Annotated in this window: 50 protein-coding genes (2 of these 50 cut by a window edge); 34 read left to right on the forward strand and 16 right to left on the reverse strand. The window is 68.8% G+C overall.

The genetic code is table 11. The annotated features are described in order from the left end of the window. From ACWGCN_RS18680 to ACWGCN_RS18690, 3 genes are all read right to left on the reverse strand, one after another. Nucleotides 1–731: the 5' portion of a carotenoid biosynthesis protein gene (locus ACWGCN_RS18680; protein WP_452458747.1), read on the reverse strand. 205 nt of this gene lie to the left of the window's left edge; only the first 731 of its 936 coding nucleotides appear in the window; it begins with the start codon at nt 729–731; the stop codon falls past the left edge of the window. Nucleotides 732–798: 67 nt separating this feature from the next. Next, the gene (locus tag ACWGCN_RS18685; protein ID WP_378992582.1) at nt 799–2,364 is read right to left on the reverse strand and encodes a phytoene desaturase family protein; all 1,566 of its coding nucleotides are present in this window, start codon (nt 2,362–2,364) and stop codon (nt 799–801) included. Continuing rightward, complete coding sequence (locus ACWGCN_RS18690; RefSeq protein WP_378992583.1) at nt 2,361–2,987, reverse strand: GNAT family N-acetyltransferase; 627 nt, start codon at nt 2,985–2,987, stop codon at nt 2,361–2,363. Before ACWGCN_RS18690 ends, ACWGCN_RS18685 begins: the two co-directional genes overlap by 4 nt. Before the next feature lie 117 nt (nt 2,988–3,104). Here ACWGCN_RS18690 and ACWGCN_RS18695 point away from each other — a divergent pair, with 117 nt between their 5' ends. From ACWGCN_RS18695 to ftsZ, 15 genes are all read left to right on the forward strand, one after another. Then, complete coding sequence (locus ACWGCN_RS18695; RefSeq protein ID WP_378636670.1) at nt 3,105–3,554, forward strand: SAV_6107 family HEPN domain-containing protein; 450 nt, start codon at nt 3,105–3,107, stop codon at nt 3,552–3,554. A gap of 125 nt (nt 3,555–3,679) precedes the next feature. Further along, nucleotides 3,680–4,108 carry a DUF3040 domain-containing protein gene (locus ACWGCN_RS18700; RefSeq protein ID WP_378636672.1) on the forward strand — a complete coding sequence of 143 codons (429 nt, stop codon included), beginning with the start codon at nt 3,680–3,682 and terminating at the stop codon, nt 4,106–4,108. Between the two features lie 402 nt (nt 4,109–4,510). Further along, a complete protein-coding gene (gene mraZ, locus ACWGCN_RS18705; RefSeq protein WP_056816815.1) occupies nt 4,511–4,942 on the forward strand; it encodes a division/cell wall cluster transcriptional repressor MraZ in 432 nt (143 codons plus the stop codon). Between the two features lie 193 nt (nt 4,943–5,135). Then, the gene (gene rsmH, locus ACWGCN_RS18710) at nt 5,136–6,134 is read left to right on the forward strand and encodes a 16S rRNA (cytosine(1402)-N(4))-methyltransferase RsmH (RefSeq protein WP_378921492.1); all 999 of its coding nucleotides are present in this window, start codon (nt 5,136–5,138) and stop codon (nt 6,132–6,134) included. Next, on the forward strand, nt 6,131–7,165 hold the full coding sequence (locus ACWGCN_RS18715) for a hypothetical protein (RefSeq protein WP_452458746.1): 1,035 nt from the start codon (nt 6,131–6,133) through the stop codon (nt 7,163–7,165). Before rsmH ends, ACWGCN_RS18715 begins: the two co-directional genes overlap by 4 nt. After that, a complete protein-coding gene (locus ACWGCN_RS18720) occupies nt 7,162–9,039 on the forward strand; it encodes a peptidoglycan D,D-transpeptidase FtsI family protein (protein ID WP_452529061.1) in 1,878 nt (625 codons plus the stop codon). Before ACWGCN_RS18715 ends, ACWGCN_RS18720 begins: the two co-directional genes overlap by 4 nt. Nucleotides 9,040–9,209: 170 nt before the next feature. After that, complete coding sequence (locus tag ACWGCN_RS18725; protein WP_452459934.1) at nt 9,210–10,799, forward strand: UDP-N-acetylmuramoyl-L-alanyl-D-glutamate--2,6-diaminopimelate ligase; 1,590 nt, start codon at nt 9,210–9,212, stop codon at nt 10,797–10,799. Next, nucleotides 10,796–12,292 carry a UDP-N-acetylmuramoyl-tripeptide--D-alanyl-D-alanine ligase gene (locus tag ACWGCN_RS18730; RefSeq protein ID WP_378992589.1) on the forward strand — a complete coding sequence of 499 codons (1,497 nt, stop codon included), beginning with the start codon at nt 10,796–10,798 and terminating at the stop codon, nt 12,290–12,292. Before ACWGCN_RS18725 ends, ACWGCN_RS18730 begins: the two co-directional genes overlap by 4 nt. After that, nucleotides 12,289–13,365, forward strand: coding sequence for a phospho-N-acetylmuramoyl-pentapeptide-transferase (gene mraY / locus ACWGCN_RS18735; protein ID WP_101463569.1), 1,077 nt, complete (start codon nt 12,289–12,291; stop codon nt 13,363–13,365). The genes ACWGCN_RS18730 and mraY overlap by 4 nt, the downstream gene beginning before the upstream one ends. A 50-nt stretch (nt 13,366–13,415) precedes the next feature. Next, a complete protein-coding gene (gene murD / locus ACWGCN_RS18740; protein WP_378636836.1) occupies nt 13,416–14,852 on the forward strand; it encodes a UDP-N-acetylmuramoyl-L-alanine--D-glutamate ligase in 1,437 nt (478 codons plus the stop codon). A gap of 165 nt (nt 14,853–15,017) precedes the next feature. Next, the gene (gene ftsW / locus ACWGCN_RS18745) at nt 15,018–16,391 is read left to right on the forward strand and encodes a putative lipid II flippase FtsW (RefSeq protein ID WP_378992685.1); all 1,374 of its coding nucleotides are present in this window, start codon (nt 15,018–15,020) and stop codon (nt 16,389–16,391) included. A gap of 55 nt (nt 16,392–16,446) precedes the next feature. Next, the gene (gene murG / locus ACWGCN_RS18750; RefSeq protein ID WP_452459935.1) at nt 16,447–17,562 is read left to right on the forward strand and encodes an undecaprenyldiphospho-muramoylpentapeptide beta-N-acetylglucosaminyltransferase; all 1,116 of its coding nucleotides are present in this window, start codon (nt 16,447–16,449) and stop codon (nt 17,560–17,562) included. Further along, the gene (gene murC / locus ACWGCN_RS18755; RefSeq protein ID WP_378636691.1) at nt 17,559–19,073 is read left to right on the forward strand and encodes a UDP-N-acetylmuramate--L-alanine ligase; all 1,515 of its coding nucleotides are present in this window, start codon (nt 17,559–17,561) and stop codon (nt 19,071–19,073) included. The genes murG and murC overlap by 4 nt, the downstream gene beginning before the upstream one ends. An 8-nt stretch (nt 19,074–19,081) precedes the next feature. Next, nucleotides 19,082–19,759: a cell division protein FtsQ/DivIB gene (locus tag ACWGCN_RS18760; RefSeq protein ID WP_378992686.1), complete on the forward strand. Its 678-nt coding sequence runs from the start codon at nt 19,082–19,084 to the stop codon at nt 19,757–19,759. Nucleotides 19,760–19,919: 160 nt separating this feature from the next. After that, nucleotides 19,920–21,179 carry a cell division protein FtsZ gene (ftsZ, locus tag ACWGCN_RS18765; RefSeq protein WP_378992594.1) on the forward strand — a complete coding sequence of 420 codons (1,260 nt, stop codon included), beginning with the start codon at nt 19,920–19,922 and terminating at the stop codon, nt 21,177–21,179. Between the two features lie 68 nt (nt 21,180–21,247). On the opposite strand, the gene ACWGCN_RS18770 is transcribed toward ftsZ, so the two are convergent. Beyond that, on the reverse strand, nt 21,248–21,793 hold the full coding sequence (locus ACWGCN_RS18770) for an LppU/SCO3897 family protein (RefSeq protein WP_378636696.1): 546 nt from the start codon (nt 21,791–21,793) through the stop codon (nt 21,248–21,250). Nucleotides 21,794–21,971: 178 nt separating this feature from the next. On the opposite strand from ACWGCN_RS18770, the gene ACWGCN_RS18775 reads away from it, so the two are divergent. The 8 genes from ACWGCN_RS18775 to ileS all read left to right on the forward strand — a co-directional run bounded on the left by ACWGCN_RS18775 (nt 21,972) and on the right by ileS (nt 32,244). Further along, nucleotides 21,972–24,761: an AAA family ATPase gene (locus ACWGCN_RS18775; RefSeq protein ID WP_452459936.1), complete on the forward strand. Its 2,790-nt coding sequence runs from the start codon at nt 21,972–21,974 to the stop codon at nt 24,759–24,761. A gap of 146 nt (nt 24,762–24,907) precedes the next feature. After that, complete coding sequence (gene pgeF, locus ACWGCN_RS18780) at nt 24,908–25,639, forward strand: peptidoglycan editing factor PgeF (protein WP_378992596.1); 732 nt, start codon at nt 24,908–24,910, stop codon at nt 25,637–25,639. Next, entirely contained in the window at nt 25,636–26,367 is a 732-nt protein-coding gene (locus tag ACWGCN_RS18785) for a YggS family pyridoxal phosphate-dependent enzyme (protein WP_379315101.1), read from the forward strand. The genes pgeF and ACWGCN_RS18785 overlap by 4 nt, the downstream gene beginning before the upstream one ends. A gap of 107 nt (nt 26,368–26,474) precedes the next feature. After that, nucleotides 26,475–27,230, forward strand: coding sequence for a cell division protein SepF (locus ACWGCN_RS18790; protein ID WP_378636706.1), 756 nt, complete (start codon nt 26,475–26,477; stop codon nt 27,228–27,230). Nucleotides 27,231–27,319: 89 nt separating this feature from the next. Beyond that, the gene (locus ACWGCN_RS18795; RefSeq protein ID WP_056816435.1) at nt 27,320–27,622 is read left to right on the forward strand and encodes a YggT family protein; all 303 of its coding nucleotides are present in this window, start codon (nt 27,320–27,322) and stop codon (nt 27,620–27,622) included. Nucleotides 27,623–27,682: 60 nt separating this feature from the next. Further along, nucleotides 27,683–28,540: a DivIVA-like cell division protein Wag31 gene (wag31, locus tag ACWGCN_RS18800; RefSeq protein ID WP_378992599.1), complete on the forward strand. Its 858-nt coding sequence runs from the start codon at nt 27,683–27,685 to the stop codon at nt 28,538–28,540. An 89-nt stretch (nt 28,541–28,629) separates the two neighbouring features. Then, nucleotides 28,630–28,830 (forward strand): hypothetical protein, encoded by a 201-nt coding sequence (locus tag ACWGCN_RS18805; protein WP_378844007.1) that lies wholly within the window; start codon nt 28,630–28,632, stop codon nt 28,828–28,830. A gap of 279 nt (nt 28,831–29,109) precedes the next feature. Continuing rightward, the gene (ileS, locus tag ACWGCN_RS18810; RefSeq protein ID WP_452460451.1) at nt 29,110–32,244 is read left to right on the forward strand and encodes an isoleucine--tRNA ligase; all 3,135 of its coding nucleotides are present in this window, start codon (nt 29,110–29,112) and stop codon (nt 32,242–32,244) included. A gap of 62 nt (nt 32,245–32,306) precedes the next feature. Here ileS and ACWGCN_RS18815 read toward each other — a convergent pair whose 3' ends face one another. Continuing rightward, a complete protein-coding gene (locus tag ACWGCN_RS18815) occupies nt 32,307–32,720 on the reverse strand; it encodes an organic hydroperoxide resistance protein (protein ID WP_378992602.1) in 414 nt (137 codons plus the stop codon). A 110-nt stretch (nt 32,721–32,830) separates the two neighbouring features. On the opposite strand from ACWGCN_RS18815, the gene ACWGCN_RS18820 reads away from it, so the two are divergent. Next, nucleotides 32,831–33,364, forward strand: a complete 534-nt coding sequence (locus tag ACWGCN_RS18820) for a TetR/AcrR family transcriptional regulator (protein WP_452460194.1) — start codon at nt 32,831–32,833, stop codon at nt 33,362–33,364. Between the two features lie 338 nt (nt 33,365–33,702). Continuing rightward, a complete protein-coding gene (locus tag ACWGCN_RS18825) occupies nt 33,703–34,218 on the forward strand; it encodes an NlpC/P60 family protein (RefSeq protein ID WP_452460193.1) in 516 nt (171 codons plus the stop codon). Here ACWGCN_RS18825 and ACWGCN_RS18830 read toward each other — a convergent pair. Beyond that, the gene (locus tag ACWGCN_RS18830; RefSeq protein WP_056816413.1) at nt 34,215–35,096 is read right to left on the reverse strand and encodes a UTP--glucose-1-phosphate uridylyltransferase; all 882 of its coding nucleotides are present in this window, start codon (nt 35,094–35,096) and stop codon (nt 34,215–34,217) included. The genes ACWGCN_RS18825 and ACWGCN_RS18830 overlap by 4 nt on opposite strands. A 177-nt stretch (nt 35,097–35,273) precedes the next feature. Here ACWGCN_RS18830 and ACWGCN_RS18835 point away from each other — a divergent pair, with 177 nt between their 5' ends. From ACWGCN_RS18835 to ACWGCN_RS18845, 3 genes are all read left to right on the forward strand, one after another. Then, on the forward strand, nt 35,274–36,572 hold the full coding sequence (locus ACWGCN_RS18835; RefSeq protein WP_452460195.1) for a DNA polymerase IV: 1,299 nt from the start codon (nt 35,274–35,276) through the stop codon (nt 36,570–36,572). A gap of 59 nt (nt 36,573–36,631) precedes the next feature. Next, the gene (locus ACWGCN_RS18840; protein WP_378992608.1) at nt 36,632–37,129 is read left to right on the forward strand and encodes a hypothetical protein; all 498 of its coding nucleotides are present in this window, start codon (nt 36,632–36,634) and stop codon (nt 37,127–37,129) included. 105 nt (nt 37,130–37,234) lie between these two features. Then, nucleotides 37,235–40,471, forward strand: a complete 3,237-nt coding sequence (locus tag ACWGCN_RS18845) for an arabinosyltransferase domain-containing protein (RefSeq protein ID WP_452460192.1) — start codon at nt 37,235–37,237, stop codon at nt 40,469–40,471. Nucleotides 40,472–40,561: 90 nt separating this feature from the next. Here ACWGCN_RS18845 and ACWGCN_RS18850 read toward each other — a convergent pair whose 3' ends face one another. Both ACWGCN_RS18850 and rarD read right to left on the reverse strand, forming a co-directional pair. Further along, nucleotides 40,562–41,491, reverse strand: coding sequence for an ADP-ribosylglycohydrolase family protein (locus ACWGCN_RS18850; RefSeq protein ID WP_387447603.1), 930 nt, complete (start codon nt 41,489–41,491; stop codon nt 40,562–40,564). Nucleotides 41,492–41,613: 122 nt separating this feature from the next. Next, nucleotides 41,614–42,531 carry an EamA family transporter RarD gene (gene rarD, locus ACWGCN_RS18855; RefSeq protein WP_378992614.1) on the reverse strand — a complete coding sequence of 306 codons (918 nt, stop codon included), beginning with the start codon at nt 42,529–42,531 and terminating at the stop codon, nt 41,614–41,616. Nucleotides 42,532–42,565: 34 nt separating this feature from the next. On the opposite strand from rarD, the gene ACWGCN_RS18860 reads away from it, so the two are divergent. Both ACWGCN_RS18860 and ACWGCN_RS18865 read left to right on the forward strand, forming a co-directional pair. Next, nucleotides 42,566–44,989, forward strand: coding sequence for a cation-translocating P-type ATPase (locus ACWGCN_RS18860; RefSeq protein WP_378992615.1), 2,424 nt, complete (start codon nt 42,566–42,568; stop codon nt 44,987–44,989). Nucleotides 44,990–45,113: 124 nt separating this feature from the next. Further along, nucleotides 45,114–45,287 (forward strand): hypothetical protein, encoded by a 174-nt coding sequence (locus ACWGCN_RS18865; protein ID WP_378992616.1) that lies wholly within the window; start codon nt 45,114–45,116, stop codon nt 45,285–45,287. Between the two features lie 34 nt (nt 45,288–45,321). Here the strand turns inward: ACWGCN_RS18865 and ACWGCN_RS18870 are convergent, their stop codons facing one another. The 3 genes from ACWGCN_RS18870 to lspA form a co-directional block, all read right to left on the reverse strand. Next, nucleotides 45,322–46,023, reverse strand: a complete 702-nt coding sequence (locus ACWGCN_RS18870; RefSeq protein WP_452460191.1) for a hypothetical protein — start codon at nt 46,021–46,023, stop codon at nt 45,322–45,324. Between the two features lie 118 nt (nt 46,024–46,141). Beyond that, nucleotides 46,142–47,068 carry an RluA family pseudouridine synthase gene (locus ACWGCN_RS18875; RefSeq protein ID WP_266299589.1) on the reverse strand — a complete coding sequence of 309 codons (927 nt, stop codon included), beginning with the start codon at nt 47,066–47,068 and terminating at the stop codon, nt 46,142–46,144. Continuing rightward, complete coding sequence (gene lspA / locus ACWGCN_RS18880) at nt 47,065–47,682, reverse strand: signal peptidase II (RefSeq protein ID WP_378636736.1); 618 nt, start codon at nt 47,680–47,682, stop codon at nt 47,065–47,067. The genes ACWGCN_RS18875 and lspA overlap by 4 nt, the downstream gene beginning before the upstream one ends. An 85-nt stretch (nt 47,683–47,767) precedes the next feature. Between lspA and ACWGCN_RS18885 the strand changes: the two genes are divergently transcribed. Beyond that, nucleotides 47,768–48,721: a hypothetical protein gene (locus tag ACWGCN_RS18885; RefSeq protein WP_452460388.1), complete on the forward strand. Its 954-nt coding sequence runs from the start codon at nt 47,768–47,770 to the stop codon at nt 48,719–48,721. After that, nucleotides 48,718–49,434: a hypothetical protein gene (locus ACWGCN_RS18890; protein ID WP_452460389.1), complete on the forward strand. Its 717-nt coding sequence runs from the start codon at nt 48,718–48,720 to the stop codon at nt 49,432–49,434. The genes ACWGCN_RS18885 and ACWGCN_RS18890 overlap by 4 nt, the downstream gene beginning before the upstream one ends. 13 nt (nt 49,435–49,447) lie before the next feature. Here the strand turns inward: ACWGCN_RS18890 and ACWGCN_RS18895 are convergent, their stop codons facing one another. Next, nucleotides 49,448–50,296 carry a TIGR03619 family F420-dependent LLM class oxidoreductase gene (locus ACWGCN_RS18895; RefSeq protein ID WP_452460390.1) on the reverse strand — a complete coding sequence of 283 codons (849 nt, stop codon included), beginning with the start codon at nt 50,294–50,296 and terminating at the stop codon, nt 49,448–49,450. Between the two features lie 191 nt (nt 50,297–50,487). On the opposite strand from ACWGCN_RS18895, the gene ACWGCN_RS18900 reads away from it, so the two are divergent. Continuing rightward, on the forward strand, nt 50,488–50,958 hold the full coding sequence (locus ACWGCN_RS18900; protein ID WP_378992624.1) for a VOC family protein: 471 nt from the start codon (nt 50,488–50,490) through the stop codon (nt 50,956–50,958). A 56-nt stretch (nt 50,959–51,014) separates the two neighbouring features. On the opposite strand, the gene ACWGCN_RS18905 is transcribed toward ACWGCN_RS18900, so the two are convergent. Continuing rightward, nucleotides 51,015–51,437 (reverse strand): QcrA and Rieske domain-containing protein, encoded by a 423-nt coding sequence (locus tag ACWGCN_RS18905; protein WP_378992626.1) that lies wholly within the window; start codon nt 51,435–51,437, stop codon nt 51,015–51,017. Nucleotides 51,438–51,660: 223 nt separating this feature from the next. On the opposite strand from ACWGCN_RS18905, the gene ACWGCN_RS18910 reads away from it, so the two are divergent. Then, nucleotides 51,661–52,644 carry an NAD(P)-dependent alcohol dehydrogenase gene (locus tag ACWGCN_RS18910; protein WP_452460391.1) on the forward strand — a complete coding sequence of 328 codons (984 nt, stop codon included), beginning with the start codon at nt 51,661–51,663 and terminating at the stop codon, nt 52,642–52,644. Nucleotides 52,645–52,646: 2 nt separating this feature from the next. On the opposite strand, the gene ACWGCN_RS18915 is transcribed toward ACWGCN_RS18910, so the two are convergent. From ACWGCN_RS18915 to ACWGCN_RS18925, 3 genes are all read right to left on the reverse strand, one after another. Continuing rightward, nucleotides 52,647–53,267, reverse strand: coding sequence for an LON peptidase substrate-binding domain-containing protein (locus ACWGCN_RS18915; protein WP_387447595.1), 621 nt, complete (start codon nt 53,265–53,267; stop codon nt 52,647–52,649). Nucleotides 53,268–53,429: 162 nt separating this feature from the next. Beyond that, nucleotides 53,430–55,334, reverse strand: a complete 1,905-nt coding sequence (acs, locus tag ACWGCN_RS18920) for an acetate--CoA ligase (protein WP_452529063.1) — start codon at nt 55,332–55,334, stop codon at nt 53,430–53,432. A gap of 76 nt (nt 55,335–55,410) precedes the next feature. Continuing rightward, nucleotides 55,411–56,992 carry the 3' portion of a solute symporter family protein gene (locus ACWGCN_RS18925; protein ID WP_378992633.1) on the reverse strand. It continues 56 nt past the right edge of the window, so only the last 1,582 of its 1,638 coding nucleotides appear in the window; its start codon lies off the right edge, out of view — the gene reads right to left on this strand; its stop codon occupies nt 55,411–55,413.

Raw genomic sequence — 56,992 nt, forward strand, 5'->3', positions numbered from 1 at the left:
GTGAGAATCACCGCCATGACCACGGCGACGAGCGCCCAGCCCAGGTAGTTGGTGTACGGGATCTCGGGGATGCCGGGCAGGCCCGCGTCGGTGACCGCCCAGGTCCATTGGCCGTCGGCCACCATCTGCGGATCGAGGAACAGATCCCAGCCGACCGCGCCGAGGACGAACAGCCCCACGCGCCCGGCATTCGACCCGCTGAGCAGTCGAGCGTCCGACGCGCTGTGTGCCCGCGCACGCACGGATCCGGACCGACCCGGGCGGCGCGTGATCGAGGCGCTCGAGGGGTGCCCGCGGGACACGAGCATGCCCGCGACGATCCAGATCGGGTACAGCCCGCCGGTCCACGCCAACGGCACCGCCAACGGGACATCGGCGAACGCGGGCCCGAGCCGATCGACGGCATAGGCGTAGCTGCCGAACGGGAATCCGGTCGCGGTGCCGACGATTTCGGCGGTGAGCCCCAGCCCGGACACGACGACGAAGAACCCGGCGGCCCACCGCAATCCACGAGTGGTCGCCGCGTGCAGCAGGGCGGTCGAGGCGGACAGCACCACGACTGCGACGGTGATCCGGTCGCGCGCCACCCCCGCGCTCAACGGGTACGTGATCTGCGCGAGCACCAGCGCCAGCGCGGTCACGGCCGGCATCGCGCGGCGTGGGTCGGCGCGTAACCAGGCGCGGATCGCGGCGAGAGTACGACGACCTGTGTCGAGAATCGTGCCGGTCATCGATGCCGCCGAACTGTCGGGTCGGTGCTGCCGTGCCGCTGACTCCGGCGGTGTGGCGGGCAGGCCTTCATCGCTTGCGCAGCGGCGTGAACCGGCGCTTGCGCCCGTCGCCGAGGACCAACCGGGCCGCGCTGCGCCCGCTGGCTCCGGAGACTCCGCCGCCGGGATGGGTGGATGCGCCGGTCAGATACAGGCCGGGAGCGCCGGGGACGCGCTGGCCCGACAGCTCGGGCAGCGGCCGCCACAGCATCATCTGATCGAGTGACATCTCCACATGCATGACGTTGCCGCCGCGCAGACCCATCTCCCGCTCGAGATCGACCGGCGTCTGCACGAATCGCCGGAGCACCGACGAGGTGAAACCCGGGGCGTACCGGTCGACCTCGGCGATGATCCGGTCCGCCTCGTGCTCGGCGTGTGCTGCCCAGTCGCCGCCGTCGGCGAGCTCGTAGGGATGCCACTGCGCCCACAGCGACAGCTGATGTTCGCCCGCGGGCGCGATGGACGGGTCGAGCGCGCTGAAACTCATCGCCAGCACCACCGGGCGTGGCGGCAGCGAACCGGCCGTGGCGGCGCCGTGAGCCAGTCGCAGCTGCCGGCGGTCGGAGACGAGAAACTGCAGACCACGGGCGGATTCGGCGGGGGAGGCGCCGGGGTATTCGGGTAGCCGGTCGGTGGCCAGGCGCACGACCATGCCGATGCCGGGGCCGACCCGGATGCGGCGCTGCCAGTCGTCGAGGACCTGGGGGTCGAAATCGCCCGCGCGCAACAGGTCGAGTGTCGACAGGATATGGGAACCCGCGATCACCGTGTCGGCGTGCAGTGTCCGGCCCGATTCGGTCGCCACCTGCCACCCGCTGCCGGATCGGCGCAGCGAGGTGACGGCGTCGCCGGTGTGCAGCTCGCCACCGTCGGCCCGCAGGCGCGCGATCAACGCCGCGCTGAGCGCCCCACTCCCACCCACCGCACGCCCGGGCGGCACTGTGTGCATGAGCGCGGCGAACCCGGCCATCGGCGCCGTTCCCGGCTCCGACATCGGCGGACCCGACTGCGCGCCGAACCACGCGAGCGACGCCTTGAGCCGTTCGTCGTCGAACCAGAAGTCCAGTAGCGCGTCACCGGACTGCAGGAACTCCCGCGACAACGCCGATCCGCCGGCCCGCGCGTCCAGCCCCCAGAACGAGCGAACGAGCCTGCCCGGCGTCGGCGGCCCGCCGAACGACCGCATCACCCGTGCGCTGCGCTCGCCCCACACCTCGACGAAGCGGCGATATGCGTCAGCGTCCTTGACACCGCAGGCGGCCGCGATCGAGGCGCACGTCTCGTCGAGGTCACGGTGGAACACGATCGGCGGGCGCGCACCGTCGGACGGTGTGAAGCCCCAGGGATCACAGTCGAGATAACGCAACCCGAACCGTTCGAGCTCGAGCTCCTCGATGATCCCGGTGTGCCGGATCATGATGTGCGCCGAAGATCCACGATCAACGAGATGGCCGGGGAATCGCGCCACCGTCGATACCGCGCCACCGGGCACCTCGTCGCGCTCGAGCACCTGCACCCGGTGCCCGGCCCGGGCCAGATAACAGGCCGCGACCAGCGCGTTGTGGCCGGATCCGACCACCACCGTCGTCATGGGTGCGTGGGCGGCATCGGCAGCCTGCGGCCGAGGATGGCGAACGGCCGGGTATCGCCCGCGAACACGAAATTGCGGATCACATCGGTGAATCCGGCCCGCCGGTACAACTTCCAGGCCCGGTTCGCCTCCTCCGGGACCTCCGGCGTCGACAGCAGCACCGCGGCCTCGGCGCGGTCGGCCAGCAACCGCTCGAGCAGGCGCGCGCCGATCCCGCGGCCCTGCGCCGCCGGGTGGACGTGCAGCTCGGTGAGTTCGAAATAGTCGGCGAGCAGGTCACGGGCGGCGGTGTCGGGCCATCCGCAGCGCCGCATACCGGTCTGTACCTGCTGGTGCCACCACTGACGCGGCGCACCGCTGTACCCGTAGGCGATCGCCAGGATCGGCGCGGTGCGCAGGTCGACGCCGCCCGCATCGTCGGGCAGCACCGCGGCCACCGCCCGCCAGCCGGCCCTGGTGGTGTGTTCGGTCCACATCGGGGCGCGGTGATGCTCGGTGCCACGGGGGTATTCCATGGCGGCGACATAGACCGACAGGGCGTCGTGCAGGCGTGCGCGCAGGGCGGCGACGCTGAGGTCGACGATGACGGGTGCGGGGGTGTGATTCGGCTTGACGGCTGTCATGGCTCTCGTCGATGGCGCGCGGACGCGGAAAGTTGTCGGTGGGTGTCCCTATATTCAATCTCAATTCAAACGTTCGAATGTTAGTTCGATCAGTGCGAGGGGCGAAAGGGGCAGCAGATGGCTGGTCACAACGATGGTCGAGCGCACGCGGGCCACGACGGGCGAGCCGGCGGACTACTACGCCAGGCCGATGCGCTGCTCACCGATTCCGCCTGGGAGCACGAACCGGGGGAACGGTTCCGCACCGCGTACCTGGCCGCGCTGCGCGGCGCGGGCTCGATGATCGCCCTCACCGGCGCCGATCGCGCGCCGCGGGCACGCTCGCGTAGCGCCTGGGTGTTACTGAGACGCGCCAGCCCGGAGTTCGTGATGTGGGCCGACTACTTCGAGGCGCACTCGCAATTACGGGCCGCGCTGGAGGCCGGATTGGACCGAGCGATCACCGACACACAAGCTGACGAGTTCTGCTCACGGGTGGGCGCATTCCTCTACGACGTCGACGATGCGCTGGTAGCCGCGGCTAAGAGCCTCCCGCAGCCGAGTCGTGGCCGCGACATGACCGCTTAGTTATGACCGAGTAGGTGGTACGCCACCGATCGAACTCGTATCATGGGGAGCAGATAGCCGCCAAGGTCGGCTACCCGTCGCCTACCCGGAGGCGACCAGCCACGCCTAGTGCCGGGGGAGGTACCGTGCCACTCTCCGAGCACGAGCAGCGCATGCTCGAACAGATCGAGAGCGCTCTCTATGCTGAGGATCCGAAGTTCGCCTCGTCCGTCCGCGGCGGACGTCTTCGCTCCACGTCGAGTCGACGCAGACTCCAAGCTGCGGCGTTGTTCGCCGTCGGCCTCTTTCTGCTCGTCGCCGGCATCGCCGCCCCGTTCAAGCCGGGCGGTTTCCCGATCATCAGTCTCGTCGGATTCATCGCCATGTTCGGCGCTGGTGTCCTGTTGATGATCGGCAACTCGCGTCGCGCCGCCCGACCGGACGCGACCGAGCCTCCCGCGGCGGGCAGCGGCCCGACCACGGGGCACCCGGCCCGCGGTGGTCGCCAGCGCAAGTCCGGCGGCTTCTCCGAGCGAATGGAAGACCGATTCCGGCGACGGTTCGAGCAGGAATAGCTCAGACCTAGCCGACAACGTTGGCGGCGCCACATCCAGCACGGGTGTGGCGCCGCTTTCGTGCGTCCATGGGTGCGGTGACTGTCAGAACGCGAGGCCAGGGCGGTTCCCCCACCTTCCCCACCGCTCCCCACACTTCCCCCGCCCGGCCACTCGACCGATGTCGCACCTGCGATGTTTGCTGAACGTTGTCGGAACGAGGGGTTGCCGACCCGCGCGGGTTGCCCGAACACGGGATAACCGCGAATCTCAGTGATAGCTGGGATGACCTGCGGAATTGTCTTGGCGGGGAGCAGGATCACTCAGGGTTTCGATTGAAAGTGGGGGAAAGTGGGGTAATGTGGGTCGCGCACTACAGGAGAGGCCGTACGGCGAGGTGAATCCAGTAGGGAGGTGGCCGAGATGTTCCTCGGTACCTACACCCCCCGATTGGACGACAAAGGGCGGCTGACGTTGCCTGCGAAATTTCGAGACGATCTGGCGGGAGGGTTGATGGTCACGAAAGGCCAAGACCACAGCCTGGCCGTGTATCCGAAAGACGAGTTCACCGCGCTCGCGCGGCGAGCCGCGTCGGCGTCCCGAAGTAACCCGCAGGCAAGGGCTTTCGTTCGAGCGCTGGCGGCGGGCACCGACGAGCAACGTCCGGATGCACAGGGCCGGATCACGCTGTCGCCGGACCATCGGCGCTATGCGAACCTCTCGCGGGATTGCGTGGTGATCGGTTCGGTCGACTTCCTCGAAATATGGGATAAGCAGGCGTGGGAGACCTACCTCGAGGAACACGAGGAGGACTACGCGCAAGCCGGAGACGAGTCGCTGGGCGGAATCTTCTGACCCGGAGCACGCGAGTGCTGCGAGGCCTCTGCCCGGGCGTGGACCCTGACGTACTTCCCCGACGCCAGGTGCCTTGCCCCGGTCAGAGACCTCGAAGCATTCGCATCAACTCGTTCGACAAGCACTCATTCGAAAAGCACTGTGTGGCACGGCGATCCGTCTGCGACGCGAGGCAGTATCCCGGGAGGTCGAGGTGAACCATGACGCCGAGAACCCCCGTCATGTGCCGGTTCTGCTCGAGCGCGCCGACGATCTGCTCGGCCCCGCGCTGAGTGAACCGGGCGCCGTCTACATCGACGCGACCCTCGGATTGGGCGGGCACGCCGAGCATTTCCTGCGTACCTACCCGCAGGCGCGTCTGGTCGGTCTCGACCGCGACACCACCGCGTTGCGGATGGCGGGCGAGCGCCTGGCGCCCTACGCCGACCGGATCACGCTGGTGCACACCCGCTACGACGGTATCCCCGCGGCTCTGGCCGAAGCGGGGCTCGACGAAACCGGTTCCGTCTCAGCCATCCTCATGGATTTGGGTGTGTCCTCGATGCAGCTCGACGAGGCCGAACGCGGCTTCGCGTACTCCGTCGACGCACCGCTGGACATGCGCATGGACCCGACCACCGGGATCACCGCGGCCGACGTGCTCAACACCTACAGCCACGGCGACCTGGCCAGGGTGCTGAAAACCTATGGCGACGAACGGTTCGCGGGCAAGATCGCCTCGGAGGTGCTGCGCAGGCGGGCGGTCAAGCCGTTCACCACCAGCGCCGAACTCGTCGAGGTGCTCTACGCGACCATTCCGGCCGCGGCGCGCCGCACCGGCGGACATCCGGCCAAGCGCTCGTTCCAGGCGCTGCGGGTGGAGGTCAACGGCGAGCTCGACTCGCTGCGGGCGGCCCTGCCCGCGGCACTGGATTCACTGCGTGTGGGCGGACGGATCTGCGTCATGTCGTACCAGTCGCTCGAAGACCGGCTGGTCAAACACGAACTCGCGCCACGGATCGTGTCCCGGTCGCCGATGGACCTGCCGGTCGAACTGCCCGGCATGGGACCGGAATTCCGGATGCTGACCCGTGGAGCGGAAAAAGCGACCGAGTCCGAGATCGAGGTCAATCCGCGATCCGCGCCGGTGCGGATGCGCGCGGCCGAACGAATCGCGGAGAGGTCAGGGAGGACACAGGAGGGGACACGATGAGCGTGCGGACGACAGTCGCGGTGCCGAGCAAGACGGCCCGGCGCGTAGCGGCGGCCGAACGAGTGAAGTCCGGTGCGGCAGAGCGGGCCTACGCCCGCAAGCGCACCAGGGAACAGCTGCTCGACGGCATCGAGCTGCCCGAACGGGCCTCGACGATGGCGGGGCGGATCCCGTTCGTCACCGCGATCATCGGACTGCTCGGCTGCGGCCTCGCCCTGACCCTGTTGCTCACCACCCGCGCCGCCGAGGACAGCTATCAGCTCGGTGACGCCAGGGCGGTCAACCGCAAGCTCGACGACGAGCGGGCCGCGCTGCAGCGCGAGGTCGCCGCCGCCGACTCCGCTCCCGAATTGGCCGCTCGCGCACGTGAGCTCGGCATGATCCCCGCGAAGGATCCGGCCCGGCTGGTGATCGGCGCCGACGGCGAGGTCACCGTGATCGGTAATCCGACGCCCGCGCAGGGTGCACCGGTGCCGCCGCTGAACGGTCCGCCGACCACCGCCCCGAACACCCCGGCGCCGGGACACGCCCAGGCGCAGGGCGAGCGGGTCGTGCCGGTGCAGCCGGGTGCGGCCACCGCGAGTCCGAGCGCGCCCGCCGGTGCCGCGCCCAGCAGTGTGCCGGCGAACGTGCTCGCGTCTCCGCCCGCGCCGACGGCCCCCACCGTGAACGCGCCGCAGCCCGCGGTCGCTCCGGTCGCTCCAGCCCCGGTCGAAGCAGCCGTCCCCGCTCCGGCGAACGGTCAGGCACCGTCGGCGAACGGTGAAGTCCCCGCTCCGGTGGACGGCGCTGCCCCGGCCCCGCTCGCCCCGGCGACGGTGCCCGATCGCATCGACGTCGCGGGTCAGGGTGCACCGCTGGTCTCGGCCGACACGCCCGCGCTCGCACCGGATGTCGTGGCCGACCCGCCGATTCCGGCCGGTGCGCCGTTACCGGGTGCGGTGGCTCCGGCCCCCGCACTACGAGCCCCCTCGGCCGGACCGCCGAGTGAACAGCCGCAGGTCGTCGAATCGCAGGATGGTCCTCGATGAAGCAGAGCGGGCCCGCGTCGCAGCAGCGACGCGGGCCGGTCTCGTCGAGGGCCCGCCGTGCAGGCTCGCTCTCGCCGGACCGGCCGATCCGCCTGCGCCTCGGCGTCGGCCGGGTCACCCTGCTGGCCTCGTTGGCCGTGGTCGCGTTGCAGCTGCTCTACATTCAGAGTCTCGCCGCTCCCGCGCTGTCGGCGCAGGCGGCCTCGCAGCGCACCATCAAGGCCACCGAAGCGGCCGTGCGCGGCCCCATCACCGACCGGCACGGCAACCAGCTCGCCTTCACCCTCACCGTGAAAGCTCTGACCTTCCAGCCGGTGACCGAGCGCGAGAAAATGGTCGAAGCCAAGAAGCTGAAGCCCAGTGCGCCGGACCCCGAACAGCGGCTCGAGGACATCGCGAAGTTCATCCACGACAAGCTCGGGGCGCCCACCGAGCAGGAACTGCTCGACAAACTCAAGAGCGACAAGAAGTTCCATTATCTGGCCAAGAACGTCGATCCGCGCGTGGCTGCCGAGATCACCGCCAAGTTCCCGGAGGTCGGCGCCGAACGGCAGGACCTGCGCGAGTACCCGGGTGGTTCGCTGGCGTCCAATGTCGTCGGCGCGATCGGCGGCGACCGGCACGGTCAGATGGGTCTGGAATCGGCACTGGATTCGGTGCTCTCGGGTACTGACGGTTCGCGCACCTACGACCAGGGTTCCGACGGCGCGGTGATCCCCGGCAGCTACCGGGATCTGCAGCCGGCGGTGAACGGCTACGGCGTCGAGCTGACCCTGGACGCGGACCTGCAGTACTACGTGCAGCAGCAGGTGCAGCAGGCCAAACAGGTCTCCGGCGCGTCCTCCGCCTCGGCGGTGGTGCTCGACGCCAAGACCGGCCAGGTGCTCGCGATGGCCAACGACGGTACCTTCAATCCCGCACTGGGCCCGAACCATTGGGCCTCGGGCAAGATGGGCAACCCCTCGGTCTCCGAGCCCTTCGAACCCGGCTCGGTGAACAAGATCATCACCGCGGCGGCCGCCATCGAATACGGCGTGACCACCCCCGACGAAGTACTGCAGGTGCCGGGCTCGATCCGGATGTCGGGCGTCACGGTGAACGATGCGTGGCAGCACGATGTCGCGCCCTATACGACCACCGGCATCTTCGGAAAGTCTTCCAACGTCGGCACTCTCATGCTCGCCCAGCGCGTGGGCGAGGACCGCTTCGCCGACATGGTCACCCGCTTCGGGCTCGGCCAGCGCACCGGCGTCGGCCTGCCCGGCGAGAGCGGCGGCCAGGTACCCGCCCGCGATCAGTGGTCCGGCGGTTCCTTCGCGAATCTGCCCATCGGTCAGGGACTCTCGATGACGACCCTGCAGATGACGGCCATGTACCAGGCCATCGCCAACGACGGCCTGCGGATCCCGCCGCGCATCGTCAAGGCCAAGGTCGCCCCCGACGGCACCCGCACCGAGGAGTTGCAGCCCGACGGCGTGCGTGTGGTCAGCCCGCAGACCGCGCACACCCTGCGTGAGCTGTTCCAGGCGACCGTGCAGAAGGACCCGATGGGTGTCCAGATGGGCACCGGCGCACCCGCCTCGATCGAGGGGTACCAGGTGGCGGGCAAGACCGGCACCGCGCAGAAGGTCGACCCCGCGTGCCGCTGCTACTCGACTTCGTCGTTCTACAGCACGTTCGCCGGGATGGCGCCCGCCGACAACCCCCGCTACGTGATCGGCATGATGCTCGACGCGCCCGTGCGCAGCTCCGACGGCACCGGGGGCGGCTCGGCCGCACCGCTGTTCCACAGCATCGCCTCCTGGGCGTTGCAGCGCGACCGGGTGCCGCCCTCCCCGGAGGCCAAGCGACTGGTGCTGGAGGCGGTGTCATAACGGCTGGTGCCGTAGTTCTCGGCCCCTTCGTCGCACCGTCCACTCAGTCCGGAGGCGGGCGGGCCGAGAACACCAATTAACTCAACCCGCGTTGTCCGACCGACACCGCGCGTCGGTAACCTGACTGCTCGTCTCGCCCACGCGCTCGATCACTCTCAGAGAGGAGCCTTGTGCCCGCGCAGTCCAGCCCGCACGCGCTCCGGCCAACCACTCCGCTGTCGACATCGCTGCAGGCCGTGGCGGACCTCACCGGGGCCACGTCGGTTGCCCCGGTGTCCGCCGAGGTGACGGTCACCGGCATCGAGCAACGATCCAACGCGGTGCGCGCCGGCGACCTGTTCGCCGCGCTGCCCGGCGCGAACTCGCACGGCGCCCGATTCGCCGCCGACGCGATCGCGAACGGCGCGGTCGCCGTGTTCACCGATGCCGCGGGCGCCGAGCTGATCGGTGACGTCGCGGTGCCCGTGCTGGTGCGCGAGCAGCCCCGCGCGGTACTCGGCGAACTCTCCGCCGAGATCTACGGCCACCCCAGCGATCGGCTGCGCATCGTCGGCATCACCGGCACCTCGGGTAAGACCACCACCTCGTATCTGGTGGAAGCCGGTCTGGCCGCGGCCGGACTGTCCACCGGGCTGATCGGCACCATCGAAACGCGGATCGGCGGGCAGCGGGTGCCGAGTGCGCTCACCACGCCCGAAGCGCCGCAGCTGCACGCGATGTTCGCCGCGATGGTCGAGCAGGGTGTCGACGCGGTCGTGATGGAGGTGTCGAGCCACGCGCTCGCGCTGGGCCGGGTCGACGGCGTGCGGTTCGCGGTCGGCGCGTTCACCAACCTCTCGCAGGACCATCTCGACTTTCACAAGGACTTCGAGGACTACTTCGCCGCGAAACGTCGGCTGTTCGACGCGGATTCGCCGGTTGCCGCGCGCACCGCGGTGATCTGCGTCGACGACGAATGGGGCACCCGCCTGGCCGGTGATCTGGTCGAACCGGTCACCGTGTCGACCACCGGCGCGGCGACCTGGCAGGTCAGCGGCGACATCAAGACCACCGGCGGCGAGCAGGAATTCACCGCCGCCGGACCCGACGGCGAACTGGCGGTGCGCCTGCGCCTGCCCGGGCGCTACAACGTCGCCAACGCGCTGCTGGCCGTCGCCACTTGCGCTGCCGCAGGCGTCGATCCGGGGATCGCGGCTCCGGCGCTGGCCGGTGTGGACGTGCCGGGCCGGATGCAGCGCGTCGAGTGCGGCCAGGACTTCCTCGCCGTCGTCGACTACGCGCACAAGCCCGCCGCCATCGAGTCCGTGGTCACCACTCTGCGCGGCCACCTCGTCGAAGCGGGTACGGGTCGGCTGGCTGTCGTGCTCGGCGCCGGTGGCGACCGTGACGTGGCCAAACGCCCGCTCATGGGCGCCGCGGCAGCCCGCGCCGACCTGGTGATCGTCACCGACGACAACCCACGCACCGAGGACCCGGCGGCCATCAGGTCCGCCGTGGTGGCCGGTGCGCACGAACTCCCGGCCACCGAACGCGGCGAGATCCGCGAGATCGGTGACCGCGCGGCGGCCATCGCCGCGGCCATCGCCTGGGCGCGTGCGGGCGATGTGGTGCTCGTCGCGGGCAAGGGCCACGAGGCGGGCCAGGAGATCAAGGGCGTCAAGCATCCCTTCGACGACCGCGAGGTGGTCGCGGCGGCGCTGGATGCCCTGCGGAGACGACACAGTCCGCACACGGACTCGGAGGACTTGACAGTTTCATGATCGAGATGACACTGCGGGAGATCGCGGACGTTGTCGGCGGCGAGCTGCACGACGTACCCGACCCCCAGGCACTGGTGACCGGTTCGGTCGAATTCGATTCGCGCCGAATCGGTTCCGGCGATCTGTTCCTCGCCCTACCCGGCGCCAACTCCGACGGACACGACTACGCCGCGAAGGCGGTCGCCGCCGGGGCGGTCGCGGTACTGGCTGCCCGCCCGGTCGGCGTGCCCGCCATTGTCGTGGCACCCGAGCTCGGCGCAGTTCCGGGGACGTCGGTGGCGCTCAGCCACGATGACAGCGTCGGCTCCGGCGCGGCCGTGCTGGCCGCGCTGGCCGAGCTGGCGCGGGTCAGCACCGAGAAGCTGGCCGAGCGCACCGGTCTCACCGTCGTCGGCGTCACCGGGTCCTCCGGCAAGACCTCGACCAAGGATCTGCTGGCCGCCGTGCTGGCGCCGCTGGGTCCGGTCATCGCCCCGCCGGGCTCGTTCAACAGCGAACTCGGCCACCCGTGGACGGCCCTGCGCGCCGGTCTGGACACCAAGTTTCTCGCGCTCGAACTGTCGGCTCGCGGTGTCGGCCACATCGCCGCCGCGGCCCGCATCGCACCGCCTCGGATCGGTGTCGTGCTCAATGTCGGCACCGCCCACCTCGGCGAATTCGGGAGCCGCGAGGCGATCGCGCAAGCCAAGGGCGAGCTCGTCGAGGCGCTGCCCGCCGAGGGGCTGGCGGTGCTCAACGCCGACGACCCCAATGTCTCGGCCATGGCGTCGCGCACCAAGGCACGCGTGGTGAAGGTCGGCCTGTCCGGCGACGCCGACATCCGCGCCACCGACGTGATCACCGACGACCAGGCCCGCGCCCACTTCACCCTGCACGTGGGCGGCGAATCGATCCCGGTGCGACTGGCTGTGCACGGCGAACACCAGGTCGGCAACGCCCTGGCCGCCGCTGCCGTCGCTCTCGAATGCGGCGCCGACCTGGCGACCGTCGCCCAGGCGCTGTCCGGCGCCACCGCGGCCTCGGTCCGCCGGATGGACGTGACGACCACCCCCGCGGGCGTCACTGTCATCAACGACTCCTACAACGCCAACCCCGACTCGGTGCGCGCGGCGCTCAAAGCGCTGGTCACCCTGGCGAAATCGGCCGACGAGCCGCGGCGCAGCTGGGCCGTGCTCGGCGAAATGGGCGAACTCGGCGACACCTCGGTGATCGAACACGACGCGATCGGACGCCTGGCCGTGCGCCTCGACGTCGACCGGTTGATCGTGGTCGGCACCGGACGACCCTCCCACGGCATGCACCAGGGAGCGGTGATGGAAGGCTCATGGGGCGAGGAATCGATCCTCGTTCCCGATATCGACGCGGCGATCGCGCTGCTCGACGACGAGATCGCCGCAGGCGATGTGGTACTGGTCAAGGCGTCGAAGGCGGTGGGCCTGTGGGCCGTCGCCGAGCACCTGACCGGGGCAGCGGAAGGTAATACAGCTCGATGAGGCAAATTCTGTTCGCGGCGGGGATCGCACTGGCGGTGTCGATCCTGCTGACGCCGTTGCTGGTTCGGGTGTTCGCCAGACAGGGCTTCGGCCAGGAGATCCGGGTCGACGGCCCGGCCAGTCACCAGGCCAAGCGCGGCACCCCGACCATGGGCGGTGTCGCGATCCTGATCGGTATGTGGGCGGGCTATCTCGGCTCGCACCTGATCGGCATCGGCTACGACGCGGAGGGTCCGACGGCGTCGGGTCTGCTCGTGCTCGGGCTCACCACCGCGCTCGGCGTCGTCGGTTTCCTCGACGACTTCATCAAGCTGCGCAAGCAGCGCAACCTCGGGCTCTCGGCCGCGGGCAAGTACATCGGGCAGACCGCCGCGGCGGTCATCTTCGCGGTGCTGGCCCTGCAGTTCCGCAGCACCGACGGGCTCAGCCCCGCCAGCAAGCACCTGTCGTACGTGCGCGACTGGAACACGGTGTCGATGGGCGCGATCATCTTCGTCGTCTGGGTGCTGTTCCTGGTCGTGGCCTGGTCCAACGCGGTCAACCTGACCGACGGCCTCGACGGTCTCGCGGCCGGTTCGATGAGCCTGCTGCTCGGCGCGTACGTGATCATCACCTTCTGGCAGTACCGCAACTCCTGCTCCACCAGTCCCGAAGCCGGGTGCTACAACGTGCGCGACCCGCTGGACCTGGCGTTGGTCTGCGCCGCCGCGGCCGCCGCGTGTATCGGATTCCTGTGGTGGAACGCCGCGCCCGCGCGAATCTTCATGGGCGACACCGGTTCGCTGGCCCTCGGCGGCCTGATCGCCGGTCTGTCGATCACCACCCGCACCGAGCTGCTGATGGCCGTGATCGGCGCGTTGTTCGTCGCCGAGGCGGCATCGGTCATGCTGCAGGTGGCGGTGTACCGCACCACGCGCAATCGGTTGTTCAAGATGGCGCCGTTCCACCATCACTTCGAGTTGAGTAAGTGGGCCGAAACCACGGTGATCATCCGGTTCTGGATTTTGGCGGGCATCTCCGCCGCAGTGGGCCTCGGCCTGTTCTACAGCGAATATCTGTCACAGGTCGGGTGAGTAGAGACATGGTCGAACACTCGCCCCGCGCCCTGCGTTCCCCGGGCCCGATGCTCGAATTCCTGCGTGGCCGCGACGTTCTCGTCGCCGGTTGGGGCGTCTCCGGGCGCTCGCTGATCGAACCGCTGCGCGATATCGGCGCCCACCCCGTGGTCACCGACAACGGCGCGAAGGCGCTCGCCGAGGCCGCCGAACTCGGCCTCGAGATCGCCACCAGCGTCGAACTCGAAAGCGCCGACCTGAGCCGGTTCGCGCTCGTGATCACCAGCCCGGGCTGGCGACCGGATTCGCCGGTGCTGGTCTCGGCGGTCACCGAGGGCGTGCCCGTCTGGGGCGACGTCGAATTCGCCTGGTGGGTCGATCAGGCCCGCATCTACGGGCCGGTCCGCAAATGGCTGGTGATCACCGGCACCAACGGCAAGACCACCACCACCCAGATGACGCATTCGATCCTGCGCGCCGCCGGCATCTCCAGCGTGGCCTGCGGCAATATCGGCCTGCCGATCCTGGACGCACTGCGCCGCAACCCCGGCCCGCAGGTTCTCGCCGTCGAGCTGTCCTCGTTCCAGCTGCACTGGGCGCCGTCGGTGCGACCCGAGGCAGGCGTCGTGCTCAATGTCGCCGAGGATCACCTGGACTGGCACGGCGGTCTCGATGCCTACGCCGCGGCGAAGGCCCGCGCGCTGACCGGTCGCGTCGGTGTCGTCGGCCTCGACGACCCGGTCGCGGGAGCACTGGCCCGCAAGGCCAAGGCGCGGCGCACCGTCGGCTTCCGGATCGGTGTTCCCGCCGACGGTGAGCTGGGTGTGGTCGACGGCAAACTCCTCGACCGCGCCTTCACCAAGGCCGCGATCCTCGCCGAGACCAGCGACATCAGCCCGCCGGGACCCGCAGGCATCGCCGACGCGCTGGCCGCGTCCGCGCTGACCAGGGCCATCGACGTGGCGCCGCAGTTCGTCAAGGAAGGCCTCGCCGAACACAAGGTGGGCCCGCACCGCACCGCGTTCGTGCGCGAACTCGGCGGTGTGGAGTTCATCGACGACTCCAAGGCCACCAACCCGCACGCCGCGCGCGCCGCGATCATGGCGCACCCGCAGGTGGTCTGGGTGGCGGGCGGTCTGCTCAAGGGCGCGAGTGTCGACGATCTGATCGAAGAGATCGGTGACCGGCTGGTCGGCGCGGTGCTGTTCGGGGCCGACGCGCCGGTGATCGCCGCCGCGATGACGCGACACGCACCCGAAGTCCCGGTCATCGAGCTGGATGCGGGAGACGATGCAGACATGGAGTCGTCGAGATCGCAGCGAGCCGAGGCGGTCATGGGCCGCGCGGTGCGCGCCGCGGCGGGTCTGGCTCGCGCCGGAGACACTGTCCTGCTCGCGCCCGCGGCCGCTTCCCTCGACATGTACGACGACTACACCCATCGCGGACGCTGTTTCGTGGATGCGGTGACGGCACTGGAAGATGGTGACATCGGGCGGGCGCTGTGACGAAGGCGCGCCCGGCCGAGCAGTCACCGCCCAAGAGGGGGCAGCGTGGTTAAGAGCCGGGGCAGCGTGGACGACAGCCGGGTCGCTAAGGGCCAGGCGGGCGCGAGTACTCGCCGCAAGAGTTCGGGGCAGCCGAATTGGGCGGGGGAGCGCTTCGGTGCGTGGCTGGCCCGGCCGCTCGCGTCGTTCCATCTGATCGTCACCATCGCGACCCTGCTCACCGTGCTGGGTCTGGTGATGGTGCTGTCGGCGTCGAGCGTCGAGGCCTACGCCGGTGGTGGTTCGGCCTACGCGTTGTTCATCCAGCAGGCCATGTTCGCCGGGCTCGGTGCCATCGCCTTCTATGTGGCGTTGCGGTTGCCGCTGCGGTTCTTGCGCCAGTGGTCGTTCCCGATCTTCAGTATCTCGGTGCTCGCGTTGGTGCTGGTGCTCATCCCGGGCATCGGCGCGATCCACGGCGGCGCGCGCCGCTGGTTCGACATCGGCCCGCTGTCGATCCAGCCCTCCGAAGTCGTCAAGGTGACCCTGATCGTGTGGGGTGCGCACCTGCTCGCCTCGCGCCGGGGCGCCCAGCTCAAGGACATCCTGGTCCCGCTGGTGCCCGCGGGTCTGCTGGTGTGCCTGCTGGTGGTGCTCGAGCCGAACCTGTCGACCACCATCGCCCTCGGCATCGTGCTGATGGCGCTGCTGTGGTTCGGCGGGCTGCCGGCGCGACTGTTCGTCGGGATCATGGTGACCGGTCTGGTCGCCGCTTCCGTGCTGGCACTGTCGGCCGGGTACCGCTCCGACCGTGTGCGCGCGTTCTTCAATCCCGGTGACGATCCGCAGGGGGTCAACTACCAGGCGCGTCAAGCCAAGTACTCCCTCGCCGACGGCGGTATCTGGGGCCGTGGCCTCGGACAGAGCCGCGCGAAGTGGAGCTACCTGCCCAACTCGCACAACGACTTCATCTTCGCCATCATCGGCGAGGAACTCGGCTTCCTGGGCTGCATGCTGGTCTTGGCGCTGCTCGCCCTGTTCGTCTACGCGGGTATCCGCATCGCACTGCGCTCGGTCGACCCGTTCCTGCGCCTGCTCACCGCTACCGCCACCACCTGGATCACCGCGCAGGCACTGATCAACATCGGCTATGTCGTCGGGCTGCTGCCGGTGACCGGTCTGCAGTTGCCGCTCGTCTCGGCCGGTGGTTCGTCGCTGGCGATCACGCTGTTCATGTTCGGCATCATCGCCAGCGCCGCCCGGCACGAACCCGAAGCGGTGTCGGCGTTGAAGGCAGGTCAGGACGGCAGGCTCAGCAGGCTGCTCCGACTACCGGTGCCCGAGGTGTACACCCCGCCGGCGCCGCGCAAAGTGGCGCCGCGCGCCCGAACCGAACGACCACGTCAGGCCCCTCGCCGCCAGCCGCCCGCCGACCGCAGGCGACGGGTGCCGGAAAGCCGCGGCACGAGTTCGCTACGGTCGACAAGAGCGTGGGAGCCGACCTACCCGATGCCACACCGCCCGGTGAAACGGCGGACCGGCGGAGGCGGCGGAGCATGACCACGCAGGCTTTCGCGAGATCGAATTCGATACAGAGAGAACGAGGTAGATCCAGGTGAGTAACCCGCGATCCGGGTTGTCGGTGATCGTCGCAGGCGGAGGAACCGCAGGCCACATCGAACCCGCGCTGGCTGTCGCCGACGCGCTGCGCAGACTCGACGACTCGATCCGGGTGACCGCCTTGGGTACCGAGCGTGGACTCGAGACGAAACTGGTGCCCGAACGCGGGTACCCCCTGGAGCTGATCCCGCCGGTGCCGTTGCCGCGCAAGCCCTCCGCCGACCTGCTGCGGCTGCCCGGCCGGGTACTCGCCTCGGTCAAGGCCACCAGGGCGGTGATCGACGACGTGCAGGCCGACGTGATCATCGGGTTCGGCGGCTACGTCGCGCTGCCCGCGTATCTCGCCGCGCGCGGCGGGCTGTTAGGTCGCCGGCGCAAGGTGCCGGTGATCGTGCACGAGGCCAACGCGAAGGCCGGCGTCGCCAACAAGGTCGGCGCGAAACTCGCCGCGAAAGTGCTCGCCGCTGTTCCGGATTCGGGGCTGGCGGGTGCGCAGGTCGTCGGCATTCCGGTGCGTGCGTCCATCACCGGACTCGACCGTGCCGCGTTGCGCGCCGAAGCTCGCGCGCACTTCGGCCTGCCCGCCGAGGGGCCGGTGCTGCTGGTGTTCGGTGGTTCGCAGGGCGCGCGCAGCCTCAACGAGGCCGTCTCCGGCGCCGCACCGCAACTCGCGGCCGCGGGCGTCTCGGTGCTGCACGCGCACGGCCCCAAGAACAGCGTCGAGGTGAGCACCGCCGACGCGCCCGCCCCCTATGTGGCGGTGCCCTACCTGTCGCGGATGGACCTGGCCTACGCCGCCGCCGACGCGGTGGTGTGCCGATCCGGTGCGATGACCGTGGCCGAGGTGTCGGCGGTCGGCCTGCCCGCCTTCTACGTGCCGCTGCCGCACGGCAACGGTGAACAGGAATTCAACGCCCGACCAGTGGTCGCGCAAGGTGGTGGCACAATTGTGGCCGACGCCGAGCTGACCCCGAAATACGTGATCGATGAGGTGATTCCGCTGCTGCTCGACCCCGCTCGACTCGCGCAGATGAGCCGCGCCGCCGCAGGCGCAGGCCATCGCGACGCTGCCGACACGGTGGCCAGGATCGTCACCGAGGTCGCCCGATGAGCGAGCCGGACCAGCAGATCGGGGAGTCCGCGGGCGCGGCCCTGCCACCCGAACTCGAACGCGTGCACATGGTCGGCATCGGCGGTGCGGGCATGTCCGGTATCGCGCGCATCCTGCTCTCGCGCGGCGGCAAGGTGTCCGGCTCCGATGCCCGCGAGAGCCGTGGGGTGCTGTCGCTGCGGGCCCGTGGCGCCGAGGTGCGCATCGGGCACGCCGCCGACGCGCTCGACCTGCTGCCCGGCGGCCCGACGGTCGTGGTCACCACCTACGCCGCCATTCCGAAGACCAACCCCGAACTGGTCGAGGCGAATCGGCGCGACATCCCCGTGCTGATGCGCCCGACCGTGCTCGCCGCGCTGATGCGCGGGCACAGGACCCTGCTGGTCTCGGGCACCCACGGCAAGACCTCGACCACCTCGATGCTGATCGTCACGCTGCAGCACTGCGGCGCCGACCCGTCGTTCGCGGTCGGTGGTGAGCTCAACGAGGCGGGCACCAACGCCCACCACGGCAGCGGTGACATCTTCGTCGCCGAAGCCGACGAGTCCGACGGCTCACTGCTGCAATACGACCCGGACGTCGCGGTGGTCACCAATATCGAATCCGACCATCTGGACTACTTCGGCACCGACGAGGCCTACATCCAGGTCTTCGACGACTTCGCCGATCGGCTGGCCCCCGGCGGCCTGCTGGTGGTGTGTCTCGACGATCCCGGTTCGCTCGCCTTGGCCCAGCGCGTCGCGCCACGCATGGCCGAACGCGGGATCGAGGTCCTCGGTTACGGATCGGGCGATCTTGATGACGCGCCCGTGCCCGTCGGCGCGCGGCTGCTCGACTGGCAGCCGCGCGATGTCGGCGGCATCGTGGAGTTCCAGCTCGACGGCGAGACCATCCCGCGGTCGTTGCGCCTGTCGGTGCCCGGTAGGCACATGGCCCTCAACGCGCTGGCCGCGCTGCTCGCCGCCCGTGCCACCGGCGCCGACATCGACGAGATCGTGCAGGGTCTGGAGGGATTCGGCGGCGTGCATCGCCGGTTCCAGTTCACCGGCCGGGAGAACGGGGTGCGCGTCTTCGACGATTACGCCCATCACCCCACCGAGGTCCGTGCGGTGCTGGAGGCCGCCGCGCAATTGGTCGCCCAGGAAGCGCGGGACGGCGCTCGCCTGCAGCGCGGCCGGGTGATCGTGGTGTTCCAGCCGCATCTGTACAGCCGCACCGCCACTTTCGCCACGGAGTTCGGCACCGCGTTGAGCCTGGCCGACGAGGTGGTCGTTCTCGATGTCTACGGCGCGAGGGAAGACCCGCTGCCCGGCGTCAACGGCGCGCTGGTCGCCCAGTCGGTGACCACACCCGTGCACTACCAGCCGGATATGTCCAAGGTCGGCAAGCAAGTCGCCGCGCTGGCGGGCGACGGTGACGTCGTGATCACCATGGGCGCGGGCGATGTGACGATGCTCGGCAGCCAGATCCTCGACGGCCTGCGGGCCAGGCCGCAGCAGGGCGGCCGGTGAGATTGCCGATGCCCGCCGCGCGCGGGTGGCACGGCTACCGTCTCTGGACGGTGGTCGGGGTGGTCGTGGTGAGCCTGCTGGTGGTGCTGGCCTGGTTCACACCGGCGTTGTCGGTGCGCACGGTGCGCGTCGACGGGCTGTCGGCGGTACCGGAGGCCGACGTGCGTGGTCGGCTCGAAATTCCGGACGGGCGTTCGATGTTACGGATCGATACCACCGCGATCGCCCAGCGCGTCGCCGCGATCCCGAAGGTGCGTTCGGTCCGGGTGCAGCGTAAATTCCCCTCGACAGTGCTGGTCACCGTCGTGGAGCGAACACCGGTGGTGTACTTCGACGCACCGGACGGCGCCCATCTGGTCGACGCCGAGAGCGTCGAATTCGCGATCGAGCCCGAATCACCCATCGGAGTCCCGAAACTGCTCACCGAGGGCTCGTTCACCGGGCCCGCGGCGGCCAGGGCCGCGGTGGATGTGCTGGTCACCCTGCCACCCGCCTTGTCGGTGCAGGTGGGCGAGGTTGTCGCACGGTCGATTTCGGACGTCTCGCTGAGCCTTCGCGATGGCAGGAAGGTAGTGTGGGGCGGCACGGGCGACGGTGAGCGCAAAGCTGCTGTCGTGTTGCCACTACTGACCCGTGAGGGGACCGTGTTCGACGTTTCGAGTCCGAATCTGGTCACGGTAAAGTGAGCGACATTCTTTGTGGCACAAGATTCTGGCTCTCATCTCGGCGCGCCTGCGCCGGGATCGCAGTGGCTGCGAATAGCGTTCCGCAGCAGTCGGATACTTGACATAACGCCAACCCTATGGTTGAGGTTGAGGGTTTAAGATCGAAGGAAGGCGAGAGCCCATGACGCCCCCGCACAACTACCTTGCAGTGATCAAGGTCGTCGGTATCGGCGGCGGCGGCGTGAACGCCGTCAACCGAATGATCGAACAGGGACTCAAGGGAGTCGAGTTCATCGCGGTCAATACCGACGCGCAAGCCCTGCTGATGAGCGATGCCGACGTCAAACTCGATGTCGGTCGTGAGCTCACCCGAGGCCTCGGTGCCGGAGCCGATCCGGAAGTCGGCCGCAAGGCCGCAGAGGACCACAAGGACGAGATCGAAGAGGTGCTCAAGGGCGCCGACATGGTCTTCGTCACGGCGGGCGAGGGTGGTGGCACCGGTACCGGTGGCGCCCCCGTCGTCGCCAGCATCGCCCGCAAGTTGGGCGCCCTGACTATAGGGGTCGTCACCCGGCCGTTCTCCTTCGAAGGAAAACGGCGCGGGAACCAGGCCGAAGTGGGGATCAACCTGCTTCGCGAGTCGTGCGACACCCTCATCGTCATTCCGAACGACCGGCTGCTGCAGCTGGGCGACGCGGCGGTAAGTCTGATGGACGCCTTCCGCTCCGCGGATGAGGTGCTACTCAACGGTGTTCAGGGTATTACCGACCTGATCACCACCCCGGGCCTGATCAACGTCGACTTCGCCGACGTCAAGAGCGTGATGTCGGGTGCCGGATCGGCACTCATGGGCATCGGCTCGGCGCGGGGCGAGGGTCGTTCGGTGAAGGCGGCCGAGACGGCGATCAACTCGCCGTTGCTCGAAGCCTCCATGGACGGCGCGCACGGCGTGCTGCTCTCGATCGCGGGCGGTTCCGACCTCGGGCTGTTCGAGATCAACGAGGCGGCCTCGCTGGTGCAGGAGGCGGCCCACATCGAGGCCAACATCATCTTCGGTACGGTCATCGACGATTCGCTCGGCGACGAGGTGCGAGTCACCGTCATCGCCGCGGGATTCGACGGTGGCGGCCCGTCTCGGCGGAGTTCGGAGCCCAGCGCGGTCACGACCAGCCGGACCGGGGTGAACCCCATCGGTTCCGGCCGCGCGGGCGAGATCGGCCAGGGACGTCCGTCGGAGGCGCCGTCGCGTCCCACCGAGCCCGCCACGGCCGGGGTGTCCGGTGGCCGGGCCGCCGCGCCGAACTACCGCGATACCGAGCGGTACCGGGAGTCGGAGCGTCAGCGGGTCACCGAGCGCGCGATGAACCAGGTCAACAACCCGGAAGTGCGCGAAGGCGACGACGACGACGAGATCAACGTCCCGGACTTCATGCGTCGATAAGCGTTCACAGACACGAAAAGCGCCCGAACTCCTGTCGAGTTCGGGCGCTTTCGCGTGCTGGGCGGGGATCAGCCCTTGGCGCTGCCGAGGCAGTAAGTGATCTTCGGATCATTGACCACGAGCACCTGGTCGGCGTCCTCGCCGCACAACTGCTCGTCGACCTGACCGTCGACGCGGGTGACAACCTTGAAGCTGGCGTCGGACGCGGTGCACGGCACGAACTTGTAGCCGGTCATCATGCCCTCGTTATAGCAGCTGCCCTCCTTGAAGTTCGGGGCCAGACAGAGGAACGCGACCGTGCCGCCGCTGCCGAAGGTCTCCTCGTAGGAGGTGTAGTCCTCGTGGCACTCGACCTTCTTGTCGTGGACCTGCACGACCTGGTAGACGGCGTTCTCGGCCGAGCACGGGACCGGCTCGGTCTTGGAGTCGATCACCGACGCCGAGATCACGTTGATGCACTCACCGACCTTCGAGCGGGCGGTGTCGGACTTGCTCGCGTCCTTGGCGACCTCGGTGACCTTGTCCACGGCCGAGCAACTCGCGGCACCGAGTGCCGCGACCGCCAGCAGTGCGAGCGAGAACCGCGAAACCATTCCCTTGCCGGTGAACGTCATGCGAACCTTCTTTCTGCAGAACCTCACCGCGGACCCTTCGGCGGTGTAGGCCCCGATCACCCAACCTCACCCGGCGTCGGCGAGCATCCGGGAAACCACGGTAATTTCGCCGCGGTGGCACCGTTATGCTCTGATCCGGCCGTCCACGGCCGATCTCGCCAGTGAGGTACGGAGTGTCATGTTCGAACGCGCATTCGTCGGCCGTGCCGCCGAACTCGCCGCGCTGACCACGACTTTCACCGGTCCGGACGCGCCCTGGTTGCTGCTGGTCGACGGACCGGCCGGAATCGGCAAGTCCCGCTTGATCGCCGAGTTCGTCGGCGCGGCCCGCTGCCGGGTCCTGGTGGTCACCAGCGCCGAGGACGCCCAGTCGCAGCCGCACTATCTCGCCGATGACATCGTCGAGCAGCTGAGTGAGGGCGCGGGTGATGCGTCCGCGGCGGCACCCAAGACCTCGGGTGTGACGCCGGATTCACGCGACCCGGCCGATCTGGTTCGCCATGTGCGGCGTGCGCTCGGCGCGGTCGAGACCCTGCTCGTCGTCGACGACGCGCAGTGGGCAGACCTGGAATCGGTGCGGCTGCTCGCCTTTCTGATCCGGAACCGCCCCGCGCGGGGATTCCGCCTGCTGCTCTGCTTCCGCGACGGCGGTTGCCCACCGTCGATCGCCCGATCGGTCCGCGCGCCGCGGGTGCGGACGGTGCACGTGCGTGTTCCACCGTTCACCGAGGCCGATGTCGACGGGTTGCTGCCGGGGGAGGACCCGGGTCGGCGGGCCAGATTGTTCGCCGCGTCCCAGGGCAACCCGCTGTACCTGACGCTGCTCGCCGATCTGCCCGACCGCGAATTGGATCGGGCATTGCAGGGGGAGGAACCCGACCCCGCGTCGAACGATTTCGCGGCGCTGGACCGGACGATCCGCGCCGAACTGGCCCAGCTTCCGGACACCGAGCGGCTGGTAGCGCAGGCCATCGCGGTGTGTGGACTGCCCCCTGACCTCGAATTATTGTGCTCGACAGCCGATCTCGCGGAGGGCGCCGTGGTCGCGGCGGTGGACGGGCTGGTTCGGCGCGGAGTGGTCAGCATCGGTGACGGCGCGGTGACGTTCGCGCATCCGCTGATTCGCACGGCCGCCTACCGGCTGTCCGGCCAGGGCTGGCGAGCGCTGGCGCACCGCAGGGCCGCGCTCGCACTGCGCGCACGTGGCGCGTCGATGCCCTCGCGCGCGCGTCATCTCGAGCACACGCTCCTCGGCGCCGACGAGATCGCGGGCGCGGAACTGCGACTGGCCGCCGCGCAGGTGCTCGCCGACGCCCCGGCGGCGAGCGCCCGCTGGCTTTCGGCCGCCGCGCGGATCGCGCCCGCGACCGACGACCCACTCGCCGCCGCCTTGGCACTGGGCCGGGCGCAATTGCTGTCCGGCGCGGCCGCGCGGGCGGTGGAGACCCTCGAACCGGCTGCCGCCACCGCGGGTCGGCACCAGTTGGAGGCGCTGCTGCTGTCAGCCCGTTGCGCGCGCATGCTCGGTCGCGTCGACCAGGCGCGCACGCTGCTGGCGCACGGTGCGACGCTGCCTCGCCGCCCCGGCGACGGACCCGTGCAACTGGAACTCGCGATCCTGGAAATGCAGGATCGCCAGGACTCCGAAGGCCAGGCCCGCCTCACCGCGTTGTTCGACTCCGACGCCATCGACGACCCGGCCGTTCGCGCCGCCGCGACAGCCTTGCGCTGTCTCGGTCTCCTGGCCGACGCGCGCATCGCCGAGGCCGCCCAGCTCTACGACCCCTGTGGCCGAGCGTTCGGCCTGCTCACCGACACAGTCCTGCGTGAGGTGGTCCACGCCGCCCCCGCGTTCGGCTGGTGCGCCTACTTCCTCGACCGCGATGCCGACGGCCTGCACCACCTGGACCGCGCGATCGCGGTGAGCCGCCGCTTCGGCCGCACCTACGCTCTCGCCGAACTCCACACGGTTCGCGCCTACTCGCTGGCCAAACTCGGCCGTCTCCACGACGCCATCGCCGCCGCCGATGAAGCCACCGACGCGGCGACCACCTTCGGCTATCCCGACCTGGTCTCCTTCGCAGGCGCGCTGAAACTGCGCACTCTCCAACTGAGCGCCCCGCCGGCGGCGGTAACCACCCAGTGGCACATCGTTTCCGCGCTCACACGCCCCACCGTGCGCTGGTGGCGCCAGGTGGTGGAGACAACCCTCACCGAAGTCGGCCGAACCCTGGACCTGCCCGCCTGCGCACCCCCACCCCAGAACGGCCGACCCGGCCCGCTCACGCCGACACACCTGTCCCGGGCCGCCCGCGCCGCGATAGCCGCCGGCGACCTCGCCGCCGCCGCCGACCTGGTCGCTCGTGCCGAAGCGGTCGCCGCGGCGACGAGTCACGCCGTCCACCTCGGCGAGCATTCCGTCGCGACCGTGCGGATCACCCCGGGCGGGGACCTCGGCAGTCAGGTGGGTGCGGCCGCGCTGGCGCGGGCCGAGTACGCCGCGGCCACGGGCGAGGTGGCCGTCGCGGCAGCGGCTGCCGAGGCAGCGGGCGCGGCGTTCGCGCGTGCCGGAATGGTGGTGAACCGGGCACAGGCCGAGTTGATCGCCGGTGTCATCGCGGGCAGATGTGGTGATTTCGGTCGCGCGACCAGTCGATTCGCCTCCGCACGCGCTGTCTTTCTCGCCACCGGTGCCACCCGTCTGCTCGACGAGGTGACCACCGAACAACGTCGTCTCGCAGGCGCCCAGCGTGTCGGTCCCCCGGCCGCACTGACCCGGCGCGAACGCGAAGTCGCCGAGCTGGCCGCCAACGGCCACACCAACAAGGCCATCGCCGAGCACCTCTGCCTCAGCCCCCGCACCGTCGAGGACCATCTCAGCCGAGTACTGCGCAAACTGGGACTGGCCGGCCGCGCGGGCATCGCGCGCAAGCTCGGCGAGCTCGACATCGCGGAGTCCGCCGGGTGACCGGGCGCGCGGTGATCGCCGTGGCGGTCGACGGCGCCGGTCCGTTCGGTGAGGTCGAGCACCTGTCGGCCCAGTCGTTTCGGGCTTGACCGACGTCACTGCGCGCGATGACCGCCCGACCCGGTGACCGCACTACGCTCGAACACATGACTTCCGCACCTCCTACCGTGACCGTTCGCCGGGTGACCACCACCCGCGCCGGTGGCTTCTCCGCCGCGCCCTACGACTCGTTCAACCTGGGTGACCACGTCGGTGACGATCCGGAAGCTGTGCGCCGTAACAGGATTCGGCTGGCCGAGGGCATCGGCCTCACTCCCGACCGGCTGGTGTGGATGGAGCAGGTCCACGGGCGCACTGTCGAGATCGTCGACGGGCCGCGCGCCGAACCGGTACCGGTGACCGACGCGCTGGTCACGACCGTGCCGGGACTGGCGCTGGTGGTGCTCACCGCCGACTGCGTGCCGATCCTGCTCTCCGACGACGAGGCCGGCGTCATCGCCGCCGTACACGCGGGCCGCATCGGCGCCCGGATCGGCATCGTGCCGCGCGTCCTGGACGCGATGGTGTCGGTCGGCGCCCGCGTCGACCGCATCGGCGCCTTCCTCGGCCCCGCCGCCTCGGGTCGTCAGTACGAGGTCCCCGCCGCGATGCGCGCCGACGTGGAAGCCCATCTGCCCGGCAGCGCGACCACCACCGTTCGCAAGACTCCCGGTCTCGACCTGCGCGCGGGCATCCGCCGACAGCTCACCGAGGCGGGTGTCGCCGGAATCGCCGTCGACCCCCGCTGCACCATCGAGGACAAAACCCTGTTCAGCCACCGCCGCGGCGCCCCCACCGGCCGCATCGCCGGCGTGATCTGGATGGATCCCGCCGCATGACGACCGAAACCGCGACGGACCGCACCGCGGAGCTCTCGGCTCGCCTCGACGGGCTGCTCGCGCGCGTCGACGCCGCCGTCGACGCCGCCCGGCGCCCGGCGGGCTCGGTCCGTCTGCTCCCGGTGACGAAGTTCTTCCCCGCCACCGATGTGGCCATCCTGTACGCCCTCGGCCGGCGCGAATTCGGCGAGTCGCGCGAGCAGGAAGCCTCGGCGAAGGTCGACCAGCTGGCCTACGACGATGTCGAATGGCACATGATCGGTCGTTTACAACGCAACAAGGCGCGCTCGGTCGCGCGCTGGGCGCACACCGTGGCCTCGGTCGACAGCGAACGTCTGGCAAATGCCCTGGACCGGGCGGCGCAGGACGCACTCGCAGCCGGCGAGCGTATCGCGCCGCTGCGGGTGCTGCTGCAGGTGAGCCTGGACGCCGATCCCGGACGCGGGGGTGTCGCACCGGCCGATCTGCTCGCCCTGGCCGACCTGGTAGCGAAGGCGCCCGGACTGCATCTGGCCGGTCTGATGGCGATTCCGCCCCTTGACGCCCCGAGTGATGTGTCGTTTGCGAATCTTGCGACATTGCACACTTCGCTGCTCGCGCAACACGCCGAAGCCACCGAACTTTCTGCAGGTATGTCGGGTGATTTGGAGATTGCGGTCGAACACGGTTCGACGTGCGTGCGTGTCGGAACCGCCCTGATGGGCGCGCGACCGATAACCTCGGCGTAGCAAAGAAACCTCACCAGTCACATTCGACACATACGATTGGGCTGAAGAGGCGCTGAGCAAGAACTTCAACACCCGGCCGCCACCGGGGCCGAAGGAAGGTCGACCAGATGAGTACCCTGCATAAGTTCAAGGCGTACTTCGGCATGGTTCCGCTCGATGAGTACGAAGACGACTACGTCGACGATCATGCCCCTCGCGGCGTCGAGGAGCGCGCTGGCCGCGTTCGTCCGCGCAGCTACGACCGTTATGCCGAAGACCGCTACGGCGCCGACCGTTTCGAGGACGAGGCCGACGACTTCCCGCAGCCGGCGTACAAGTCGGCCTATCAGGCGCGTCGCGACGACTATGTCGCCGACACCTACGCCGACGATCGCTACGAGACGCCGCGTCGCCCCACCAGGATCGAAACGGCGCCGTCGTCGGGCCGGTCCTTCCGGGCAGGCGGTGTCGCACCCGGTATGCGCGGCTCCACTCGTGGTGCGCTCGCGGTCGATCCCGACGCCGAGGAGCGCAGGCTGGAGGAGCGCTTGCGCCCCGAGCCCGCACCCGCGCGGCGTCCTGGGATCTTCGAGGACGGAGGTCCCTTGTCCAAGATCACCACGCTGCGTCCGCGCGATTACAGCGAGGCCAGGATCATCGGTGAACGGTTCCGCGAAGGGAATCCGGTCATCATGGACCTGGTCGACCTGAGCAATGCCGATGCCAAAAGGCTGGTCGATTTCGCGGCCGGACTCGCTTTCGCGCTGCGTGGTTCGTTCGACAAGGTGGCGACGAAGGTGTTCCTGCTCTCACCGGCCGATGTCGACGTATCAGCGGAAGAACGCCGCCGCATCGCCGAAAACGGCTTCTACAACCAGAAATAGAGAACACACACCGGATACCGAGATGGCCGCCCGCGCACTGCGCGGCGCGGCCATTTTGCACCATGCCGATTTTGCGGCAGAGTGAAGCCGTGGCCCTGTTCGCGGTTCTGTACCTCGTGCTTTTCATCTTCTGGCTGTTGCTCATCAGTCGGGTGATCGTGGAGTTCATTCGCAGTTTCGCGCGCGACTGGCGCCCGACCGGTGTGGTGGTGATCGTCCTCGAGGTGATCTTCACCGTTACCGACCCCCCGGTGAAACTGCTGAGGCGGTTGATACCTCCTGTGAATCTTGGGGGGATTCGTCTCGATCTTTCGATAATGGTCCTGCTCTTCCTCGTCTTCATCCTGATGTCGATCGTGGGTAGGCTCGGTCAGCCCGTGACCTCCGTGTGACACAATGAATCGAGAAGACCGCTTGCTAGTTCTCCAAAAGACGCGTGAAGGGATCCTTCGATGCCGCTGACTCCTGCCGATGTGCACAACGTCGCGTTCAGCAAACCGCCGATCGGTAAGCGCGGCTACAACGAGGACGAGGTCGATGCCTTCCTGGATCTCGTCGAACAGGAGCTTTCGCGCCTGATCGAGGAGAACGCCGACCTGCGTCAGCGGGTCGCCGAACTCGACACCGAGCTGGCCGACGCCAAGAAGAACCGTGGTCCTGCCCCGGTCAGCGCCGCGAAGGCGCCCGTACAGCAGGCACCTCCTCCCGCGCCGGAACCTGTTCCGCAGCCGGTTCCCGTCGCGCCGCCCGCTCCGATGCCCGTCGCGGCGCCGGCGCAGAACAACGGCCCGGACGCGAACATGCAGGCCGCGAAGGTGCTCACCCTGGCGCAGGAGATGGCCGACCGCCTCACCACCGACGCCAAGACCGAGGCCGAGGGTCTGCTCTCGAACGCGCGAGCAAACTCCGAGCGACTGGTCGGCGACGCCCGCACCCGTTCGGAAGCGATGATCGCCGACGCGCGTCAGAAGTCCGATGCGATGCTGGCCGACGCGCAGAACCGCTCCGACACCCAGATCCGGCAGGCCAAGGACAAGGCGGAGGCGCTCACCGCCGACGCCGAGCGTCAGCACGCCGAGATCATGGCCACGATCACTCAGCAGCGCACGGTGCTGGAAAGCCGCATCGAGCAGCTGAAGACCTTCGAGCGCGAGTACCGCGTGCGCCTGAAGTCCTACCTGGAATCGCAGCTGGAAGAGCTCGAGAACCGTGGGTCGGCCGTGCCGGTCGACGGCGGCGAGTTCGCGGGCGAAACCAACGGTTCGGCCAACAGTCTGGCTCCGGCTTCCTTCGCCAAGGGCGGCAAGTAAACTGGTTCCCGAGTCGCGCGACGCAGCGCGTCGCGTGATTCGGGAATGCCCAGTTATCGTCGGGCTGCTCGGTTGGCTTGGGAGTCACCATGCTCGTCTTGACGCTTGTTCTAGCGGCGATCGGCTTCGGACTGCTCGTCGCAGCGCTCGCCACCGGTTCGGTGGTGTGGGCGTGGGGGTGCATTCTGATCTGCGTAGTCGGTGCCGCGAGTTTGCTCGTGAGCGCGCTGGCCACCCGAAAACCCGAGAGCGAACCGGTCTCACCCGGCCGACACGCCCGGCGGAACTGAGCGGGCGCGGAATATCCACTGGACGCACCCGGTTAGAATCGAACTACACATGGCGCTGATCCGGCTATCACCGGGGAGCCTTCGGAAGAACGGCGCGTCAGCGCTCAGTAGAACCGAACGGGTGAGCCCGTCACAGCTCACACAACGAGAGGCCTGAACCCTTCGCAGGGAGTGGATCAGGCAAACGGGGTGGTACCGCGGTACGGCGCACCGGCGCCGACATCGTCCCCGTGCCCACATTCCGCGCTCACGGCGCGGCGGCACGAGGAGCAATCCGCGATGGCGGACGAGACAACTACCGGTAGCGCATACCCCCGGGTCGATTTCGGCGCGGCGTCGGGCGCGACGTTCCCGGAGCTCGAAACCCAGGTGCTCGACTACTGGGCCCGCGACGACACCTTCCGCGCCAGCATCGACAATCGCGACGGTGAGGGTGAGTTCGTCTTCTACGACGGTCCGCCGTTCGCCAACGGTCTGCCGCACTACGGCCACCTGCTGACCGGCTACGTCAAGGACCTGATCCCGCGCTTCCAGACCATGCGCGGCAAGAAGGTCGACCGCCGCTTCGGCTGGGACACCCACGGTCTGCCCGCCGAGATCGAAGCCGAGAAGCAGCTCGGCATCACCGACAAGGCCCAGATCGACGAGATGGGGCTGGCCGAGTTCAACGCCGCCTGTAAGTCCTCGGTGCTGCGCTACACCGGTGAGTGGCGCGACTACGTCACCCGCCAGGCCCGCTGGGTCGACTTCGACAACGACTACAAGACCCTCGACCTCGACTTCATGGAGTCGGTCATGTGGGCGTTCAAGTCGCTGCACGAGAAGGGCCTGATCTACCAGGGCTTCCGCGTGCTGCCCTACAGCTGGTATGAGCAGACGCCGCTGTCGAACCAGGAGACCCGCCTCGACGACGCGTACAAGATGCGTCAGGACCCCGCGGTCACCGTCGACATGCGCCTGTCCGTCCCCGCCGAGCACCCCTTCGCCGCGCTGGACGGCGCGAACGCGCTGATCTGGACCACCACGCCGTGGACCCTCCCGTCCAACCTCGCGATCGCGGTGCATCCCGACGTGCGCTACGTGCACGTGCGCGGCGCCGACGACAAGCGCTATCTGCTCGCCGCCGAACGTCTGTCGCACTACAGCCGCGAACTGGGCGAGGAGCCGGAGGTGCTCGGCGAGTACGACGGTGCGGCGCTGGCCGACCTGTCCTACGCCCCGCCGTTCGACTTCTTCGTCGGCCACCCGAACTCGCACCGCGTGCTCACCGCCGACTACGTCACCACCGACTCGGGCACCGGAATCGTCCACCTCGCACCGGCTTTCGGTGAAGAGGACATGGACGTGGCCACGGCCAACGGCATCGAGATCGTCCAGCCACTCGACCCGGCGGGCAAGTTCACCTCGATGGTGCCGCCGTACGAGGGTCTGATGGTCTTCGACGCCAACCCGGTGATCATCAAGGATCTCAAGGCCGCCGGAAAGCTGTTGCGGCACGAGACGATCGAGCACTCGTACCCGCACAGCTGGCGCTCCGGTCAGCCGCTGATCTATATGGCCGTGCCGTCCTGGTTCGTCGCGGTCACCAAGTTCCGCGACCGGATGGTGGAGCTGAACCAGCAGATCAGCTGGGTGCCCGAGCACATCCGCGACGGACAGTTCGGTAAGTGGCTCGAAGGTGCGCGCGACTGGAACATCAGCCGAAACCGCTACTGGGGCAGCCCGATCCCGGTCTGGGTCTCCGACGATCCGGCCTACCCGCGCGTGGACGTCTACGGTTCGCTGGACCAGCTCGAGGCCGACTTCGGCGTGCGCCCCACCGACCTGCACCGCCCGCACATCGACGATCTCACCCGGCCCAATCCCGATGACCCGACCGGGAATTCGACGATGCGCCGGGTCCCCGAGGTGCTCGACTGCTGGTTCGAGTCGGGCTCGATGCCCTACGCCCAGGTGCACTACCCGTTCGAGAACAAGGAGTGGTTCGACAGCCACTTCCCCGGCGATTTCATCGTCGAGTACAACGGGCAGACGCGCGGCTGGTTCTACACGCTGCACGTGCTCTCCACCGCGCTGTTCGACTCGCCGTCGTTCAAAACCGTGGCCGCGCACGGCATCGTGCTCGGTGAGGACGGCCTCAAGATGTCGAAGTCGAAGGGCAACTACCCCGACGTCAACGAGGTCTTCGACCGCGATGGTTCCGACGCCATGCGCTGGTTCCTGATGAGCTCGCCCATCCTGCGTGGTGGCAATCTCATCGTCACCGAACGTGGCATCCGCGAGGGTGTGAGCCATGCGATGCGGCCGCTGTGGAACGCGTGGACCTTCCTGCAGCTCTACGCCTCGAAGCCCGGTGTGTGGCGCACGGATTCACCGAACGTGCTCGATCGCTACATCCTCGCCAAACTCGCGGTCACCCGCGACGTGGTCACCGAGGCCCTGGAAACCTACGACATCGCCGGTGCGGCCGACGAGTTGCGTGGGTTCGCCGACGCGCTCACCAATTGGTATGTGCGCCGGTCGCGTTCGCGGTTCTGGTCCGAGGATCGCGACGCGGTCGACACCCTGCACACGGTGCTGGAAGTGGTCACCCGGCTCGCTGCGCCGCTGCTGCCGCTGATCACCGAGGTGATCTGGCGGGGGCTCACCGGCGAGCGTTCGGTGCACCTCACCGACTGGCCGACCGAGACCGAGCTGCCGCACGATCCCGATCTCGTCGCCGCCATGGACGAGGTGCGGGTGGTGTGCTCGACGGTGCTGAGCCTGCGCAAGGCGCAGAACCTGCGGGTGCGGCTGCCCCTGGCCGAGGTCACCATCGCCGCGGCCGATGCCGAGCGGCTCGCGCCGTTCACCGAGCTGATCGCCGACGAGGTCAACGTCAAGAAGGTCGACCTGACCACCGACGTCTCCGCGCACGGCCGGTTCGAGCTGGTCGTGAACGCGCGCGCCGCGGGACCGCGCATCGGCAAGCAGGTCCAGACGGTGATCAAGGCAGTGAAGGCGGGGGAGTGGAGCGAGTCCGCCGACGGTGTCGTCACCGCCGCCGGGATCACCCTGCTGCCCGAGGAGTACACCCAGCGTCTGGTGGCCGCCGAACCCGAGTTCACTGCCGCCCTGCCCGGCAATGCCGGCCTGGTGGTGCTGAACTCGGTGGTCACCGAGGAGCTCGAGGCCGAGGGCTGGGCCCGCGACCTGATCCGCGACCTGCAGGAAACCCGCAAGTCGCAGGGTCTGGAGGTGTCCGACCGGATCAGTGTGGTGCTGGACGTGCCCGCGGAACGGGCCGAGTGGGCCGCGACCCACCGGGACCTGATCGCCGGGGAAATCCTTGCCACCACACTGACTTTCGGTGACGCCGGTGCCGATGCCGCCGAGATCACGGGCGGCGTGAAGGTATCGGTCGCGAAGGTCTAGTACGTCGGGACAGCGAAAAAGGGCGGGACCAGCTGGTCCCGCCCTTTTTCGCGTGAATGCGGTTACTCGACGACCAGTTCCACCGGGATGTTGCCCCGGGTGGCGTTGGAGTACGGGCACACCTGGTGGGTCGCCTCGATGAGCTGCTGCCCCTGCTCGTTGTGCAGGTGCTCGGGCAGTTCCACCCGCAGCACGACCGAGAGTCCGAACCGGCCGCCGTCGAGGGGGTTCAGGCCGACTTCGGCGGTCACCGACGCGTCGTCGGCGTCCAGCTTCATCCGCTTGGAGACCAACTGCAGCGCACTGGCGAAACAGGCCGAATAGCCCGCCGCGAAGAGTTGCTCCGGGTTGGTGCCCGCGCCGTCGCCGCCCATCGCCTTGGGGCGGGCGAGCGTCAGATCGAGCACGCCGTCGTCGCTGTAGGAACGGCCGTCGCGGCCGACCGAGGTGGCTACTGCGGTGTAGATGGATGCCATGGTGTCCTCCTAGACAGACTTGTCTGTTCGCTTGTGATCTCAGAGTAGACAGACCTGTCTGGTATCGTCAAGGGAAAGCGCTGAATCCCGGAAAGGACACAGGTCAGGCGATGAGTGCGGCTCGTGAACGTCTGCTCGATACGGCAACCCGGTTGTTCTATGCCGAGGGTGTCCACACGGTGGGCATCGACCGGATCATCGTCGAGGCCGGTATCGCCAAGGCCACGTTCTACCGGCACTTCAAGAGCAAAGATGACCTGGTAGTCGCCTATTTGCAGCGCGAATACGCGCGCCAGCGCGAGGCGCTGGAATCGGTCGAGGGCGAAGGCTTCGCCGCGATCGCCACCACCTTCGACGCGCTCCGTGACATCAGCTGCGGCCCCGGCTTCCGCGGCTGCCCGTTCCTCAACGCCGCCGTCGAATTCACCGACCCGGCGCACCCGGTCCGCCGCGTCGTCGACGACTACCGCACCTGGTTCCGTGAACTCATGGCCGAACACCTGCGCGCCGGCGGTCACTCCGCCCCCGGCGACGCGGCCCGCGCCCTGCTGCTCACCCGCGACGGCGTCACCATCAGCGGCGGCGTAGGCGACACAGACACCGTGCGCGCCGGCATCGAGGCGGCGCTGAAACTCATCGGCTGATCACGCGAGACCGGGGGCGACTCACCGGATACGCCCACGATTCGGCTCCGACCCGACCGTCGGCCCGGCAACCTCGTGGCCACGCCGTCACGACCGGCAGAAGTCGCCGAGTGGCCGCACAGTCGTGCAGAATTGTGACGTTACTGCTGATGCGCATGGAACCGCTGAGGCGACAGTGACTGCTCGTGACGTTTGTCCTGTGGAAACGGTGCCGCGCCGATGATGGCGACATCCCGGCGCGACACCGGATCAGTGGGTGGCTCACCCGGATCAGGCGATGCCGCCCGATAGCCGACCAGCCGGAAGCTCAGCTCCCGGCCGTGAGGAAGGGCGCGCACATGAAGCGAAAACTCCTGGGACGGTTGGCCTTCGGCTTCGTCGCCACCGTCACCACCACCATCGTCCTCGCTGGGCCCGTGTGGTCGCAGCCGGGCAGCTCGTCGGGCTCGGGGACGTCAGGTTCCTCGTCGGGGAGTTCCAGTGGCTCCGGCATGATTCCGCTGCCCAGCGCCACCGGCATCGGCGCACTCACCGCCGCCATGACCCAGCTCGGCAAACCCTACGAGTGGGGCGCCGTGGGACCCCACTCCTGGGACTGCTCGGCGCTGGTGCAATGGGCATTCCGGCAGGTCGGCGTCACCTTGCCGCGCACGACGTGGGAGCAGGCGAAGGTCGGCCTTCCGGTGACCTTCGGCGGCCTGGCACCCGGCGATGTCGTCATCCTCAACGGCGACGGCTCCCACGTCGGCATCTACGCGGGCCTGGGCCAGCTGCTCGACGCCCATGACTGGGGCGTCCCGGTCGGCCTGCACCCGTTGCGCGAATTCGATATCTTCGCGATTCGCCGGTTCTAGTTCTCGTCCACCAGCTGACGCAACAGCGGGCCGTATTCGGGATGGGCCAGTGCCGAGGCGAACTGGGCCACCAGGTAGTCGGCCGGGTTGCCGGTGTCGTACCAGCGGCCCTGGATGACCTGGCCGTACACCGCGTGCTCGGCGGCGTAGTTGTTGATCGCGTCGGTCAGGTACACCTCGCCGGTCTGGTGGGTGTACCAGTTCTCGGTCTGGATGCGCAGCTCGTCGATGATGCCCGGCGTCACCACGTAGCCACCGATCGCGGCGAAGGCCGACGGCGCGTCTTCGGGCTTGGGCTTCTCCATCAGGCCGGAGATGCGCAGCAGGCCGTCGTCGAGGTCCTCACGCACCACGGGCACGCCGTAGCGCTGCGATTCACCCGGCGACATCGGCAGCAGCGCCAACACCGGGCATCCGGTGGATTCGTAGGCGGTGATCAGCTGCTGAGCGCGCGGTACCTCGGCGACGAACACGTCGTCGGGCCACAGCACCAGCATCGGCTCGTCGCCCAGATGACGTGCGGCGTTGAGCACCGGCGTGCCGTTGCCGTACGGGCCGTGCTGGTCGAGGTAGGTGATGTGGCCCTCGCGGGAGAGCTCGCCGACCTCCTCCACGGCGTCGGCGTAGGCGGACTTGCCGTCGGCGCGCAGCTGCGCGACCAGTGCCGGATTCGGCCGGAAGTGATCCTGGATCAACGACTTGCCGCTGCTCACGACGATGGTGATGTCGGTGATCCCGGAGGCCACCAACTCACGCACGGTGTGCTCGATGACCGGTTTGTCCCCGACCGGCAGCATCTCCTTCGGCGTCGCCTTGGTCAGCGGAAGCAGCCGGGAGCCGATTCCCGCCGCCGGAATGACAGCCTTGCGGATCTTCATCTCCCGATCATCACATATTCGGCTGTGTGATCGGTGTGCGACGGCTGGCAACGGGCTCGAGGAATTGTCGGTGACCCGGCGTAGATTGCGCTCGTGAGCACTCACACTCCTGTCGCCGGAGCTCCGGCCAGGCCCGATGCGGCGGTCACCGCCCGTCGCTGGGTGCTGCATATCGATATGGACGCTTTCTTCGCCTCGGTAGAACAATTGACCAGACCCACGCTGCGTGGCCGCCCGGTCCTCGTGGGCGGGGCGAGTCAGCGTGGCGTCGTCGCGGGGGCCAGCTACGAGGCTCGGGTCTACGGCGCGCGTTCGGCCATGCCGATGCACCAGGCCCGGCGGCTGATCGGCGTGTCGGCGGTGGTCGTCCCGCCGCGTGGCGCGCTGTACTCGGTGCTGAGCGGGCAGGTGTTCGACGCGTTGCGCAGCTGTGTCCCGGTGCTGGAGACGCTGTCGTTCGACGAGGCCTTCGCCGAACCGGCCGAATTGGCCGGAGCGAGTGTCGCGCAGGTGCAGGACTACTGCGCGATGCTGCGCGCGCTCGTCCGAGCACAGACCGGGCTCACCGCCTCGATCGGCGCGGCGACCGGGAAACAGCTCGCCAAGATCGGTTCCGGTCTCGCCAAACCCGATGGGATGCGGGTCATCTCGCCCTCGGAGCAGGGCGAGCTGCTCGCCTCGCTGCCGGTGCGCAAGCTGTGGGGGATCGGCCCGGTCGCCGAGTCGAGGCTGCGCAGCCTCGGCATCGAGACGGTCGGCGCGTTCGCCGCGCTGCCGGAATCGGAGGCCGTCTCGACCCTCGGCGGCAGCATGGGCGCCGCCCTGCACCGGCTCGCGCGCGGGATCGACGATCGCCCGGTCACCGAACGCGCCGAGGCCAAGCAGATCAGCGCCGAGAACACCTACGAGCGCGACATCGTCACGATGGCCGACCTGCGGGTCGCCGTCACCGCGATGGCCGCGTCGGCGCATCGCAGGCTCGAACGCGACGGCCGCGCCGCCCGCACCGTGGTCCTCAAACTCAAGAAGTCCGATATGGGGATCGTGACCAGGTCCTTCACCCTGCCGTACGCCACCGCCGACCTGACCACCCTGGCCGCGGCCGCGCAGCGTTCGGCGATCGATCCCGCGGAACTGGGCCCGATCCGGCTCGTCGGTGTCGGGTACGGGGGATTGTCGCTGGTGCGCCAGGAATCGCTGTTCCCCGAACTGGATCAGGCGGTGCCCGCCGATCTCGGCACCGATGAGGATCCGCCGCCGCCGTCACCGGAAGAGCCGAATCTGGCTGCGGGACTGTGGTTTCCGGGAATGGATGTGCATCATCCGGAATTCGGGCACGGCTGGGTGCAGGGCGCGGGCTACGGCGTGGTGACCGTGCGATTCGAGACCAGCTCGACAGGTCCCGGTGCGGCGCGTACCTTTCCAGCCGACGACACGGGGCTGACACGGGCCGATCCGCTCGCCAGTCTCGCGTGAAGAGTAGCCTCGGCTACCGCGATGGAACGACTCCCACCTCGAACGCAAAGGACGAGCAGTTGAAGCTTCGTACGACCGGACGTGTAGCGATCGCCGGACTGGCCGTGGTCGCCGCCCTCGGCCTGAGCGCGTGCAGCGACGACAAGGGTGACAAGCCCGCCGCCAAAGCCACCACCAGCGCGAAGGCTTCGGCTTCGGCGGCCACGGACCTGCCCCCCGTGCCGACCGTGGAACAGCTCAACCAGCAGCTCACCACCGCGCTGGATCCCGCGGTCCCCAACGATCAGAAGCTGGACTTCGTGCAGGGCGGCGAGGCCGACCCCGAGCTGCCGAACCGCTTGGCCCAGGCCGCCTCGGACGCCAATGTGCAGGTGCAGGTCACCGAGGTGACCTCCTTCGGTGACAGCGTCAACGCCAAGGCCAACTTCACCGTCAACGGCCAGACCAATGTCGTCGACGTGCCGTTCGTGGCCGAAGACGGCAAGTGGAAGGTCCAGAAGTCGTGGGCCTGCGGCATGATGACCAACCTGGGTCAGACCTCGGTCGCCTGCCCCTGATCTGCCACGCTCGAGCCCCGTCCGGATGTTTCCGGGCGGGGCTTTCGCGTGTGAGTCGCGACGGTGTTTCGCCTGCTGCCGGTGGCGCGGCTACTATCGGGCCCCGTGGTAGAGACGATCGTGCGGCAGGGGCATCCGCCCAAGGATGTGTCGGAGCCGGCGCGACGTGATCGCCCGGGGTGGGCGCGCATTGTCGCGATCGTCGCGGGACTGATCGGCATTCTCAGCGCCGCGGTGATCCCGTTCCTGCCCGTGCGGGTCGACGCCGCGACGGTGTCCTGGCCCCAGCAGGGGTCGCCCGCCGCGGTCGAATCGCCGCTCGTCGCCTACGCGCCCGCCGCCCTCTCGGCGACGGTGCCGTGTGCCGCGCTGAGTTCGCTGGCCGCGACCGGCGGTGTCGCGGTCTCGACCGTGCCGCGGCAATCGGCCGATATGGAGAAGTACGGCTTCGTCGTGAAGGTGGTCGCCGACACCGCCGAACGCCCCGGCCGGGTGGACGTGGTCTCGCGTTCGACCCTGGTGTGGACGGCCCCGCTCGCCGACGTGCTCGACCGCTCCTGCGCGCTGACGATCGCGATCACTCCGCAGGAATCCACGGTCACCACGTCAGGTCTCGGTGCGGGCGCCGCCGTGGCCGCCGACCTGCGTCCCCAGGTCGTGGGTGTGTTCAGTGAGCTCACCGGCGCCGCCCCCGCGGACCTGGCGGTGCGCGTCGACGTCGACGCCCGCTACACGTCGTCGCCGACCTGGCTCAAACTCGCCGCCATCGTGCTGTGCCTGGTGGCCACCGCGGTGTCACTGTTCGCCCTGCACCGTCTCGACGCCCTCGACGGCCGCTCCGCGCGCCGATTCCTGCCGCAACGCTGGTGGCGGCTGCGCCCAGTCGACTGGCTGGTGTTCGCGGTGCTGCTCGTCTGGCATTTCATCGGCGCCAACACCTCCGACGACGGCTACATCCTCGGGATGGCGAGAGGTGCGCGCAGTTCGGGCAACATGTCCAACTACTACCGCTGGTTCAGCGTCGACGAGGGCCCGTTCTACACCCCTTATGTCGACATCATCGGCTGGCTCACCCACATCTCCGCGGTCAGCCCGCTGGTCCGGCTGCCCGCCCTCGCTGCGGGCGTGCTCACCTGGTGGTTGATCAGCCGCGAAGTGCTGCCCCGCCTCGGCGTCGCGGTGCGCCGCGAACGCATCGCCACCTGGACCGCGGCCTTCGTCTTTCTGGCCTTCTGGCTGCCCTACAACAACGGGCTGCGCGCGGAATTCGTTGTCGCGCTGGGTGTTCTGGTCACCTGGGTATCGGTCGAACGAGCGATCGCGACCCGGCGGCTCGTGCCGTTCGCCGTCGCGGTGATCGTGGCCGCGTTCACCCTCACCGGCGCACCCTCGGGCCTGATCTGCCTCGGCGCGCTGGTGGCCGGCGCGCGTGTCGTCACCGCGATGATCGTGACGCGGTCGAAGTCGGTGGGCTACCTCGCGCAACTGCTGCCGATCCTGGCCGCGGGCACGGTGGTGCTCACCGTCGTCTTCGCCGACCGGACGTTCGCCGGGGTGCGGGAGATGTTCGCCGTGCACAGCGTAATCGGGCCGGGGGAGTCCTGGTTCTTCGAGTTCCTGCGCTATCAATATCTTCTGCAGCTCAATGCTGATGGCTGGCTGACCAGGCGATTCGGTGTCTTCGCGATGCTGATCGGCCTGATCGTCTGCACTGCCGTCATGCTGCGGCGCGGCGGCCGTATCCCCGGCATCGCCGTCGGCCCGACTCGGCGCATGCTGGGCATCACCCTGGCCGCCATGGTGCTGATGATGTTCTCGCCCACCAAGTGGACCCACCAGTTCGGCGTGTTCGCGGGCCTGGCCACCTGTGTCGCCGCGGTGACGGCGGTCGCGGTGAGCGCGCACGTCCTGCGGCCGATGCGTAATCGCGCGCTGTTCGCCGCGGGTGTCTTCTTCGCCCTCGCCATGACCTGGGTCGGCGCCAACGGCTACTGGTACGTCTCCTCGTGGGGGATCCCCTGGTGGGACAAGCCGCCGACCGTCGCCGGATACGGCGTCTCGACCGTGTTCGTCGGTCTGACTCTGCTCGCGCTCGCCGCGGCCGCGTGGTACCACGTCCATCCGAACCTGAACCCGAAGGCCGAGGTCGGCTGGTTCGCGGGGACACCCGTTCTGGCTGTCGCCGCCGCGGTGATGGTGCTGTTCGAGGTGGCATCCTTCGCCAAGGCCACCGTCGCCCAGTATCCCGCGTACTCCCTGGCCGGCTCCAACCTCTCCGCGGCCTTCGCCGGCGGGTGTGGGATGGCCGACGAGGTGCTCGTCGAAACCGACCCGAACGCCTCGATGCTCGCGCCGCTGTCCGGCGACATGACCAGCACGATGAACGGCACCGACTCCACCGGCTTCCGGGCCGGCGGAGTCGCGCCGGTACTCACCTCCGACGAGGTGGAATCGACCACCGGCCAAGCGAATTCGGTATCCGACGACCCCGACAAGCTGCGCGACGCCTCCACCTCGGCGGGCTCGGAATCACGACAGGGCTCGCTGCAACTGCCCTTCGGTCTCGACCCCGCGACCCCGGTTCTGGGCAGCTACCGCCCCGGTGCCCAGGAGCCCGCCGCGCTGACCACGGGCTGGTTCCGGCTGCCGGACGGCCCGCGCGGCCCGCTGCTGGCGATGTCGGTGGCAGGCCGGATCCGCTCGGTCGACGCTGACGGCATCGTCCACCCCGGCCAGGAACTGGCCCTCGAATACGGCACCGCCGCGGCCGACGGCACCGTCACCGTGACCGGCCAGATCGCGCCGACCGATATCGGCCCGGCGCCGATGTGGCGCAATCTGCGCGTCCCGATGGATCAGCTGCCGTCCGAGACGAGCGTTGTCCGCTTGGTCGCCGCCGACAAGGATCTCGGCCCCGACCAGTGGCTCGCTCTCACCCCGCCGCGCATGCCGCAGACCACCACGCTCAGCGCGCTGGTCGGCCGTGCGGCGCCGGTGCTGCTGGATTGGGCTGTGGGGCTGCACTTCCCGTGCCAGAACCAGATGCCCACCTACAACGGCGTCGCCGAGCTCCCCGAATACCGCATCCTGCCCGACCGCAACGGCGCCACCATCACCAACCTCTGGCAGGGCCACGACGGTGGCGGCCCGCTCGGCTGGACCCAGCTCCTCTTCACCGCCCGCACCCTGCCGACGTACCTGAACAACGACTGGGACAGGGACTGGGGCTCCCTCGAGCAGTACCTTCCCCTCGACCCCACCGCCGGCCCCGCGAAGATCACCGTCGACTCCGAAAACCGCTGGGGCACCTGGACCCCCGGCCCGATCATCACCGCCTGGTAGCCACGGCGGTGGGCCGGTCGATCACCACGCTGCCAGGGGAGCGCCGCCGAGTGCGGTCCGCACCACGGTGTGGTGATCAGCTGCCCACCGTCAGCGGGAGTTGGTGGCGATGCGCAGGGCTAGATCGGGCAGGTCGGCGCCGGTGAGGCCGGGGTAGCCGTGCAGGATGGCGCGCCAGCGAGCGGGGACCGCCGAGGCGCCCCAGCGAGCGCCGAGGAGGCCCCCCGCGATGGCCGCGGTGGTGTCGGTGTCGTTTCCGGCCCGGACGCACGCCTCCAAGGCGAGCGGAAGGTGCTCGGGCGTCGACTGATCGGTGGTCGTGATCGCCCACCACGCGGTCTGGAGGGCGTGCACGACCCAGCCGTTGTTCGGGAAGTCGGCGGGCGTGCCCTTCTCCGCTTCGTCGAGACGGTCGGTCCAATAATCGGACTGGGGTGAGCCGCTGACGTATTCGCGAACGCCGTCGAAATCGGCGTTCAGTACCGCATGCCGGATCGCGTAGGTCCACATCTTGCACGCCTCGACAGCGTTGTCGTCGTGGTGCGTGAGCAACCCGACCCGGCCCGCCGCCGCGACGCATTCGGCGGCATCGTCGAGATAGGCCAGCGCGACCGGCGCGGTCCGCATCAGCGAGCCGTTGCCACCGGTTCGGCCGGTGAGCGACATCGCCACCGCCTGCATGTCCAGTGCGGAGGAAGGTCTGGCGGACAACACGTTTCGCGTCTGGTTCCCGATGTCGGGCGGCTTCGAGTCGTACCAGGAGACGAACCCGGCCGCGACCGCGTCGAGATCGATGCCCGGGCCGCCGGCAGCGGCGACCGCCACGGCGACGGACATCGACGTATCGTCGGTCCACTCGCCCGGCGCCCAGTCGAATACTCCGCCGCCGATCATGTCGATCACCGTGTCCGGTCCGGGATGTGTGAACTCGTAGCCTGCCCCCAGCGCGTCGCCGGCGGCGGTACCGACCAGCACGCCGGCGACCCGATCCGAGTACCCCGCATCGTGCACAGAATCCACCCCTCTCGGGTGTGCCCACTATCCGATTGTTCGATGGGCAAGCCTACCGGTCGGCTTGTGGTCCTCCGGCGATTCGTGCCGGTGTGACACCGAATCGAGCTTCGGGTGTGACACCGAATGGGCTAGTGCGTGGTCGCGTCCACCGTCTCGGCCACCGAGAGCTGCCTGGTGCGGCGCGCACGCAGCAGGGCGTCGGTGGTGAACACCGCCAGCGCCGTCCAGATCAGGGCGAATCCGGCCCAGCGCGACACGGGCATGGGTTCGTGCATCACCGCCACGCCCCAGGCCATCTGCAGGGCGGGGGTGAGGTATTGCAGAATGCCCATCGTCGAGAGCGGGACCCGCTTGGCCGCGACGGCGAACAGCAGCAGCGGCAGCAGCGTGACCGGCCCGGTGGCCAGCATGAGACCGAAATGGGCGGGGCTGGAGGTCATCTCACTGCGGCCGGTGGCCATCGAGACGATCAGAAAAGCCAGCGCGAACGGCACGGCGACAATCCCCTCGGCCGCGATGCCGGGGAGCGCGTCGAGCCGGATCACCTTCTTCACCAGCCCGTAGGTGGCGAACGAGCAGGCCAGGATCAGCGCGATCACCGGCGGCCTGCCGTAGTCGACCGTGAGCACCACCACCGCCAGCGCACCCAGCCCCAACGCCGCCCACTGCGCCCTGGTGAGCCGCTCCCGGAACAGCAACACGCCGATGGCAACGGTGACCAGCGGGTTGATGAAGTAACCGAGCGCGCATTCGACGATGTGCCCGGTGGTGACGCCGAAGACGTACACACCCCAGTTCAGCGACAAGGCCGCCGAGGCCGCGGCCGCCAGGCGCCAGGTCCTGGCATCGATGCCGCGCAGGTTTCCCAGCCGTCCCGTCAGCGTGAGCACCAGCAGGACCACGACCAGCGTCCACACGATCCGCTGCGCCACCACCTCGGCGGGCGAGGCGAACGACAACAGTCCGAAGAAGGCGGCGAACGAACCCCAGATGAGGTAGGCCCCCGCCCCGAAAACGACACCGGGCGGGGATGAGCTGCGCTGCATTCATCCCATGTTACGACCGGCTAATCTGGCGAGCATGTCCATTTCCGTGCAGGAACCGGCGGCTGCCGGGCTCACCGCCGCACAGGTCGACGAGCGCCGCCGCGACGGGCGCACCAACGACGTCCCCGCCAGGGCGAGCCGGTCGGTCGGCGAGATCGTCCGCGCGAATGTGTTCACCCGCATCAATGCCATTCTCGGTGTGCTGTTCCTGCTGGTGCTGTCGACGGGCTCGATCATCGACGGCATGTTCGGGCTGCTCATCGTGGCCAACAGCGCGGTCGGCATCATCCAGGAGGTCAGGGCGAAGCGGACCCTGGACGAGCTGGCGATCGTCAGCCAGGCCAAGCCGACGGTGCGCCGCGACGGCGTCGCCCAGCAGATCTCCCCCGGCGAAGTGGTGCTCGACGATCTGATCGAGCTCGGCCCCGGCGACCAGATCGTGGTCGACGGTGAGGTCGAGGAGGCCGCCGCGCTCGAGATCGACGAATCGCTGCTGACCGGCGAGGCCGACCCGATCGACAAGGGCGTCGGCGCGCCGGTGATGTCGGGCAGTTTCGTGGTGTCGGGTTCGGGCGCCTACCGCGCCACCAAGGTCGGCAAGGACGCCTACGCGGCGAAACTGGCCGAGGAGGCCAGCAAGTTCACGCTGGTGCACTCCGAATTGCGTTCGGGCATCGACAAGATCCTGAAATTCATCACCTACCTGCTCATTCCCGCCGGCCTGCTCAGCATCTACAACCAGCTGGTCTCGAGCGGGGAATCGTGGCGCCCGGCCGTCACCGGCATGGTCGCGGCGTTGGTGCCGATGGTCCCCGAGGGCCTGGTCCTGATGACGTCGATCGCCTTCGCGGTCGGTGTGGTCCGCCTGGGTAAACGTCAGTGCCTGGTGCAGGAATTGCCCGCGATCGAGGGCCTGGCCAGGGTCGACGTAGTGTGCGCCGACAAGACCGGCACGCTCACCGAGAACGGTATGCGCCTGGCGCAGGTCGAACCGCTCGGCGCGTTCGACGAGGCACAGGTGAAGGCCGCGCTGGCCGCGCTGGCGAGCGACGATCCGCGCCCCAATGCCAGCGTCCAGGCCATCGCCGAAGCGCTGCCCGACTCGCCCGGCTGGTCGCAGACCGCCGTCGCGCCCTTCTCCTCGGCCAAGAAGTGGAGCGGTATCTCCTATGGCGACCACGGTGATTGGCTGCTCGGCGCCGCCGACGTGCTGCTCGACCCCGACTCCGAGGACGCCGCCCACGCCGAGCAACTGGGCTCGTCGGGGCTGCGCGTGCTGCTGCTGGCACGCAGCGACCGTGCGGTCGATGCCGAGGACGCGCCAGGCCGGGTCGAGCCCGCCGCGCTGGTGGTGCTCGAACAGAAGGTGCGGCCCGATGCCAAAGCGACGCTGGAATACTTCGCGAGTCAGCAGGTCTCGATCAAGGTGATCTCCGGCGACAACGCCGTATCGGTCGGCGCGGTCGCCTCCTCGCTCGACCTGCCCGGCGGTGACCACGCCGTCGACGCGCGCACCCTGCCCGACGATCCGGCCGCGCTCGCCGACGTGCTCGATCACGAAACCACCTTCGGCCGGGTGCGTCCCGATCAGAAGCGCGCCATGGTCGGTGCGCTGCAATCGCGCGGGCACACCGTCGCCATGACCGGTGATGGCGTCAACGACGTGCTGGCGCTCAAGGACGCCGATATCGGTGTCGCGATGGGCGCCGGTAGCCCGGCCACCCGCGCGGTGGCGCAGATCGTGTTGCTGGACAACAAGTTCGCGACCCTGCCCTACGTGGTGGGGGAGGGGCGCCGGGTGATCGGCAATATCGAACGCGTCTCGAACCTGTTCCTCACCAAGACCGTGTACTCGGTGCTGCTGGCCTTCCTCGTCGGGCTGGCCGGTGTCGGCTCGCAGATCTTCGGCTACGACCCCATCGGGTATCCGTTCCTGCCGCGCCACGTCACCATCGCGGCCTGGTTCACCATCGGCATCCCCGCGTTCGTGCTCTCGCTCGCGCCCAACAACGAGCGCGCCCGCACCGGCTTCGTCGGCCGGGTGATGCGTCTGGCCGTGCCCTCGGGCGTGGTGATCGGCGTGGCGACGTTCGTGGCCTACCTCATCGCCTACGCCGGACCGGAAGCCACGGAAACGCAGAAGGTGCAGGCGGGCACCACCGCGTTGATCACGCTGATCATGATCGCGGTGTGGGTGCTCGTGCTGGTCGCGCGGCCGTATGTGTGGTGGAAGGTGGTGCTGATCGCGGTGTCCGTGCTGGCCTATGTCGCGCTGTTCACGATCCCGTTCACCCGCGAGTTCTTCAAACTCGACCCGTCCAACCCGCGCCTGACGCTGGCGGCGGTGGTCTGCGGTGTGATCGGCATCGTGCTGGTCGAGCTGGCATGGTGGGTGCAGGCGCGGCGCTCGGGCGGCGCGGGCAAGCTCTTTCCCCCGGTGGGCGCGCAGGGGGCGTGACCGGCCGCTGACGCGGGTCGGGTGGTTTCGAGAACCCTTGTGCCCGACGAACATTCGGTGTTGGAGTACCTTTGCCGGTTATGGAGGTATTGCTGCCGCTGTCGCACCGTCTCGGGACCACCCGGTGACCCCCGACGAATTGGATGATCTGTTCGCCGACCTCATCGGGCAGATCGATCGGCTCGACGTCGATGCGCTGGAATTGATGGCAGCCGCTTATGACCAGGCCGGAGATGTCGACCGGGCCCGCGAGCTGTGGGTGATGGCCGAGACGCGCCGCGGCAGTGATCGGCCGTAGACGCAGCGGCTCGGCGCGATCGAGCGGCGCGGACCTACTCGGTGGGAACCGGGCCGTCGTCGGGGCTCGGTGCGACGGTGTCGCTGCTGCCGGGGAGTAGGGGACTCACCGCGAACCGTCCCGCGACGGCGTCGGCCGGCAACGCCTGCACTGCTCTGACGCCGGGTTGTGTTGCCAGGTCACGTAATTGGGGCAGGGTGCCGCGCACCACGAGGCCCGCCGTGCACGCGCAGCCCGCACGCAGGCGGCTCTCGGTGACGTGCGCGATCGCGGCGCTGCGCTCGTCGCGGAACTGCTGGGCCGCGACCAGCCCCGCCGCTGCCTCGCCGGACTTCACCGCGGGTTCGTCACCGCCCGGCGTCGCGACGGTGATCACCGGTGTCTGCACCCGGTCGACCGGCACGTGCTGGATCACCCCGGAGATCCGCAAGCCGTCGGCCGTGGCCGGAAGCTGTTGGGGTGCGATGTATTCGGTGAACGACACCAGCGCCCAGTGCTGGTCGGTATCGGCGCCGTCGAGGGAAGCCTTCGCGTCGACCAGGTAGTGCTCGACCTGCTCGCCGGGCGCGGGCCCCAGTCGATCGGTGGCCACCGCCGACGCGGGCGGCGGCTCGCGAAAGGCGATCACCAACAGGATCGCCGCGCCGACAGCCGCGATCCCGAAGATCGCCGAGTTGCGCAGCGACATCCGCCGGTCGGCTGAATCGTCTTCGGCGGCAGTCGATTCGGCGGGCATGTTCCCGAGATCCTCGGCGGTCGAACCCGGACCACCGTCCCGCGGCGCCTGCCCGGCCGATGAATTCCCGCGGTCGTCCGACGCCGTATCCGGCGCCGGTTCGGACGACCGCGGGTCGTCAGGCATTGCGTAGTACGTCCAAGGCGCCCGCCAGATCGTCGGGGTACTCGCTGGTGATCTCCAGCCAGCGACCGTCGGCGGGATGGTGGAAGCCGAGCTGACGCGCGTGCAACCACTGCCGTTCCAGACCGAGGCGTTTGGCCAGCGTCGGGTCGGCGCCGTAGGTGAGGTCACCCGCGCAGGGGTGGCGGACCGCGGAGAAGTGCACCCGGATCTGGTGCGTGCGGCCGGTCTCGAGGTGGACGTCGAGCAGGCTGGCGGCCTGGAACGCCTCGATGGTGTCGTAGTGGGTGACGCTGGGCCTGCCGTCGCCGGTCACCGCGAACTTCCAGGCATTGCCCCGCGCACGCCCGATCGGCGCGTCGATGGTGCCGCTGCTCGGATCCGGGTGTCCCTGCACGAGTGCATGGTATTGCTTGTCGACCGTGCGTTCCTTGAAGGCGCGCTTGAGCATCGTGTAAGCGTGTTCGGATTGTGCCACCACCATCACCCCGGAGGTGCCCACGTCGAGCCGGTGCACGATGCCCTGGCGTTCGTGCGCGCCCGAGGTGGAGATGCGGTAACCCATCGCCGCCAGGCCGCCGACCACGGTCGGACCGGTCCAGCCGACGCCGGAGTGCGCGGCGACCCCGATCGGCTTGTCCACGGCCACGATGTCGTCGTCGGCGTAGAGAATGTTCATCCCGTCGACCGGAGTGGCCTCGACCGTGAGCTCGCGCTTGGGTTCGGGGAAGATCACTTCCAGCCACGCGCCCGCGGTCAGCCGGTCGGACTTGCCCGCGGCGACGCCGTCGATCTGCACCGAGCCGTCCTCGGTGAGCGCCACGACCGCGGTCCGTGAGAGACCGAGCAAGCGGGCGAGTCCCGCGTCCACCCGCATCCCGTCCAGTCCGTCGGGAACGGGCATTGTCCTGGTTTCTCTCATGCGGTCTCCTCGGTGTGTTTGCGACCGCTGCGGGTGCCGTCCGGTTCGAAACCGAACACGGTGAGCGCGACCAGCAGGATCGCCCCGCACACGATGGCCGAGTCGGCGACGTTGAAGACCGGCCACCAGCCGACGGCGACGAAGTCGACCACATGGCCCTGCAGCGGGCCTGGGTATCGGAAGAGCCGGTCGACCAGGTTGCCCAGCGCGCCACCCAGGACCATGCCGAGGCCGATGGCCCACCACAGTGATCGCAGGGTGCGTCCGATCCGGATCACACCGATCACCACCGCGGCGGCGATCAGGGTGAGCAGCCAGGTCATGCCGGTCGCCATCGAGAACGCCGCGCCCGGGTTGCGGACCAGGGTGAACCGCGCGAAATCGCCGATGATCGGCACCGATTCGCCCGGGTCGATGAAGGCGACCGCGAGGCACTTGGTCAGCAGGTCGAGCCCGAACAGCACGACGGCGATGATCAGCAACGTCGTCAAACGACGGCGACCAGCGGGTTTCGCCGTCTCGGCCGTCTCGGGCACGGCAGCCGCCGACGGTGTGGCTGAGTCGTCGCCGGTCTCGGGGACAGCAGCGTTGTCGGTTGGCCGGTCTTCACTCACGCGTCCATCATTCCCTAGTGGCGATCCGGCCCGCGCCGCGGTGCCGAGGAGTCCCAGGTGTTACTCAGGAAGCGGTCGTACCCTGATGGCTGTGACGGTGTTGTCTAGATCTCGCTTACCCCGCATCGCGCGCCCCGGGGTGTTACTGGTGGCGCTCGTGCTCGGGTTCGCGACCTTCGGCGCCGGCTGCGCCGACCGCTCGGCCCCTGCCGCGGAGGTCGACGGCACCGAGCCGCTCGGCATCGGCAAGGAAGTCACCGTGCCGATCTCGGCCGCGGTCACCACGATGATCTCGCCCGGCGAGGAGCCGCGCGATCTGCTGCGGCCGCGCTATGCCGCGGGCACCACGCAGGAGGTGACGCTGCGCACCGACTACCGGATCCAGCAGCAGGTCAACGATCAGCCCGCTCGTGACTTCTCGCCTGCCGCGCTGACCATCCCGATGACCGCGCGCACGGGCGCCGACGGCGTCGATCTCACCGTCGGTGCGGTCACCACGCCCGACCCCGCGCTCAACAAGGCGTTCACCTCTGCCGACGGTTCACACGCCGGTTTGGGGATGAGCGACTTCGGTGCGATCACCGAGCTGCGCATGGCGCCCTCGCCGGACACCCCGAACACCGCGCGGGCCGCGCTCGAACAGGCCTTCTATCAGGCTGTGTACCAGTCGATCGCGTTCCCGGACCAGCCCGTCGGCGTCGGCGCGGTCTGGACGGTGCACCAGCAGATCACCGGCGGGGTGACCCTGGACCAGATCACCACCGCCACGCTCACCAGCCGCGAGGGCGACCGGCTCACCATCGATCTCCAGGTGAATCAGACGCCCACCGACAACGTGTGGGAGCTGCCCAACGACGCCGGTGAGCTCGACATCGACGGTTACGTCATGGAAGGCGTCGGCTCGATCACCATCGATCTCGGTATGCCACTGCCGGTTTCGGGTTCCATCGAGATCGGTGGACAGCAGACCTACCGCGACGCCCGCAGTGTGAGCACCCTGGTGCAGACGCAGTCGACCCGCGTCTCCTGGACGGAATGATGCGGGCGGATTCGCTGCGCGTAGGCGCGGTGGTTTCAGCGTGTGTCGGGTTGGTCGGCGTTGCGGGCTGTGGGTCCGACGACACGGTGAACACGCCGGGATCGGGTCCGTTCTCCGCCGCCGTCACGGCCGCACCGGGAACCGGGGCCGTGATCGGCGATGCGGCGCAGTTGTCGGCCGGTCTGCTCGCCGCTGCCGATCTGCCCGGTGATTTCGCGGTCGTACCGTCGCGCGGTGAATCCGACGAGCCCGCGGTGCCGCCCGCGGCGCTGACGGATCCGCCGGATTGTGGGCGCCTGCTCTCGCCGATCGCGCAGCAGTGGCCGGGGTCGGCTGCCGCCGCGTCGGTGCAGTTCGCGGGGCCCAGCTTCGCCACCATCGACATCGACGCCGCCAGCTACTCCGACGCGGCGCTGGTGCCGGCATTCGACGCGCTCCAGGCGCAGCCTCGGCGTTGTACCAGCTACTCCGGCGACGATGCGGGCGTGCGGATCGAGTATCGAACCAGCGCGCTCGCGCAGCCGGTCGCGGGCGACGCGGGCTCGGCGTTCACCCTGACCGCCACGAGTGAGGGGCTCACCCTCACGTCGGCGACCTCGCTTGTCCAAGTGGGGAACACGCTGGTTCAGGTTGTCGTCACGGCACCGGAAGTCGTCGATCCCGGTGTACTCGCCGATCTCACCGCGGCGCAAGTGCGCAAACTCCGCGGCTGAGACCGGCTCGGGTTCATGCCGATACGGCGAGTTTCCCGCCGAGATGGCCGAGGTAGCCACGGACCTCGTCGGCACTCTTGTCGGGCAGCCCGAAGACCACCTCGGTGACGCCTTGTTCGGCCCAGCTCGCGAGCTGCTCGGCGTTGTGACGACCGGCCAGCGCGATCACCCGCGGGGTGCCCTCGCGGCCTGCTTCCTTCCAGACCCGGTGCAGGAGATCGACTTTGGCGCCCAGGTCACCTTCGGTCGGGGTGGTGATCCAACCGTCGGCGTTGGCGGCCAGCCATCCGAACGATTTCTCGGTACCGCCCGCTCCGAGCAACACCGGAACCCCGGCGCGTACCGGCTTCGGCCAGGACCAGCTCGGGCCGAACTTCACGAAGTCGCCGGCGAATTCTGCTTCCTCCTGCGACCACAGCGCCCGCATCGCGTCGAGGTTCTCGCGCAACACCGTGCGCCGCTTGTTCGCCGGAACGCCGTGATGGGCGAGTTCGTCGGTGTTCCAGCCGAATCCGACGCCCAGCTCCACCCGTCCACCGGACAGGTGATCGAGCGAGGCGATGGTCTTGGCGAGGGTGATCGGGTGGTGTTCGGCGGGCAGCGCGACCGCTGTCGACAGGGTGATCCGCTCGGTGACCGCGGCGGCGGTGGCCAGCGCGACCCACGGGTCGAGCGTGCGCAGGTACCGGTCGTCGGGTAGCGAGGAGTCGCCGGTCTGCGGATGGGCCGCGGCCCGCACGACCGGGATATGGGTGTGCTCGGGGACGTAGAACGCGTCGAATCCGGCGTCCTCGGCGGCCTTGGCCGCATCGGCGGGCGCGATGCCCCGGTCACTGGTGAACAAGACAACCCCGTAGCGCACGTCCCGGCCCTCCGACTTCGGCAGCAAAACTGAAACAGGTTCTAAACCTGAGACAAGTTCTACAGGAGTAAAACGAGTTCTACTAGTCCTGATCTCATCGGACGGCCGAAACGGCGAGGCCCTTTTCCCGATCAGGCGAGGGGAATACGCTGGTGGTCGTCCGAGCATCACTCTCGACACGGAGGTATCCGATGTCTGATGTTTCCCCTTTTCCCGAAGGTTATCCGCGGATCTGTCCCGGCCTGGCGTGCGTGGGAGCGGCCGCCGCGATCGACTTCTACACCGCGGTCTTCGGCGCCACTGTGCGCATGAAAATGGACGGCCCCGGTGGCACCATCGTCCACAGTGAACTGCTCGTCGGCGATTCGGTGCTGATGGTGGGCGATCCGGTCCCCGAGATCGGCTTCAACGACCCGAAGGCCGTCGGCGGTTCGCCGGTGAACCTGATGGTCTACGTCGCCGACGCCGATGCTGCCTTCGGCGCGGCCCTCGACGCGGGCGCTACCGCCATCACTCCCATGACCGACCAGTTCTACGGCGACCGCAGCGGCGCCTTCGAGGACCCGTGGGGACACCGCTGGACCGTGGCCACCCACATCGAAGACGTCTCGGCGGAAGAAATGGAACGGCGTATGTCCGAAATGATGGACGCCGCCGGCTGAGCTGAACGGCACGCCCGCACCGTCGGCGAAGACCGCAGTGCGGGCGTGCCGCGCGTCTAAGCGGGAACGATCGAGTCTCCCTCGACGCGAACAGGTTTGGCGGGCAGCGGCTCGGTCGCGGGACCGCCGCGCACCGCGCCGTCGAGCTCGAATCGGCTGCCGTGGCAGGGGCAGTTGATCGTGCCTCTGGCCACCGTGGCGACCTTGCATCCAGCGTGCGTGCAGGTCGACGACAGCCCGATGAAGTTACCCGCGGTCGGCTGGGTGACGACGGTGTCACCGACGATCACCCCACCGCCTACCGGAACATCTGCCGCTTTGGTCAGCGCACCCGCCGGCGCCCCCGGTTCGGGTGACGCCGCGGCCGCCGACTCGGTGTTGTCGTCGGCACTGCACGCGGTCATCGTCGCCGCGGCGGCCAAGACGCCGACACCCACCACGACGGTGCGGCGGTTCAGCGAGAAATCGTTGATGGTCATCGGTCGTTCTCCGCTTCCGTTGGTGCGGCCGCCGGTCCGTGGCCCCATGCCCACCGGCTCCTTCCCTGTCAACGGCCCACACCCCCTCGCGGTTCGACCGATTCCTCGAGATTTCGAAGCGTTCGGTGCCACGCGGGCAATTCCGCACCTGGCGTGAAATCTCCGGAGACATCGGGGAATTCCCTGATGTGGGTGGGCGGGTCGGGCGCCTAGCGTTCTCGGTGTGAGGGCGATCGTGCAGCAGGTATACGGGTCATCGGCGATGTTGGCGACCGCGGAGGTCGGGCGGCCGCCGGTGGGAGCGGGGCAGGTGCTGGTCCGGGTTCACGCCGCGTCGGTGAATGCGCGGGATTGGCATGTGATGCGGGGAGATCCGAAGATCGCGCGGTGGATGGACCGGTCGGTCTTCGGCCGACGAGGGCCGGCGAATCCGGTGCCGGGCGGTGATTTCGCGGGGACGGTCGAGGAGGTGGGGGACGGTGTCACGGAGCTGGCGGTAGGCGACGAAGTCTTCGGGGAGGCGGTCAGCGGTGCGTTCGCGGAATACGTCGCGGTGCCGCGGGGGTTGCTCGATCGGAAACCGGCGAACCTGAGTTTCGAGGAATCGGCGGCGGTGCCGTTGGCCGCCAACACCGCCCTGACCTGCCTGCGTCACGTCGGCGAGGGCGAGCGGGTGCTGATCATCGGCGCGTCCGGTGGCGTCGGCACCTTCGCGGTTCAGATCGCCCGAGCACGGGGTGCGCGAGTCAGCGCGGTGTGCAGCACCCGCAATGTCGAGGCGGCGCGCAGACTCGGCGCCGAACACGTCGTCGACTACACCCGCGACACTCTGACCGGCCGCTACGACACTGTCCTCGACCTGGCCGGAACGCGGACGCTGCGGGAACTGCTCCGCCTGGTCGAACCCACCGGCACGCTGGTCCTGTCCGGTGGCGGCAACTTCGACGGCGGCAGCTGGTTCGGCCCGGTCGGCCTGCTCGCGCGCGGTCAGCTGGCTCGACCGTTCGTGAGACCGGCCGTCCGTGCTCCGCTGGCGGAGCAGACGCCGGAGTCGCTGACCGAGCTTCGCGAACTGATCGAGTCGGGCCTGCTCCGCCCGGCCATCGACCGGACCTATCCGCTGGCGGATACGCCGGCCGCCATCGAGTACATGGAGACCGAACACGCCCGCGCGAAGATCGTGATCACCCTCGCGCCGGCGGGCTGACGTCACAGCAGGCGGAACTCCATCATCGCGATCGCGTCGTCGACGGAGGTGGACAGGGCCTCGAGCCGGCTGTGCGCGTTCGGGGCGGACAGGGCCGACTGACGGTCGGTCGGCCCGATCGGCAGGCGAGCCGCGAGCTCGTAGGAGCGAGTGGTCGGATCATCGGACAGATCGTTCAGCGAGGCCGACGGCGGCGGACGGCGGATGCCGTTGCGTCGCGCGAACTGGGCCGTGAGGGTGTGCAGGCGGTCCGCGCGTTCACGCAAACCCGCCAGCAACGCGCTGTCGTCGATGCCGGGGTCGTCCGGCCAGGTCTCGGCTTCCGCCTGGGGATACGGCGCGTCGACGAGCCATTTCTCGATGCGAATGCGGTCGGTTCCTTTGCAGCGCAGCCGGTATCGCGAGCCGGGCAGTTCGATGACCTCGGTGATCCGGGCGACGGTGCCCACTTCCGTGCGTACCTCACCGCCGCCCACCTCGTGCCCGCGCGCGATCAGCACGACACCGAATTCCGGCTCCCGCCGACCGTCCATGCAGTCCTCGATCAGCGCTACGTACCGCGGCTCGAAGATCTGCAACGACAACGACTCACCGGGTAGCAGCACCGCTCCCAGCGGGAACATAGGTATCTCCACCGTCCCAGCATGCCCGGTGCCGCGCGGACTACGTCCATCCGGCGCGCTCACGCTGTGTCCTTTCGGCAGGTTCGGGTCCGGTCCACGGTGACAGGGGCCGGCCGATGCTTCCCGCGCCACCGGCCGGTGGCGCGGGCTGTTGTCCTGTCGTCACGCGGTGGCGATCGACTCGAACACCGTCGGATCGACCAGTGTCGAGGTGTCGCCGAGCTCGCGTCCCTCGGCGACATCGCGCAGCAGCCTGCGCATGATCTTGCCGCTGCGGGTCTTGGGCAGTTCCGGCACGATGTGGATTTCGCGTGGCCGCGCGATCGGGCTGATCTCGAGCGACACCGCCGCCTTCAGCTCCGACACGAGCCCGTCGGCCGTGGCCGCCGATCCGGTGAGGATGACGAAGGCGACGATTCCCTGCCCAGTGGTCTCGTCGGACGCACCGACCACCGCGGCCTCGGCGACGGCCGGGTGCCCGACGAGCGCGGATTCCACCTCGGCGGTGGAGATGCGGTGACCGGACACATTCATCACGTCGTCGACGCGCCCCAGGATCCACAGATCACCGTCGGCATCGAGCTTGGCGCCGTCCCCGGCGAAATACCAGCCTTCGGAAGCGAAACGCTGCCAATAGGTTTCGCGGTAGCGGTCCATGTCGTTCCAGATGCCGCGCAGCATCGACGGCCACGGCTGATCCAGGACGAGCAGACCGGACCCGTCGGGACCCAGCGGTGTGCCCTCGTCGTCGACGACTTTCGCGGAGATCCCCGGCAGCGGGCCCATCGCGGCGCCGGGCTTGGTGTCGGTGACGCCGGGCAGCGGCGCGATCATGATGGCGCCGGTCTCGGTCTGCCACCAGGTGTCGACGATAGGAGTCTCGTTGGCGCCGAAGACTTCCCGGTACCAGCGCCAGGCTTCGGGGTTGATCGGTTCGCCGACGGAGCCCAGCAGTCGCAGCGTGCTCAGATCGTGCGCGTCGGCGATGTCGCGGCCCCACTTCATGAACGTGCGGATCAATGTCGGCGCGGTGTAATAGATCGTGACGCCGTACTTCTCGATGATCTCGAAATGACGATTCTCGTCAGGGAAGTTCGGAGTGCCCTCGTACACGATCTGCGTCGCGCGGTTGGCGAGGGGACCGTAGACGATGTAGCTGTGCCCGGTGACCCAGCCGATGTCGGCGGTGCACCAGTAGACGTCCTGTCCCGCTTTGTGGTCGAAGACGTTGTGGTGGGTGTAGGCGGTTTGGGTGAGGTAGCCGCCGGTGGTGTGCAGGATGCCCTTGGGTTTTCCGGTGGTGCCGGAGGTGTAGAGGATGAACATTGGGTGTTCGGCGGGGAAGGGCTGTGCCTCGTGGGAAGGTGAAGCGACAGCGACGGTTTCGTCCCACCACAGATCGCGCACCTCGGTCCACGGCACGTCGAGGCCGACCCGGCGCACCACCAGCACATGCTCGACGCTCGACGGATCCGAACCCAGCGCCTCGTCGACGGCGTACTTCAGCGCGGCGGGCTTGCCGCGACGCCACTGCCCGTCGGTGGTCACGATCAGCCTGGCCTCGGCGTCGTCGACCCGCTGGCGCAGTGCCGTGGGGGAGAACCCGGCGAACACCACCGAATGCGTGAGACCGAGCCGTGCGCACGCCAGCATCGTCACGATCGCCTCGGGCACCATCGGCATGTAGATCGCGACGCGATCGCCCGCCTCGAGTCCTAACGCAGTGAAAGTGTTCGCGGCCCTGCACACCTCATCGAGCAACTCCGCGTAGGTGATCGCGCGGGAGTCGCCGGGTTCGCCCTCCCAGTGGATGGCGACCTGGTCGCCGTGGCCGTCGATGACGTGGCGGTCGAGGCAGTTGTAGGCGACGTTGAGCTCGCCGTCGCCGAACCAGCGTGCGACCGGCGCGTCGGTCCAGTCGAGTACCTCGGTGAAGGGCTTGTGCCAGTGCAGCCGGTTGGCCTGCTCGGCCCAGAAACCGTCGCGGTCGGTGCGCGCCCGCTCGTACAGCGCGGCATCGGCATTGGCCTGCGCGACGAACTCCGGGGCGGGCGGGTAACTGGTCACAAGATCTCTCCTTCGAAAAGCATGGGGGTACAACCCGTGCCGGTGGGGCGAACCACCGGCACGGGCAGGGTTGGCGTCAGTGCGAGATCGCCTTCTCCGCACCGACGCCGGTCAGGGACCGGACTTCCATCTCCGCGGCCTTGGCCTGGTCGACCTGCTCACCGCGGCCACCCAGGTAGGTGCCGAGGATGCCGAGCACGAAGGCCAGCGGAATGGACACGATGCCTGGGTTGGACAGCGGGAACCAGTCGAAATCCGCGCCCTTGATCATCGCGGTCTTGTTGCCCGACACCGCGGGCGAGAACACGATGAGCACGATGGTCGAGATCAGGCCGCCGTACATCGACCACAGCGCACCGGTGGTGTTGAAGCGCTTCCAGAACAGCGAGTACAGGATCGTCGGCAGGTTCGCCGCCGCCGCCACCGCGAACGCCAGCGCCACCAGGAACGCGATGTTCTGGCCGTTGGCGAGGATGCCGAGACCGATCGCGAGGACACCGATCACCACCGCGGTGATCCGCGAGACCCGCACCTGCTTGACCTCGTCGACGTTGCCCTTCTTGAGCACGCTGGCGTAGATGTCGTGGGCGAACGAGGCCGACGCGGTGATGGTGAGACCGGCCACGACCGCGAGGATCGTCGCGAACGCGACCGCCGAGATCACCCCGAGCAGGATCACCCCGCCGAGTTCGAACGCCAGCAGCGGCGCCGCCGAGTTCTGGCCACCCGCCGCGGCGAGGATCCTGTCCGGGCCCACGATGGCCGCCGCGCCGTAACCGAGCACCAGGGTGAACAGGTAGAAGGCGCCGATCAGGCCGATCGCCCACACCACCGAGCGCCGAGCCTCTTTCGCGGTCGGGACCGTGTAGAAGCGCATCAGCACGTGCGGCAGACCCGCGGTGCCGAGGACCAGGGCCAGGCCCAGCGACAGGAAGTTCAGCTTCGACATCTCGCTGCCGCCGTATTGCGCGCCGGGCGCGAGCACGTCGCGGGCGGCGACCGCCTTGCTGGTGGACTCGCTCACCGATTCCTGTGCGGCACCGAGGATGTCGGAGAAGTTGAAGCCGAACTTCGCCAGCACCATCACCGTCATCAGCGCGGCGCCCGCGATCAGCAGCACCGCCTTGATGATCTGCACCCAGGTGGTGCCCTTCATGCCACCGACCAGCACATACACGATCATCAGCACACCGACGGCCGCGATGACGATGGATTGCCCGGTGCGGCTGGAGATATCGAGCAGCAGCGCCACCAGGCCGCCGGCGCCCGCCATCTGCGCGAGCAGATAGAACAGCGAGACGGTGAGGGTGGTCAGCGCGGCCGCGGTGCGCACCGGGCCTTCCTTCAGCCGGAAGCTGAGGACGTCGGCCATGGTGAATTTGCCGGTGTTGCGCAGCATTTCGGCTACCAGCAGCAGCGCGACGAGCCAGGCGACGAGGAACCCGATCGAATACAGGAACCCGTCGTAGCCGTAGACGGCGATCGCGCCCGCGATGCCGAGGAAGCTCGCGGCCGACAGGTAGTCACCGGCGATGGCGATGCCGTTCTGCGGACCGGAGAAGCCGCGTCCGCCGGTGAAATAGTCGGCGGCACTGGCGTTGTTGCGGCTGGCCCGGATCACCACCACCATGGTGACCGCGACGAACAGCAGGAAAATG

This window comes from Nocardia sp. NPDC055050 (assembly GCF_053608345.1).

What these genes read in the sequence shown, in the direction of transcription:
- ACWGCN_RS18685 (WP_378992582.1), bottom strand. Translation starts at nt 2,364, where the DNA reads ATGACGACGGTGGTGGTCGGATCCGGCCACAACGCGCTGGTCGCGGCC.
- ACWGCN_RS18690 (WP_378992583.1), bottom strand. Translation starts at nt 2,987, where the DNA reads ATGACAGCCGTCAAGCCGAATCACACCCCCGCACCCGTCATCGTCGAC.
- ACWGCN_RS18695 (WP_378636670.1), top strand. Translation starts at nt 3,105, where the DNA reads ATGGCTGGTCACAACGATGGTCGAGCGCACGCGGGCCACGACGGGCGA.
- mraZ (WP_056816815.1), top strand. Translation starts at nt 4,511, where the DNA reads ATGTTCCTCGGTACCTACACCCCCCGATTGGACGACAAAGGGCGGCTG.
- ACWGCN_RS18715 (WP_452458746.1), top strand. Translation starts at nt 6,131, where the DNA reads ATGAGCGTGCGGACGACAGTCGCGGTGCCGAGCAAGACGGCCCGGCGC.
- ACWGCN_RS18720 (WP_452529061.1), top strand. Translation starts at nt 7,162, where the DNA reads ATGAAGCAGAGCGGGCCCGCGTCGCAGCAGCGACGCGGGCCGGTCTCG.
- ACWGCN_RS18730 (WP_378992589.1), top strand. Translation starts at nt 10,796, where the DNA reads ATGATCGAGATGACACTGCGGGAGATCGCGGACGTTGTCGGCGGCGAG.
- mraY (WP_101463569.1), top strand. Translation starts at nt 12,289, where the DNA reads ATGAGGCAAATTCTGTTCGCGGCGGGGATCGCACTGGCGGTGTCGATC.
- murD (WP_378636836.1), top strand. Translation starts at nt 13,416, where the DNA reads ATGCTCGAATTCCTGCGTGGCCGCGACGTTCTCGTCGCCGGTTGGGGC.
- murC (WP_378636691.1), top strand. Translation starts at nt 17,559, where the DNA reads ATGAGCGAGCCGGACCAGCAGATCGGGGAGTCCGCGGGCGCGGCCCTG.
- ACWGCN_RS18760 (WP_378992686.1), top strand. Translation starts at nt 19,082, where the DNA reads ATGCCCGCCGCGCGCGGGTGGCACGGCTACCGTCTCTGGACGGTGGTC.
- ftsZ (WP_378992594.1), top strand. Translation starts at nt 19,920, where the DNA reads ATGACGCCCCCGCACAACTACCTTGCAGTGATCAAGGTCGTCGGTATC.
- ACWGCN_RS18770 (WP_378636696.1), bottom strand. Translation starts at nt 21,793, where the DNA reads ATGACGTTCACCGGCAAGGGAATGGTTTCGCGGTTCTCGCTCGCACTG.
- ACWGCN_RS18775 (WP_452459936.1), top strand. Translation starts at nt 21,972, where the DNA reads ATGTTCGAACGCGCATTCGTCGGCCGTGCCGCCGAACTCGCCGCGCTG.
- pgeF (WP_378992596.1), top strand. Translation starts at nt 24,908, where the DNA reads ATGACTTCCGCACCTCCTACCGTGACCGTTCGCCGGGTGACCACCACC.
- ACWGCN_RS18785 (WP_379315101.1), top strand. Translation starts at nt 25,636, where the DNA reads ATGACGACCGAAACCGCGACGGACCGCACCGCGGAGCTCTCGGCTCGC.
- ACWGCN_RS18790 (WP_378636706.1), top strand. Translation starts at nt 26,475, where the DNA reads ATGAGTACCCTGCATAAGTTCAAGGCGTACTTCGGCATGGTTCCGCTC.
- wag31 (WP_378992599.1), top strand. Translation starts at nt 27,683, where the DNA reads ATGCCGCTGACTCCTGCCGATGTGCACAACGTCGCGTTCAGCAAACCG.
- ACWGCN_RS18805 (WP_378844007.1), top strand. Translation starts at nt 28,630, where the DNA reads ATGCTCGTCTTGACGCTTGTTCTAGCGGCGATCGGCTTCGGACTGCTC.
- ileS (WP_452460451.1), top strand. Translation starts at nt 29,110, where the DNA reads ATGGCGGACGAGACAACTACCGGTAGCGCATACCCCCGGGTCGATTTC.
- ACWGCN_RS18815 (WP_378992602.1), bottom strand. Translation starts at nt 32,720, where the DNA reads ATGGCATCCATCTACACCGCAGTAGCCACCTCGGTCGGCCGCGACGGC.
- ACWGCN_RS18820 (WP_452460194.1), top strand. Translation starts at nt 32,831, where the DNA reads ATGAGTGCGGCTCGTGAACGTCTGCTCGATACGGCAACCCGGTTGTTC.
- ACWGCN_RS18825 (WP_452460193.1), top strand. Translation starts at nt 33,703, where the DNA reads ATGAAGCGAAAACTCCTGGGACGGTTGGCCTTCGGCTTCGTCGCCACC.
- ACWGCN_RS18830 (WP_056816413.1), bottom strand. Translation starts at nt 35,096, where the DNA reads ATGAAGATCCGCAAGGCTGTCATTCCGGCGGCGGGAATCGGCTCCCGG.
- ACWGCN_RS18835 (WP_452460195.1), top strand. Translation starts at nt 35,274, where the DNA reads ATGGACGCTTTCTTCGCCTCGGTAGAACAATTGACCAGACCCACGCTG.
- rarD (WP_378992614.1), bottom strand. Translation starts at nt 42,531, where the DNA reads ATGCAGCGCAGCTCATCCCCGCCCGGTGTCGTTTTCGGGGCGGGGGCC.
- ACWGCN_RS18860 (WP_378992615.1), top strand. Translation starts at nt 42,566, where the DNA reads ATGTCCATTTCCGTGCAGGAACCGGCGGCTGCCGGGCTCACCGCCGCA.
- ACWGCN_RS18870 (WP_452460191.1), bottom strand. Translation starts at nt 46,023, where the DNA reads ATGCCCGCCGAATCGACTGCCGCCGAAGACGATTCAGCCGACCGGCGG.
- ACWGCN_RS18875 (WP_266299589.1), bottom strand. Translation starts at nt 47,068, where the DNA reads ATGAGAGAAACCAGGACAATGCCCGTTCCCGACGGACTGGACGGGATG.
- ACWGCN_RS18885 (WP_452460388.1), top strand. Translation starts at nt 47,768, where the DNA reads ATGGCTGTGACGGTGTTGTCTAGATCTCGCTTACCCCGCATCGCGCGC.
- ACWGCN_RS18890 (WP_452460389.1), top strand. Translation starts at nt 48,718, where the DNA reads ATGATGCGGGCGGATTCGCTGCGCGTAGGCGCGGTGGTTTCAGCGTGT.
- ACWGCN_RS18900 (WP_378992624.1), top strand. Translation starts at nt 50,488, where the DNA reads ATGTCTGATGTTTCCCCTTTTCCCGAAGGTTATCCGCGGATCTGTCCC.
- ACWGCN_RS18905 (WP_378992626.1), bottom strand. Translation starts at nt 51,437, where the DNA reads ATGACCATCAACGATTTCTCGCTGAACCGCCGCACCGTCGTGGTGGGT.
- ACWGCN_RS18915 (WP_387447595.1), bottom strand. Translation starts at nt 53,267, where the DNA reads ATGTTCCCGCTGGGAGCGGTGCTGCTACCCGGTGAGTCGTTGTCGTTG.